Source organism: Nitrospirota bacterium, assembly GCA_016212215.1.
GTDB lineage: Bacteria > Nitrospirota > 9FT-COMBO-42-15 > HDB-SIOI813 > HDB-SIOI813 > JACRGV01.
In genome coordinates, this window is sequence record JACRGV010000139.1 from 1 (window position 1) to 45,375 (window position 45,375).

Sequence of the window (45,375 nt, forward strand, 5' to 3'; positions counted from 1 at the left end):
CCCCCCCAAGCCCCCCCTTGTTAAGGGGGGGAAAGTTCCTTTGGTGCTCAATGGCCAACGGCAATCCCCCCCTTTGTTCAAGGGGGGGCATGGGGGGGTTATTTTCGGATGAACCGTCATGAGCGGGGCGCTCACAAAGGGCCATGAAAATCAGCGGGACAAGAAAGTCCCGCCTATCCTCGTAGATATGGATAGGCGGGGTTTTCCAACCCCGCCGGAGGTTATTTTCGGATGAACCGCAAATTATAGCGTTTTGATAAACTTATTATTGAAAAAAGGAGGATTGAAAAATGGAATGTACAATCAGAGAGAACAACGGCAAGGCATTAGTTGAAGTACATGGAGACCTGGATAATGATGATGCTGCAAGGAAATTCAGGGAGACCATGTATGAGGTACTGACCTCAGGGAAAAAAGAGGCGATCATTGACATGAATGCAGTAGAAAGCATCAACAGCCACGGTATTGGAAAACTGCTTTTATTTTACAAAAAGTTCAAAGACATCGGCGGTGATCTCAGGATAACCTCTACCCACGGGCATGTAAAAGAGGTATTTGAGACATTGATGCTGGATAGGTTGTTTAAGATTGAATAGGAGGTTAATTAATGGCAAAAAGCATTCTCGCGGTTGATGACTCAGTAACTATGCGGCAGACAATAGCAACAACCCTTGAAAAAGAGGGTTATAACGTAGTACTTGCAAATGACGGCAAGGATGCCGTGTCAAAATTAAACGGCAGCAGGTTTAACCTGATTATCACAGATATTAATATGCCGAATATGGATGGGATCAGCCTGATTAAAGAGATAAAGAAACAGGCATCACACAAATTCACACCAATAATAGTTTTAACTACAGAATCACAGCCTGAGAAAAAGGAAGAAGGGAAATCCGCCGGGGCAACCGGCTGGATCATAAAACCGTTTAAACCAGAACAATTAATTGCTGTGGTGAAGAAGGTATGCCCGTAAAGACAGTGGATAGTGAATGGTGAATAGTTAATAGAATTTAGGAACAAGACACATAAGACCCCCTCACCCGCCAGGGGAGAGGGTGCTAAGTTTATTCCCTCCCCTTCAAGGGGAGGGTTAGGGTGGGGATGGGGTTGTTTTCGAGGAAAGATTCAGGAAAGGCACTATGGAAGATATTGAAAAATTAAAAGAGACTTTTTATTCAGAGGCGGATGACATATTAAGCAATCTGGATGAACTCCTGCTCCAGCTTGAACACAACCCCGGTGATAAAGAGACGCTGGATGCCATCTTCAGGAGTATGCACACACTGAAGGGGACATCCAGTATATTTGAATTCCACTCTATTGAGAAACTTGCACACGCATGTGAAGACCTTCTTGATCTCATGAGGAAGGAGGAGGTTGGTGAGGTAACATCTGAAAAGATGATAGATACACTTTTCACAGGTTCTGACCAAATAAAAGAGATTATCACTAATATCCAGAACGGCAGTGAACAGAATAATGTTAATTATGAAAATACAGTAAACGAAATACGGGCATTACTTCCGAAAAAAGAACATATTGAAGTAGTCCAGAAAAAGGCATCTGATGAGGGGATGAACCGGGCGTTTATCAGGACATTGGGGAAAGATGAACGAAGCACCATCATTAACCAAATAAGAGAAGGCAGGCAGGTATATCAGATTTCTATCGCACTTAGTAAATATTGTTTCTATAAAGGTATGGACCCGCTTGTGCTCCTGAAAAACCTGACGTTCGGCGGTGAGGTGCTGTTAGTCAGGTGTACAACTGAACACATCCCATCCCTTGAAGAAATTAATCCTTATATGCTCTATCTTGATGATATCTGGATGGTATTCTCTACTACGGAAACCATAGATTTTTTGAATGATATATTCGAGTTCGCACTTGCAATAGGTGATATAACAGTACATTTATTAACAGAAGAAGAATTGACCTCTGTAACCCCTATAGAATCTAAAAGCCCCGCAAATAAAGAAGATGAATGGGGCATGTCAGACGATAGCAGAGAAGTTGAATCCGGCCTGCATGAAACTGTGACATCCTCCATTGGGCTAAAGAATATATTCCTTGAATTCATGGAAGAGTCTAATTCGTATATCGAAGACATTGAATCTTCCATTTTAAAATTAGAAAAGGATAAGACAAACCTTATAATTGTTAATGACATATTCAGACCATTCCATACTATAAAAGGAAATTGCGGGTACCTCGGATTTAAGGAGCTGGGCCATTTATGCCATTCTGTTGAGACACTCCTCGATAATATTAGAAACAGTACCATTGCCGTCAATCAGATAATCATTGATACCTTACTTGAAACAGTGGATGCGGTTAAAAAGCTCCGTCTAAACCTGCCGCAAGGTATATCTGCAAAATTTGGACTTACGGATATTGAATTAAGCAAATATCCGGCACAGGAATCAATAAGCACAAAACCCTTATTGCACAGGATTAATTTCTTATCGAATCTTAATTCTGCCCAGCATATAAAAGAAAACACCCCTAAACTCGGAGAAATCCTGCTTGCAACCGGGGACATTAGTGAAGAGCAGTTAAATAAGGCCCTGCGTCTTCAGGAAAGAAAACTTGGTGAGATATTAGTTGATGAAGGTATTTTACCTGAAGATAAGGTAAAGAGTGCATTAGAGATACAGGAGCTCCAGAAGGCAGGCACAAAAGGTCCGGCAAATGCAATAAAGGTTGACATAGAGAAGGTAGACTGCCTTGTAAATCTGGTAGGTGAACTTGTAATAACCCAGACATTGATAAGCCAGAACTCTTCAATCACACAACTGTCAGGGCAGAGCGTCAGCAAAGACATTGCCCATCTTGGGAAGATTACCAGAGACATTCAGGACCATGTTATGTCAATGCGTATGATGCCTTTAAATCAGACCTTCCAGAAGATGATGAGGGTTGTAAGAGATACGGCAAAAAAGGCAGGTAAGAATGTAGAACTTATAATATCAGGGGAAGATACAGAATTAGATAAGACTGTGATAGAGGAGGTAAGCGATCCGCTTGTACACATATTGAGAAACTCTGTTGACCATGGAATAGAAACACCTGAAGCGAGAAAGAATAAAGGGAAACCTGAGAAGGGGACTGTGCATCTCAATGCATTCCACAGGGGCGGGAATATTGTTATAGAAATAAAGGATGATGGAAAGGGATTAAACAGGGAAAGGATAATTGAAAAGGCCATTGAGCGTGGTTTGATAAATGATCCTACGGATGTATCTGAACAGCAGATATACCAACTGATATTCTATCCCGGATTTTCAACAGCAGAGAAGGTCACGGACATTTCAGGAAGAGGTGTCGGGATGGATGTGGTACGGAAAAACATAGATAAACTCCGAGGCCGTATAGATATACAGAGCAAAGAAGACCAGGGGACAACCATCTCTATAACACTTCCGCTTACACTCGCAATTATAGACGGAATGGTTGTCCAGACCGGAATAGAAAGATATATAATCCCCACACTTTCTATAGAAGAATCATTAAGACCTAAAAAGGAAGAGATAATTACGGTTCAGGAAAAAGGTGAGTTGTGCAATCTCAGGGGGGCATTGTTACCGATATTGAGGCTTAACAACCTTTACAATAAAAAAGATGACCATAAAAATCCATGCGATGCACTGCTGGTTGTTGTAGAGAATGATGGAATGCGTGCATGTATCCTGGTAGATGAGCTGATAGGACAACAGCAGGTCGTTATCAAGACTCTTGGTGACACATTCAAGAATGTAAGAGGCATTGCAGGAGGCGCCATTCTTGGTGACGGCAAGGTAGGGCTTATTTTGGATGTACGTGGGCTGATAGAAGCTTCTTTATATGCAAAACGATAATAACTAAGAGGAGGGTAAGAAGATGCAGATGACAGTAGGAAAAAAACTCATATTAGGCTTTGGGAGTCTTGTACTCCTGATGGCCATCATAGGTATCGTAACAACTATTATGGTATCAAAGACTGGTAAAATCACCGAGGAAACCCTGGACGTACGTTACCCAACTGTACTCAACTCATCCGAAGTCTTAACTCATTTGGAAGGATCATTGGCCGGATTGAGGGGATACCTGTTAACAGGAAATCCTCAATTCAAGGAAGACAGGGGAACTGCTGTTAAAGAGATGACAAACCATTTGAAAAAACTTGATACATTCTCACTAAACTGGACTGTCCAGGCGAATAAAGACAGACTAAACAAGATAAAAGACATGACAGAAGATTTTATTACAATCCAGAAAGAGGTAGAGACAATTGCACATACAGACGCCGGAAACAGGCTTGTTGATAATAATGGGAAAAATATGAAATATGATGTATTTTTACTGGCAACCAAGGCTGCACCGCTTGCAAAGCAGATACGTGAAAACCTGAATGAGATGATTGATAACCAGCAGACACTTATGGAGCAGGATAAGAAGGCTACCCTTGCCCTATCTAATAAAACCGAATTCCTCGCAATTCTATTTTCAATAATTGGTATAGTAGTCGGTTGTGCAAGCGCACTCTTGTTATATAAGAACATCAGGAGGCTGCTCTCAACCACTGTTAATGACCTTACTGACACTGCTAACCAGATGTCATCTGCATCTTCTCAGGTCTCCTCCTCCAGTCAGTCGGTTGCTCAGGGTGCAACAGAACAGGCGTCATCACTGCAGGAGACCTCAGCTACACTTGAGGAATTGGCCTCTATGTCAAGACAGAATGCTGATAATGCAAAACAGGCCAATCAGCTTGCGCAGGAGACCAGAAGCTCTGCTAATGAAGGTGCAAAGTCAATGACAGAATTAGAAGGGGCAATGTCTGCCATTAATGATAGTTCAGACAAGATCTCAAAGATTATAAAGGTTATTGAAGAGATCGCATTCCAGACAAATCTGCTCGCACTAAATGCTGCAGTAGAGGCGGCAAGGGCCGGTGAGCATGGAAAAGGATTTGCTGTGGTTGCAGAAGAGGTCAGGAACCTTGCACAGAGGAGTGCATCTGCGGCAAAAGATACCGCATCTCTTATTGAAGAAAGCGTAGACAAGATAACTAACGGGACAGAGATTACAAAAAAGGTAAGCGACTCTCTCAATAATATTGTTACCAATGTAAAGAGGGTAACAGACCTTGTGGCAGAGATTGCAGCAGCGAGCCAGGAACAGGCTGAAGGTGTTAATCAGATGAATACTGCCGTTAACCAGATGGACCAGGTTACACAGCAGAATGCAAGTTCAGCAGAACAGTCTGCTGCTGCAAGCGAAGAGTTGTCGGCACAGGCAGAGAGCCTGACAAAGATAGTGGATGACCTATCTCAAATAGTTGGGGTATCAGATGAGGGGACAACCCATAAATATAAAGGATTAACCCAATCATTTACAAAGAAAAAACAGCATGAAAAACATGCCTTTGCAGGCACATCATCACGGAGTGAACATTCTCAGCATAAATCTGCAAAAAAGGCATTACATGATAACACTCAAACAGATACTATCCCAATGGATGACGAATCATTCAAGGGATTTTAATAAGGGGGATAATACATGGATACTGCATTAGAAAAGACCAACAGCTCAGATGTCTCAGCCCTTGAAGGAAAGTATCTGACATTTGTGTTGAATCATGAAGAGTACGGGCTGGAGATACTGAGGGTTCGGGAAATAATCGGACTCATGGATATAACACCGGTCCCGCAGGTACCACATTTTATAAAGGGTATTATAAACCTGAGGGGAAAGGTTATTCCTGTAGTTGATTTAAGGCTTAAATTCGGGATGCCTGAGATAGAGTATACAAAAGAGACTTGCACCATAGTTGTTGACATAGAGAATCGCTTAATGGGCATTGTTGTTGACACTGTCTCAGAGGTACTTGATATAACTGCTAAAGATATAGAACCAACCCCTTCCCTCGGAAGCACAATTAAAACAGACTTTATACTCGGAATGGGTAAGGTTAAAGGGAAAGTAAAGATACTGCTTGATATAGATAAGGTGCTTACACTTGATGAGTTGGGTGTGGTGAATACTTAATAGTAAGCAGTAAACAGTAAGCAATGAGCAGTAAAAGGCAGGTATAAATCTGCTACCTGCTTACAGCTCACTGCTAACTGGAGATTATTTTCAAATGAACCGGCATGAGCATTCGGTTCACAAAGGGCAATGAAAACCCCACCCTCACCCGGACCCTCTCCCTGAGGGAGAGGGAGCTATGTTGATTCCCTCCCCTTCAAGGGGAGGGGTAGGGTGGGGATGGGGTTGATTCTCACATGAAAACATTTGATCAAATAATTAAACCTGCAATATCAAATTTTGAATGTTTCTCTGATCATATAGAAATATCTGATCAGGAATTCGAGATGTTCAGGGGCTTTATCTACTCTAACGCCGGAATCAACCTGAATTCTACAAAGAAAAACCTTTTGCAGACACGCCTGATTAAACGATTGAAACAAACTGAATGTGAGTCTTTCTCCCAGTATTTTAGATTGATCAAGAATGACTCTACCGGTGAAGAGCTGATTGCAATGCTTAATGCAATCTCAACAAATCTTACTAGGTTCTTCAGAGAGGAAGAACATTTTAAATTCCTTAAACAGACAGTACTCCCTGCCATTATAGCAAACAAACGGAAAAAAGATGATCGCCGGATAAGGATATGGAGCGCGGCATGCTCCTCAGGCGAAGAGCCATACACACTTGGGCTTACCCTCCTTCCACTAATTGAAAATCCCCTTGGATGGGACATTAAGATACTTGCAACTGACATATCAACAGATATCCTGAAGAAGGCTTCTGAGGGCATATACGAGGAAGAAAAAGTAAGTGATATCCCGAAAAACCTGCTTGAAACTTTTTTTACTAAAGAAAAGATTGAAAATAAAACCTGTTATTATGTGAAACCGTTGCTCCATAATATTATAACCTTCCGCAGATTAAACCTGATCCAGGATAATTATCCATTTAAGGGAAAATTTGATTTTATATTCTGCAGAAATGTAATGATATATTTTGACAAAAAGACACAAGAAGGAATCGTTAATAAGTTTTACAATTATCTTGAAGACGGCGGCTACCTGTTTATCGGTCACTCTGAAAGCCTGAATGGGGTTAAATCTCCTTTTAAATATATAAAGCCTGCTGTTTATAAAAAAGGAGGAGAGTAAGTATGTTAACCGGTATGAATTCAGTCAGAAAGATTAAGGTGTTGGTGGTTGATGACTCTGCTGTTGCGAGAAATATTCTTGTAAACGGGTTACGTCAGTTTCCATTTATAGATGTAGTAGGTTCAGCCCCTGACCCGTATGTTGCAAAGGACAAGATTATACAATTGCTGCCGGATGTATTAACCCTTGATGTAGAGATGCCGAGGATGGACGGGCTTACCTTTCTAAAAAAGATTATGGAACACCGCCCCATGCCTGTGGTAATGGTAAGCTCTCTTACCAAACGCGGCGGAGATTTAACTATAAGCTGTCTTGAGTCAGGGGCGATTGACTTTATCACCAAACCTGAGATTGACGTCTCTGATGGGATTGAAAAGATGGTAAGCACTCTTGCTGAAAAGATAAAATTTGCATCAAAGGTCAAAGTAAAAAAGGTTGGGGCATCTGAAAATAAAATGGGTCAGGTAAAACCTGTTGTCTCTTGTGCAATGATTGAGACGACAAATAAGATTATTGCTATCGGGGCATCAACCGGCGGCACAGAGGCAATAAAGCATGTCCTTGAAAGAATGCCTGCTGATTCACCAGGGATTGTAATTACACAACACATGCCGGAAAAATTTACAAAATCCTTTGCAGAAAGGTTAAACAGACTCTGCCATATTGAGGTTAGGGAGGCTGTACATGGTGACAGCGTGATCCCAGGTCTTGCACTTATTGCCCCTGGAAACTTTCACATGCAGTTAAAAAGAAGCGGGGCAAGATATTTCATAGAGACACAACAATCCCCGCAGGTAAACGGCCACCGTCCTTCAGTTGATGTTATGTTTGAATCAGTAGCCAAATATGCCGGCAGTAATGCTGTCGGTGTTATCCTTACAGGAATGGGTGCTGACGGTGCAAAAGGCCTGCTGGCAATGAGAGAAAACGGTGCAAGAACCATTGCACAGGATGAGGAAACAAGTGTGGTATTTGGTATGCCTAAGGAAGCAATACTTCTTAATGCCGCTGAAAGCATCTCCCCAATTCAGAACATTGCAGATGAAATATTTAAACTGCTTAGTAAAGGGATTCCGGTGGCTGTGGGGGCATAGTATGGCCTATCATGAGCCTCCAGCACTCAAAGGATGATGAAAATAAGGCCCCCTCACCGTGCCCCCCTCCTGCCTCCCCCCGCAAAGGAGGGGGGAGGAATTTGGTAGGAATTTAATTGCAGCTCTCCCGCCGGGGGAGAGGGAGGCAAACGTTTATTCCCCCTCCCTTGACGGGAGGGGGTTAGTGGGAGGGTGAGCTATGGAGATTGTTGGATGAACCTTGACAAATACCGCCAGATTTTCTTTGATGAGACCTCAGAGGAACTCAATTCCCTTGAGAGCCTTGTCCTTGAGACTGAGAAAACACCTTTTGATATAGACGCGATAAACTCCATCTTCCGTCTGTTTCACCGCTTAAAATCTTCATCAGCAATGATGGGACTTCATAATTTCAGTGAACTATCTCATCAGGCAGAAGATTTATTATCAATTATTAAAGAAGGTAAAATCTCTGCAGACAAGACCGTTATAAGCATCCTTCTTTCTGTTATTGATGCTATGCGAAAGCTTATTAATATGGCAGAATCAGGGAATTTAGCAGGTTTTCAACCTGATGAGCTTATATCTCAATTAAATGAAATATGTACAGTTGCTGAGAATAAACCCCACCCTCACCTTAATCCTCTCCCTGAGGGAGAGGAAATTTCCCTCCCGGATACTGATTTGAGGAGGAACAGTGTACCGCTCATAAAGGACATCGAAAATTCCCTCCCCTTCAAGGGGAGGGTCAGGGTGGGGATGGGGTCAGCGCCGGATGAAGTATCAATAACACAGCCGCACCACGGCCTGAATGTCATCAGAATTGATGAATCTGAGCTTAATGATCTGATTGATATGGCAGGTGACCTGATTTCCACGATATCAGAATTGGATAGAATAACTGATTATATTGACCGGATATCTTCAAATAAAGAGATACAGGATGTTAATCACAGGATTAATTATGTAAAAAGGAAGGCAGATAAGCTTTCAATAAACATACATAACAGGCTATTGGGAACCAAGATGGTACCTGCAGGTGATATGTTTGAACGGCTTAAACGTGTTATACACGACCTTTCAATTAAAACAAATAAGTGCATTCAGGTGCTTATAAACGGTGCAGAGATAGAATTAGACAGGGCAATTGTTGATAAACTATTCAATCCATTGCTTCATATTGTTAGAAATGCAGTAGATCATGGAATTGAAGATGATGAAGTACGAATCAAGAGCGGTAAAACTCCCATTGCTGTAATTACACTGTCTGCATCACTTGAAGGACATTTTGTAACTATAACAGTTGAGGATGACGGCAAAGGGATTGATATAGAAAAGGTTAAAAATGAATTAATAAAAAGGGGAATTGCTGATAAAAATGAGATAGATAAAATAAGTGAGAAAGAGATTATAGATTACCTGTTCATACCTGGATTCAGTACAAAAGAAGAGGCAACAGATATATCCGGCAGAGGAATGGGGCTTGATATTGTAAAAGAGAATGTAAAAGAATTAAAGGGAGAGATAGCAATAATCCCTGTAAAAGCCAAGGGAACTACAGTTAAGATTACCATACCACAGACCTTGTCAATTATTCGGTGTCTACAGGTTTGTATAGGTAAAGAGACTTATTCCATACCATCTGAATCAATTATGGAGATTATACCTTTCAGGGAAAAGGAATTTATGACTGTTAAGGGCCGGCCATTATTACTATACAGGGGATCACCTGTTCCGGTAGCAGACATAGATAACATACTTAATATAAAATCTGATGACAAATCAATATCATCTCATGTAATCATCAGCAAAGAAGAGGTGAAAGCGGCAATACCTGTAAGCAACATCATAGGTGAACAGGATATCCTGATAAAACACCTTGGACAATCATTTTCAGGAGTTGTAGGTATATTGGGTGTCGGTATTTTAGCAGGGGGCAGATTATCATTAATTATGGACACTGATTTCCTCCTGCGAATATATCTTAAAAAAGGGGTGCCTGATGACAGAATCCATGCTTAATAATAATGGCATAGCCAGGTTAGACATGATTGCAAAGGTTGGGGCTGATAAGACTGCCGGTGCACTTTCCAAATGGACAGGAATGAGAATAAAGGCAACAAGCTCCAGTGCATCAATAGTCCATTATTCAAAACTTCTTGAACCGTCATTCTCTCCTGAGGATATTGTTACAGCAATACTTATCCGGGTCTCCGGCAGTATGGAAGGTTACCTTATATTCCTTTTTGATGAAAGGAGTGTACTGACCATTGTTAAGAAAATCCTCCATAAAGAGATTGACACTGTATTGGATTCAGATAATCTGACAATCTCTGTTATAGAAGAAACAGGAAATATAATAGGTACAGCATTTTTAAATACTATTGCGGCAAATTATAATCTTGAAATGTATCCTTCATCTCCGGTCACAGCATCTGACTTGTGTGGTGCAATATTGGAATCTGTAATCGCACAATTTGCAATCAGAGGAGAACACGCATTAAGCTGTCAGATCTCATTCAGTTCAGATGATGAGGAAATAAAAGGTATATTCTCAATGCTGCCGGACGATATTAACGCGTGGAATTCAATATGAAAATTATTAACATTGGCGTTGGTGAACTTGCTGTTTCAACTGAACCCGCTGTCTTCAAGACTATACTTGGTTCCTGTGTAGGTGTTGCGCTATATGCAAACCAGGAAAGGCTCGGCGGATTAATCCATATTTTTTTACCCCGGATGCCAAGGATGAACAACCAGGACGGTAACAGGGCAAAATATGCCGATACAGGTATCCCTCTGTTGATAACTACGATTGAGAACAGATATGGGGTTGCCAAAAATAAACTTGTTGCAAAGATAGCAGGCGGTGCAAATATGTTCCCGTTTAAGAAAATCACATCGCCATTACTGGATATAGGCTCAAACAATATAACAATAGTTAAGGAAACACTTGACCGGCTGAGGATACCAATAATCGAGGAGGATGTCGGGGCGACTTACGGAAGGCGGATAGAGTTTCATCTTGATACCGGGAAATTTATTATATTTAGTGCAAACATGCAGGGGGTATTAAAATGAAGAACAGGATACTTATAGTAGATGATGCAATGCTTATAAGGATGATGTTAAAGGATATCATGGAGAATAACGGATATATAGTAGTGGGGGAGGCTGATGATGCTGACCAGGCTTTTGATGTCTACCAGGAAACACAACCTGACCTTGTTACAATGGATATTACCCTTACATCATCCAGCGGCATAGATGCCATCCGCAATATTTTAAATTATGATAATAATGCAAGGATTGTAGTAATTTCCGCACTTGAACAGAAAAAGGTGATTATGGAGGCTTTGAAGTACGGCGCCAAGGATTTTATTATTAAGCCTTTTGAGGAAGACCGGGTAATAAACTCTGTGAAAAACCTATTGTCGTATGCTTGAACGAGTCATACGAAAATCACCCCCCCAGCCCCCCCTTGAACAAAGGGGGGATTGCCGTTGGCCTTTGTGAACATCAGGAACTTCCCCCCCCTTACTAAGGGGGGGATGGGGGGTGATTTTCCTCACACACTTATATCAATATGATGTTTTTGTTCTGAAGGGTCATTCTTTTCTTTTTCATCTTCTTCCTGCTTTTCTTTGTTGCTCTGCTCTTCATTTTTTTGCCTGTCATATTTTACACTAATATCCACTTTGTCTGAAGGAGCAATATCCTCAATCTTTTTAGTCTTTTTTTCTGATGCTTTCTGGTTTTGATGTTCGAGGCGGGACTGTTCTATCTGTGCATAATGCTGTTGAACCTGTTGAACCTTTTCAACACTTGATATGTTTGTAAGTATCTGGTGTATATTGTTTACGTTCGACATTATAGCTTAAACTGGCTTGTCATGGCCTGAAGCTCAGAGGCGATCTTTGAAAGCTCATGTGCAGCACTGCTTGTCTCACTTACACTGGAGTATGCCTCTTTTGTTACAGTAGATATGCCCTCCATATTCGCCGACACTTCTCCGGCAGCAGCAGACTGTTCTTCTGTAGCTGCTGCTATCTGCTGTATCATATCAGAGACATTTTTAACCATATCAATTATGGCATTAAGGCTCTCACCTGCCTCTGAGGCAAGGCCAACACCTTCTTCAACATCCTTTCTACCGCTATTCATTGAATCTACTGCACCGGATGTCCTTTTCTGAATAACATCTATCTTGGTTTTAATCTCTTTTGTTGCCTTTGTAGTCCTCTCAGCAAGTTTTCTTACCTCATCTGCAACTACAGCAAAACCCTTGCCGTGTACCCCTGCCCTTGCCGCCTCGATAGCGGCATTTAATGCAAGGAGATTTGTCTGATCAGCAATATCATTGATTACCGTTACTATCTCTCCGATCTGATCAGAGCTCTTTCCAAGCTCTCCAATTGTAACAGCAGATTCTTCTACTGACTTTGCAATATTCCTCATCCCCCCTACTGTCTCTGATACTATGTTGCCTCCTTTTACTGCCATATCAGATGCCTTTTTGGAAAAATCGGCTGCCTTACCTGCATTCTTTGCAACCTCTACTACTGTTGCACTCATCTGTTCAATTGCTGAGGCTACCTGTGTAACCTGAATATTCTGATTCTGTGTACCTTTTGAAATCTGCTCCGCTGTGGCAGACAACTGCATGGCAGAAAAACCTACCTTTTGAGTCAATTCAACAACCTTTATTAAAACCGATGATAGTTTATCAACAAACTTATTAAACCCTTGTGATACCTCCCCTATTTCATCGTTACGGTCTGTATCTAATCTACGCCTGAGATCTCCTTCACCGCTTGCAATGTCTTTAAAAACACCTGAGAGCTGCTGCAATGGTTTTATAACTGCATTGATAATCATAAAAGCCATTGCAATGCAAACCAAAACAGCGGCTAATATCATTACATTTATTACCAACCCATTCTTCTTTGCATTTTTACCTATACCATCAATAGCAGTCTTGAACATAGCTTCTTCATTGTTGATGTATGTTTCAAGTTCCTGATTAAGCCTTGATGAAATATTGCTGAATTCTCTTTGTTCATAAGAAAAGCCTCGCAGCTCACCCCCGCCCTGACCCTCCCCCATCAAGGGGGAGGGATATATTTTTGTACCCTGATCCTCCTTTGTCATTTGAAATTGTGAGGATAGAATAAGCTTGGCACCCTGTTTATAAAAATCATTATATAACCTATCAATGCGATCAATTCTATTTAAATGTTCAGGGTTATCATTCTCACTGCCTCTTATCTTAGTTAATAGGGATAAGAAATGCCTGTTCAGTTCATCAGTTTTTGAAAGTCTTCTGCTATCCGACATAGCCGCTGCATTAGAAAACTGTTCACTGATAGATTTGAAGTCTTCCATTAAACTCTTAGAATCCTGCATATTGACATAAGCGGTATTTTTCAGAAAATTGGACTCAAGCAGGGTATTTCTGTTAGAAACGAAAGAATAAATTCCTGTTGCAATCAATAATATTGCAATTATACTGAAACTTAATAGTATCTTATTTTTAATTTTCATTAATACCAGAACTTTTCTTTTTCAGCCTGATAATTATTATAAACAACATCAACCAGATTTTTTAATTTGTCTTCAGAAAGTTTAAGCAATAACGCAGACTCTGAATTAACAATATCAATCTCCTCGATAGGTTTCCTGGTTCCAATCCCCATTTTAAGACACAACAAATCAGCAAGATTTACTATTAGAGATATTTTTCCGGCGTAGAAAGGATACTCTTTTAAAGTCACCATATAACCTTTGTGATGGTATCTTATTGCATTCTCCAGTTCTTCAGACAACTTCCATTTTTTAACTACCAGTGCACCGACCTCAGTATGATTAAAACCGAATAACTGTTCCTCTGCAGTATAAAAAGGTACGCTGTCATTATAATTTTTCTCTATAACCTGCATGTATTTTTCAGGGTCATGATTATTAAGTATCTGCTTTCCAATGTCATGCAAAAGACCGGCTAAGAATGCCTCTTCAGGGTCAGGAGAGTGTATCTCCTTTGCGACTAAGAACGAGGCAGTAGAAACACCTACGGCATGTTCCCACATCATTGCCTCAGTCAGCCCGACCTTTCTGTTTATTGATTTGGTCACAACTGCAAGGACTATATTCCTTATCATGCCGAATCCGAGTATCATGATGGCTGTTGAAAGGGTTCTGATAGTACGCGGAACTCCATAAAAAGGGGAGTTTGCAATCTTAAGTATCCTCGTTGCAAGTGCCTGGTCTACAGATATGGCCTTCTGAAGTTTCTCAGATGTGGTATTAGGGTCGGCAACCATTACCAGTATCTGATGTGCAACATTCGGCATCGGCGGGATCTCACAACTGCTGAGTATAACATCATCTACAGTAGTCATACGAAAATCTCCATAGCCCACCCTCCCCCTAACCCCCTCCCGTCAAGGGAGGGGGAATATTCTATGTACCCTCTCCCCTGGCGGGAGAGCTGCAATTAAATTCCTAACAAATTCCTCCCCCCTCCTTTGCGGGGGGAGGCAGGAGGGGGGCCGGGTGAGGGGGAATTTCTATTATTTTTTATGGCAATTTAAGCAGGTTATCAAGGTTTAAAACTGTAATCAGTCTTTCTTCCTGTTTTCCGACACCGGTAATATAATCAGAACTTTTTGAACTGTCTATTGAAGGACATGGTTCAATAAAATCCCTGTTTAATATAATTACATCAATTACAATATCAACTACCAAGCCTGCTAACCTCCCTCCGGCATCTACAATAATTATCCTCGATGCCTCTGTGATCGAGGTTACGTTTTTTCCCATCCTCTTCCTTAAATCTATTATTGGAATAATCTTCCCTCTGAGATTTACAACTCCGTCTACATAAGAAGGGGCCTTGGGGACTTTAACAGCATCTATTACCCTGATAATCTCCTGTACTCTCATTATATGGATCCCATAATCCTCATTACCGACACGGAAGGTTACTAACTGTAAATTGTTTTCTATAAGGGTTTCTGTTTTCATATAGTTCTAATCTCCTGAATCACAGTTCTAATCTACAAACTCATAATGCATTTACTATCTCTTCAGCCATCTTTCCAAGCGGCACTATCTTATCTACACATCCGCTGTCAATTGCCGCCTTAGGCATCCCGAATATAACTGAGGTTTCCTCATCCTGTGCAAGTGTCCTGCCCTTTGCCTTTCTGACAGCCATAATGCCTTCTTTTCCATCCTGTCCCATCCCTGTCAATATTACACCGAGTGTATGTTCATTATATGCCTCAACAACAGAGGTGATTCCAATGTCAACAGAAGGCATGTGAAGCATAGGCGGCTCTTTACTTAATTTTACACAAACCTCATCCCCAATCCTCCTCCTGACTGTAAGATGAAAACCTCCAGGCGATATCAAAACCAGACCGGGCTTTACTATATCACCCTCCTTTGCCTCTCTAACCTCTATCTGACTTATCTCATTCATCCTCTCTGCAAAGGATGCTGTAAACAAAGGAAGCATGTGCTGAATTAACAATACACCGCAAGGTAAATTTTTAGGCAGCCTCGGTATTACCTCCTGCAGGGACTTTGGGCCTCCTGTAGAGGCACCGATTACAACCACTTTTATTTTACTCCTGCTTTGTGAAGATGGACGTTCTATTGTTGAATATGGTTTAACAGCTCCTGAGGTCTGAGTTATTTTTATCTTTTTTACACCAAGGGCTTTTATCTTTCTGATAAGTTCCTCTTTAATATTAATTATGCCTGCAATATTTCCTGTAATATGTTTTGGAATATAATCCACTGCACCGTATTCAAGTGCCTTGATTGTCTCTTTAGCGCCTTCTTCAGTAAGAGAGCTTATCATTATTACAGGTATTGGGTTCTCTTTCATTATCACTTTCAGGGCCTCAAGCCCTGTCATAACCGGCATTTCTATATCCATTGTAATAATGTCCGGCTGTAATGTCTTAATCTTTTTTAATGCATCTGCGCCATTTATAGCCTCACCTGCCACCTGTATAGCAGGGTCAGCATTCAGCATCCCTACAATTGCCCTCCGCATAAATGCAGAGTCATCCACTACCATTACTTTTATCGGGTTAGTCATCTGAGTAAACCTCTATTTATTAAACTTTTGATAAATTCTGGTGCTGATTTATAAGGGAACCGGGATCTAATATCAGTCCAACCTTGCCGTCCCCTGTAATTGTCGCGCCTGAGATCTCTTTAATATCTGAGAAATATGAACCTACTGATTTAATAACCACCTCTTCCTGATGACACAACTCATCTACAATAATACCTATCCTCTTTTCCGCAATTGCCATAAGGACAACATAAACCAAATCCTTTTTATTCCTGTCCATCTCTATATCCAATACTTCACTCAACCTCACAAGCGGTATCAGGCGGTCTCTGACATTCAATATTTCCTGACCGTCAATTGTCTTAATACAATCCCTCGTAACCCTGACTGTTTCTAAAATACAGGAAAGGGGCAATGCGTATATCTCACCGTTTGTCTTTACCATTAATACCTGAATAATTGCTAGGGTTAAAGGAATCTTCAGATTAATCTTTGTTCCTTTACCGACTTCGGAACTTACATCAATTATTCCATTGATGCGGCCAAGGTTAGTTTTAACCACATCCATTCCAACACCTCTCCCTGAAATGTCGGTAATCTTTTCTGCTGTACTGAACCCAGGTTCAAAAATAAAACTTATGATCTCTTTTGAAGAAAGACGTGTATCTTTTGATGTTATAAGGCCTTTTTCTCTTGCCTTTTTCTCGACAACAACAGGGTCAATCCCTTTTCCGTCATCAGATATCTCTATAACAATATAGTTCCCCTCCTGATATGCACCAAGTGTTATTGTGCCGGTATCAGGTTTACCCTTTTTTATCCTTTCCGACGGGTGTTCAACCCCGTGATCTATCGAATTTCTGACAATATGCACCAAGGGATCAGCAATCTCTTCTATAACTGATTTATCAACTTCAGTCGCTTCACCATAAATTCTTAAATCAATCTTTTTATCAGCCTTTCTTGCAATATCCCGAACCAGCCTTGGGAATTTATTAAACACCTTTCTGATTGGCACCATCCGCATCTTCATAACTGATAATTGAAGGTCAGTTGTAATAAGATTCAGGTTTGATGCTGTTTCAATTAGTGACTTAATTTTATCATCTCCATCATACAATTGCTCTATCTCAGAGAGTATTTTGCTCAGCCTGTTTCTGCTTAGAACCAGTTCTCCGACAAGGTCCATTACCTGATCCAATCTCTCTGTATCAATCCTTAGAGTCTTATCCTTTTCATGATCCCCTGATTTCTCCTCAGTCTCCGGTTTTTGTTTAGATTCGCTTTTGTTTAATATGCCTTGTTCTTCTTTCTCACTTCTAACTTCTTGCTTCTGACTTCTATCTTCTGTTTCTTGCTTCTCACTTCTTGCATCTTCCGTCTGACTTCTTGCTTCTTGCTTCTGACTTTCGACTTCTTCCTTCTTGCTTCTCACTTCTTGCATCTTACTTCTAACTTCTGTTGTCTCTACTGCCTCACTCCCGCTTTTAGCAGTACATGAATATTCCAGCAAAAGTGATAACTTCATTTTAATTGGTTCAATATTTATTAAAGTTCCACCGGAACTCTCTTTTATCTCTTTCATCAGGGACTTTAAGACATCAACTGCCTCAAGGATTATATCAATAGTCTCAGGGGTAGCCTGCATCTCCTTCTGCCGCATTTTATTCAATACATTTTCAGCCTGATGAGCTACATCTACGAGGCGGTTAAATCCGAGGAATCCGGCTGACCCTTTTACACTGTGGACTGCCCTGAATATCTCATTAATTAAGGAAAGGTCTCCGGGAGTCTCTTCAAGTTTTAGAAAAAACTGATCAAGCCCTTCTAACATCTCATCTGTCTCAGCAATAAATTCATTAATCAGTTCCTGCATCTCATCCTGCGGCAGTGAATCTTCCATTATTCCTCCAATGTTTAGACAAAACCGAATTCTTTTAAAATACTCTCAACATCATCCTGTTTTAATGTAGTATTATCCTTAAATTCAATCTGCTGGATATTTTCTTCAACATTATCTTTTGATTTAAGACCAAAGGCTACAATAAGCTGAAGTATCCTCTTTTCAACCTCTTCAATAAGCCCCACAATTACTTTTATCTTCTGACCGGTAAGGTCCTGAAAAGACAGACCGGTTATAATATCCATCATCGCCTCTTTGTTATCCATCACTATTTGTTTAATTTCACCGGCCGCCTTTTTTACATCTCCCCCTTTTTCTAATCCCTCAATGTGATTGAGTATTGAGTCCTGACTATCGAGTACCTGTTCTACCTGCCCCATTACAGTATGCGTAGCTTGTTCTGTAAATTTTGAGATCTCAGATAACTGGAGAGATGCCTCCGGGATTTTATCGGAAACCGAAGCAATATTAGGTTCAACAGCCTGTAGTTTCTTAATAGTAGAATTAATATATTTTGCCAACTCTCCTATCTGACCATACAGGTTCTCGTTTAACTCCTGATGAAAATCGCCCTCAGCCATTGCCTTAGTCACTTCAACTATCTTATTAATTACATCATTATTTTGAACATCATTATTTTGGACTTCGTGCACAATATTATCCTGATGAGGTCGGTTAATTTCTTCTGGGGAGAACTGCGGTTGTTCAGAGAATATGGAGAAAGATTCTTTAAATAATCTTGGAAGGTCAAGGACAATAATGAGCTGTTTGTTATTCCTTATAATACCGCAGATATACTCTGAATTAAGGCTCCTGAATACAGACGGCGGTTTTTCAAGGCTTTCTATTGATGTACGGATTACCTCTGAGACGCCATCAACAAGAATGCCTATTTTATCTCCATTAAATCCGACAATGATAATCCTTGTGTCTTTGGAAATATCCTGATTCTGTATCCCAAGCTTATCTGCAAGATTGACGACAGGTATCACAGCCCCCCTCAAATCTATTACACCAAGAAAATGAGGCGGCATATCAGGTATCCTGTTAATATGTTCAAACCTGTTTATCTCATGAATATCCGATATCTCAATTGCAAACTTATCTTCACCGACAGTAAAACTTACAAGCTGTTTAATATTTCCATTCTCCTTCTGGGCCTGCATGATTTGGATCCTCCGGTAAGTTATCGCTTATCAAATATCTTTTCTATCTTGTCTTTTAATGTATCAGCAGTAAACGGTTTAACAACATAATTATTGACGCCTGCCTGAATAGCCTCAAGCACATTTTCTTTCTTTGCCTCTGCTGTTACCATAAGTACAGGCATATTATTAATTACACTATCAGAACGAATAGCTTTGAGGAGATCTAGTCCGGTCATATTCGGCATATTCCAGTCGGAAACAACCATATCAAACTTCTCCTGCTTTAATTTTAGTAATGCATTGTTACCGTCTTCTGCCTCGTCAATATTTGAAAAACCTATCTGTTTCAGAATGTTTTTAACTATCCGGCGCATAGTAGAGAAATCATCTACCACCAATATCTTCATCTTTAGGTCCAGCATAATTACCCTCCCTTAGCTCTTTCTAAGATCATATTTATCTCACTTACAAGTTTCTCCTTGGAAACAGGTTTATTCAGGAATGCTGATGCACCGTTATCTAAACCTTTGGCCCTGCTTACGTCATCAATCTCTGTTGTCAATATTATAAGCGGTACATCCGGGATTGTTGAATTTGTACGAATCCATTTAGTAAATTCAATCCCATCCATCTGAGGCATGTTTAAATCTGTAATTATAAAGTCTACCTCTGTGTTCATCAGCTTCTCCACAGCATCAACTCCATTTGCCGCCATTACAGTCTTAAACCCCGCACTCTTTAGATAAAGCGAGATAATACTTCTTGTGGTCCTGCAATCGTCTACAATTAATATATTTTTTTCCATAGTTTTACTTTTGATATACCAGTAAATTGTTAATATTAACCAGCTTAAAGGCCCTTGAGATATTAAATAACGATTCTGCATGCCCTATGAACAAATATCCCCCGGGCAACAATGAATCGTAGATACTATTAACAACCTTCTTTTTAGATGCTTCATCAAAATAGATAAGGACATTTCTGCAGAACACAATGTGCATTCCCTTGAATACACGCAGTTTCATGCTATCAAACAAATTTACATTACTGAACTTTACCAGCTTCTTGACCTCCGGTTTGATGCTGTATTTTCCATTGCCGTTTTTACTGAAATATTTAGCCAGATACTGTGGAGGAACATTGCGAATAGAATAATCATTGTAATCTCCTCTTCTTGCAGAATTTAAGACCCCTTCGCTTATGTCGGTTGCATGTATCTCAATATCCCAATCGGAACTTAAACCGGTTTGAACCCGGTTTAATGTCTGCATCGCCATTGTATAAGGTTCTTCACCCGTAGAACATGCAGCGCTCCAGAGTCTAAGTTTTTTTACTCCGTTGCCCTCAATCTGTTTAATCAGTTTTGTTAAGATGCCGACCTCAAACACCTGCAATTGATTCATATCCCTGAAGAAACTGGTCTCATTAGTCGTTATAATCTCAAATAGTACTGAAAGCTCCTGTTCCCTTTTAGGGTCACTCCTTAGAAAATCAACATACTTCTCAAAACTCTCAAATCCAGCGTCATCTACCCTCCTTACGAGCCTTGTCTCAAGCACATATTTTTTGTTGTCAGGGAAAAATATGCCGCTCTTTTGATATATAAGATCTCTTAAGGCAACAAACACCTTCTCACTCATTTGAATATTCTTAGTTGCTATCATATTATTTTTTACCTGATATCATGGAGATTGCTTCCTTTGCAGAGTTTCCTATAAAAGTGTCTCCGCTGCCGGACAGTTCCATTAAATACGGGATTGCCTTTTTTGCATTGAGTGAAACAAGCCCTTCGATGCTCTTCGTTATGATACGGCTATTTCTATCGGACAGAAGTGATATTAAAAGATCAACAGAACGATCCTCTGAATATTTTGCCGCCAGCTTTGCTGTTACCATCCTGACCTCATCCTTCTCATCTGAGACTCCGGCAATGAGTCCGTCAAATAATCCTTTACTATTTAACATGCACATAGCCTCAAGACACGCCTTTCTTACACGCCAGTTTTCATCATTAATCAGGGATTCTATATATTCTGATGCACTTTGATTACCTGAAACAGCCAGTGCATTTATTATTATCTCCCTTACAAAGGATTTCTCTGATGTCAGGTATGAAATAAAACCTTGTAAAATTGACGGTATATTATTTTTATTATTTATTGCTGTCAGGGCATTTACAATTTCTTCGACAACATCATGATATTCTTCCATGCCGATCCGTTTCATCAGTATGTCTGTTGAATCCGGTGATGCTATAAGACCCAGCCCTCTTGCTGCTGCAGCGCGGATGTGACCTTCATCAAAAGAAACCATATCATGTAAGAATTTTATTGATTCCTTTCCGCCTATCCCTGCTAATGCAGAAATAATTTCAATCTTGATATCACGGTCTGCCCTTTCAAATATCTCTATAATATTAGGAACAGATTTTAATGATTTGATAATACCAAGTGCACGTAACGAAACCATAACCCCTGTATTACTCTCATTCTTTAATGCATGAATCAGTATGTCCTCATCATTTAACCCCTTTAATGCCTCAACTGATATGTCAACCAATTCTATATTTTCAGGATCTACATCAGACACCAATTTAAGTATGTATGTAGAACTATCGGATGTGTTCAATTTTGAGAGTGCCTGAATAAAATCGAATTTATGAACCAGGTCTGAAACTTCATTATGTTTTACAATATCAACTATATATTTTATCAGGCGGTCTTTACCAATCTTTTCTGTAACCTTTTCTATATTTCCGTGTGTAATCTTTATAATGTTTTCAATTGCGGATTTGATGGCATCAAGCTGGATAGAATCAATTCCCGAAATCAGTGCAATTGCTGCATCTTCAGAACCTATCTGTCCCAGAGCCTCTATAGCAGTTATCTGTAAATCAACATCCGATGATTTTATAAATTCCAGTAAAGGCATTATTGCCCTGCTGTCTCCTATTTTACCAAGTGCCCCTGCTGCAAAAAATGCTACCCATGCCTCATCATTAAGTAATGTAATAAGATGACTCACTGCTGTTGAATCTCCTACCCTTCCCAGCCCTTCTGCTGCTGAGCTTCTAACATTGCTGTTGTGGTCATTCAGCATTTCAAGCAGAATTGAACCGGCCTCCGGAACATTTAACTTTCCGAGAATATCTGCAATCATCTTCCTTACATTCTCATCCTTATCTTTAATATGCAGCCCTATAAGCCTTACTCCGGCAGCACCAATCTTCTCCAATATCTCTTGTGCTATATTCCGTACATTTACACGACTGTCAAACAATAAAGGGAGAACGTTATAAACAGCAGCCTCGTCATCATAAGCAATCAAGGCATCCATCGCAGCCTGCTGAATACCAATATCTTCATCCTGTAATGACTTGACCAGAGGATATAATATCCTCCCGTCTATAATCCCTGAGAGGGCTTCAATAGCCTCTCTCCGGATTGAACTATCTTCATCATTCATTTGTTCTAAATATTGTGTTATATCTGTATCTGTTATCATTGTCATGGCACTTGAATTATCGGATTTGCATATCAGTTCTTTAATATAAAACCTACTATTTTCTCTTATTTTGTAACACAGCAATCTTCATTACAACAGGATCAATTTTATGGAAATTCAAAATCCGGTTTAACAGTAGAGACTGAACAGTTTCACCCTTTGACATCAGCAGGAGTCCCCTTTTAGTCTTTATATCAGAGGCAAGCACCATCCCCTCTCTAAGTTCAGTAATATCAATCTCAATAATGTTACTCTCTATGCTTTCGTGTCTTACATCATGAAGCAGTCCGGCAAACTTAGTTACGAGAACAGGGTCAAACCTGCTCCCTGCGCTGTTATCAAGGAGATGTATAACACGGTCAACTGATAATCGTTCGTTTGTATCCCGGGGATTTACCATTGAATCAAAATAATCAGTGATAGCGATTATCCTGGCACCAACCGGAATATCGCCGCCTTTAAGATTATCAGGGAATCCATGGCCGTCGTAACTTTCATGATGATGTCTGATCAAAATCCCCACTGGATTGAGTTTTATTATATGCTGTAGTGCAGACTGCCCAAGTATGGGATGCTGGGACACAAGAGTTTTTTCAACATTATCAAGTTCATTCTCTCTCTTCTTTAACATCTTCTCAGGGAAACCGAGTGTCCCGATATCCTGGAGAAGTGAGGCTACCTCTATATTAAACACTTCCTCCGAAGACAGCCCGGCCTTTTCTGCAAGCCTGCGTGATAATGCAGCAACACGTTTTGAATGACCCCCAAGATACGGGCTTTTAAGTTCTATCATTCCTATAAATACCTTAACGAAATCGTAGAAGCTCTTCTCCAGATCTTTATACAGGAACTCTACCTCTTGTGTACGTTCAAGTACCTTCTGCTCAAGATTTGAATTCAGGTCTTTTAGTTGAATGTTTTGTTTTTGTGTCAATGCATGAAGTTCTTTATTCTCCTGAACTAATTCATAATGTCGTATGGCATCCCTGAGTATAAGTTTTATCTCTTCATCATTCCACGGTTTTGTGATAAACCTATATACCTGACCGGCGTTTATGGCGGCTACTACTGACTTCATGTCTGCATAGCCTGTAAGCATCATCCTCATGGTCTCCGGCGACCTTCTTCTAACCTCTGTGAGAAATTCAACCCCTTCCATACCTGGCATCCTGTGGTCTGAGACAACCAGCGACACTCTCTCCCTGTCAACAATAGAGAGTCCTGCCTCACCGCCGGGCGCTGTTAATACCCTGTAGCCTTCTTTTCTGAGTGTCCTGTTCAGTGCATTCAGGATATTCTCTTCATCATCTACAAGCAGGATTGTATGTCTTGGCAATATGTCTTCGTTCATCCGAAAATCCCTTCCGGCGGGGTAAGAAAGTCCCGCCTATCCATTTCTACGAGGATAGGCGGGACTTTCCTGTCCCGCTGATTTTCATGGCCCTTTGTGAACCCTTGGCTCATGAGGGTTCATCCTAAAATAACCCCATCCCCACCCTAACCCTCCCCTTGAAGGGGAGGGAATTTTGATGTTATACCTAACCCCCTCCCTTGTTTCCAAATTTTGGAGGGGGAATATTCTCGCTTCTAACTTCTTACTTCTCGCCTCTTGCTTCTACCTTCAGTCTTCAGCCTTCAGCCTTTCTCCTCCCCCAGCATCTCCAGAAATACATCTATTATCTCAGGGTCAAATTTCTTACCCCGCTCGTTCTTCAGGATTTTCATAATCTCATCAGGTTTCAGCGGGGGCCTGTATGGCCTGTAGCTTGTCAGGGAATCATACGCATCAACAAGATGAACTATCCTTGATAAAAGCGGGATATCTTTCCCCTTCAATCCATCCGGATACCCGCTGCCGTCATAGTTCTCATGATGAGACTTTACTATCTCTGATATAGATTCATACCCTTTAAGAAAAGATAATACCTTTCCGCCTATTGATGGATGTTTCTGAACCTCTTTCCATTCTTCAGGAGTAAGGGCAGCAGCCTTATTCAGGATGCAGGAGTCTATACCGACATTCCCTATGTCATGAAGCCTGATGGCAATATTAAGATTCTTTATGTCATTGTCATCCAACCCCAGCCTTTTCCCAACCTCCCTGCCGATACTCGAAGCATTATCAATATTACCCGGTAACTCAGAGCCCTTTGTCTTTGACAGATAAATCAGCATTTCAATTGTACTGATAATACTCTCCTGTATCTCATCCATTTTCTCTGAAAGCAACTGATTTACATTTTTCAGTATCTCATTCCTTCTTTTGACATCTTCTATCAGCCTGGCGTTCGTATTTTCAAGTTCTGACCTTTCCAACGCATGCCTGACTTCAAGCTTTAACAGGTCATCATCCCATGGCTTTGTAAGAAACTTGAATATCCCTCCATTATTGATAGCGGAAATAATTACAGAGCTTTCAGCGTAACCGCTCAATATTATCCTGATTGCATCCGGTTGGATATTCATTGCCTCGTGCATAAATGCAACCCCATCCATCTCAGGCATACGGTAGTCGGACAATATAAGGTGAACCTTATTATCTTTAAGTATATTCAATGCCTCTACCGGATTGTCGGATTTTAATATATCGTATCCTTCCTTCCTGAAGACCCTGTAAAGCGAGCTTAATATACTTGTCTCATCATCAACAAATAGAAGAGTATAGGAACCCATATTTTATGCTGCCCTCACCAATCATTTAATTAAGCGTTTTAGATTTTCACATTCAGGATGAATGTAAATCCTGAATGTTGTACCTTTCCCGACTTCACTTTCAACTTTAATCTCCCCGCAATGTTTCTGTACAATTGCATAAGTAACAGCGAGCCCAAGCCCTGTACCTTTACCAACCGGCTTTGTTGTAAAAAAAGGTTCAAATATCCTCGACAAATTATCAGGCGGGATACCCTCCCCTGTATCACTTACCTCTACAACTACAAACCCATCTTCAAACATGGTATTAACCTTTATCGTTCCTTTTTCCTTAATCGCATGTGCCGCATTAACGAGCAGGTTCATAAAGACCTGATTCAACTGCTGTGAATAACACAACACCTCCGGCACTTCTCCATATACAGTTATAACCTCTGCCTTATACTTAAGCTCATTCCATACTATATTAAGCGTACTCTCAAGCCCTTTATTGATATTTGCATATTCAGGTTTATCTGAGCCTGTATGTGAGAACTCTCTCAAATCCTTTACAATCTTTGTAATACGCTTAACCCCATCTGTGGTTTCATGAATGATCTGGTCTAAATCATTCAGAAGGAACGGTAGGTCTATTGCCTGCTTTTCATCCTCTACCCTCTTAATCTTTTCCTGAATATCTTTGTCAGCCACCTTCTCACATGACTTCACTACCTCTTCATATTCTGTGATTATCGCCTTTATATCTTTAAGATATTCCTCCATTGTCTTTACATTGCTTGAAACAAAACCTGTGGGATTATTTATCTCATGTGCAATACCGGCGGCAAGCTGACCTATTGAGGCCATCTTCTCACTCTGTACAAGCTGCCCCTGTATCTGCTGAAGTTCTTTAAATGCCTTCTCACTCTTATCTTTTGCTATTTGAAGCTCATCTGTACGCATCCTGACATGCTCTTCCAATTCTTCATTCGCCACCATAAGTTCTGTAATAAGCTGATGAACATCCTTCATGTCCCTTGCCACCCATACCATTGCCTCGATCCTATTATCAGCATCCCTCTCTACCGTGCCGTTTAAAACCACTGGAAACTTCTCTCCATTTTTACACACCATATACAGACCGCAATTCCTTATCCTTCCGTAAGATAAAATATCCTTGATAAGCCCGAAGAATCTCATCTCACTGTCATCAAACAGTCTTCCTACCGTAATCCCCCTTATCTCCTCAATATTATATCCAAGAACGTCCAGTACAACCTGATTGGCATATCTTATAGTTGCATCCGGATTAGTTATGATAAGAAGGTCAACCATATTTCTTAGTACGTTTTCAAAGAATTTCGGTTTATAAATAACATCACTATCTGTTTGCGGCATCTTATTTTATCCCCTTGTCTTGCATAAAATATCAGACATCATCTTTGCTGCATTAATAAAATCATCCCCCTTTGAGAAAAATCCATTTACTCCAATCTGTTCAGCCTCTTTTTTCTTTTCTTCTGTTGAGTATGCTGTAATCATAATTACAGGAATATCCTGAAATTCCATTCGAATCTTCCGCAGGGTTGTCACACCATCCATTTCCGGCATCTGCATATCAAGAAACACAACATCCGGCAAATTTTCTCCCATAGCATTTAAACCTTCCTCACCTGACCCGGCGATTCTGACGGAATAACCATGTGCCATAAGCCAGAACCCCATCATCTCAGAATAATCAGCCTCATCATCAATCAACAGGATATTAATTGCCATCTGCAAACCCCAGTCTTTGCCATAGGCCTTTTTTCTGTACATGCGTTGGTTTCTCTTCATACACTGCAACAAGATTTCTCATCTCAACTTCTGTATACAGAGGGAGCGAAAAAGTAAATTTACTCCCAATCCCCAATTGACTCTCTACCCAAATCTTTCCTCCATGAATCTCTACAAGTGATTTAACAATAGAAAGACCTAAACCGCTCCCCTTAATATCCGTAGAATCTTTATTCCCTGCCTGCTCAAATTTCTCAAAAATTCTGTCAATATCCTCTATTGCTATACCTCGTCCGTTATCTATGACAGAAACCTTCAGAAATTTATTCATTTCTTCTTTTAGCTTTACATTGCTGACATTAATACTTACCCTTCCCCCCCTGCCTGTAAACTTGACTGCATTGCCGACAAGATTAGTGAGTATCTGTACAACCCTGTCTGAATCAGCATAAACAGAGGGTAAGGATTCAGGTGAAACAACAGTAAGCTCTATCCCCTGATGAGATGCCCACGGTGATAAACTCTGGACTACATCATTAACTACTGCACGGATATCCATAGCAGCCTGATGAACTGATAGCTTTCCTGACTCAATCTTATCCATATCAAGCAGGTCATTGATAAACTTAGAGAGCCTCTCTATATTACGCTTCATAAGATGCAACATCTTCTCCTGCTGTTCATTTACAGCACCGGAGGTTTTATCAACCATAAGAGATAACGCCTGTTTAATTGCCACAAGCGGTGTCCTTAATTCATGCGTTACATGGGATACAAAATCCTTCTTTAGTCTGTCCAATTCCTTCTGTTTGGTTATATCAGTAAGAACCGAGATCATTCCCACAACCTTGCCGGCCGGATTATGGACAAGGGCTGTGCTTGATTTAAGTACATGCCCTGTATCATCAACTGCCTTTAACTCCACCTCCTTTTCCATACCTTCCTTCATAGCAGATGATAAATCTTTTGAGAGTGCCAGCAGATGTCCTTCGCCGATCCCTTCTGTAATATGTTTTCCTGCTTTATCTTTAAGGGTTTTCCCGAAAATTGCCTCAGCAGTTTCATTCATCATAAGAATCCTGCCGCTGTCATCAACCATTATCATACCGTCAGCCACATGGGACAGAACCATCTCCGTACGTTCCTTGTCATAAGTTATCTGTCTCTTTTCAGCCTCAAGCGTCATTGTTGCTGCTTTAACCTTCTCTTCGATCTCATATTCAAGCTGTTTCAAAATGATAGAAAAAATCTTTTTCCGGTCTTCAGGGGACTTCACAACCTTACTGATAATCTTCATTATGGACGATTCAAGACTGCCTTTATTCAGGCCATCCACCCATGTGCAATCTTCAATCCCGGATTCACCGGAGTTGCCGGAGTTAGATGATATGACTTCCCCCTCCTTAACCTTAGCGTAATAAACATTATTTACCTTTATGTGAATAACCCCATTATCAGAAAGAAACCTGACTGTATCAGGCTGTCTTGTTGTAAGCGAAGTGCACATCAGCCTTAACTCATCAACAGAAACACCTGTTTCTATTGTAATGCCTGCAATGCCTGCCTTTTCCAATAATTCAATAAACTCATGTTCTTTCAGGCCGGGATCTTCAACAGAATAATCCCCTACAATAAGCCTGTGTTCAGCAACACCTATTGTTAATTCAGGATTGGCTGAAAGATATTCATTGATGTTATTGATTGTAGACGATAATGCCTGGCCGACTGCCGGATGGTTATTGGAATAGAGATTCATCAACCCAATCAGTTTGCCGATTGACCTGGTTAAGATTGCCGGTTCAGTCATCCGTTTGTTTCCTGTAATTTCCCCTTGAGCCTGAGCATGGCCTGCGTATGGAGCTGGGAGACGCGCGACTCAGTTACCTCAAGGGCAGCGCCAATCTCTTTCATAGTAAGTTCATTATAATAGTACATGGAGATTACCTTTCGCTCTTTTTCAGGAAGTTTTTCTATAGCGATGACAAGCGATTTCTTTGTATCCTTTTTGAGGAGAAGCGATAATGGGTCACGGCCTTCTGCAGCTCCTATATATTCAAACACGTCCCTGTCATTATCAAGATTAACCCCTAAATCCTCTATGCTGATCATCGAAGATGCATGTGCCTGTGTAAGAAAGTCCTGATATTCAGCAATTGACATATTTAACTGAGATGATATCTCTTCTTCAGATGGCGGCCTGCCGAGCCTCTTTTCCAATTCAAGAATAGTCTTGTACAGTAATCCTGATTTCTCTTTAACTGACCTCGGTACCCAGTCCATTGCACGTATCTCATCCAGCATCGCTCCCCTAATCCTGAATTCTGCATAAGTCTTAAACAGTGTCTCTTTCCCGGGGTCGTATTTATCCATAGCATCCATGAGACCAATAATGCCCGCACTCATAAGGTCATCTATGTCAATATCAGGTTGTAGCCTGTATGAGAGCCTGTAGGCCATATATTTTATCTTTGGCCCGTATTCCTGAATCAGCTTATCCCTGGTCGCCGGATCAATAATCCCTTTCTTAATCTTTCCAGCCTTCTTCTTGTACTGCTCTATCTTATTCAGTGTCTTTTCCATGACATCACTCCTTTTGTTTTAGAGGACGTTAATCATCCCCTTATTCATCCGAAAATCAACCCCATCCCCACCCTAACCCTCCCCTTGAAGGGGAGGGAATAAACTAAGTACCCTCTCCCTCAGGGAGAGGGTCCGGGTGAGGGTGGGGTTTTCATTGTCCTTTGTGAACCCTCGGTTCATGTCTTTCCTGCTTACGGCTACCTGCTCACTGCTACCTGTTTTTATCATATCTTGCTCCAGTCCGTCTGCCCCATCAGCCTCTTCCACATAAACTGTATATTTCCTTTCAGCTTTGTATTTGCAGGCCATTCGTTTATCTTTCTTGCAAGTTCAATAAAACACCTGCCGGCATTGGACCATGGATAAAGGTCAAGCACGGGTCTCTGTTCCATCACCGACATTACAACGTGTTTATCCTTCAGGACGTAACCCAGATAATCAATCGAGATGTTAAGAAAACGGTCTGCAGCAGTACTGAGTTTTTTAAAAACCTCCTTCCCTTCTGAAGAGTCACTGACCATATTTACCAATAGCTTAAAATGACATTCCCCATACTTTGTATGTAATACCTTCATTACAGCATAAGCATCCGTCAGAGAGGTCGGCTCAGGAGAGGCAACCACAATAATATCCTGGGCTGCACTGTTAAAATACATAACATTACTTGAAATGCCTGCAGCCGTGTCAATGAGCATTATGTCAATCGAATTATCTAATGTGTCGAATTCTGAAAGCAGGGTTAATTTTTGCTGAGCCGTAAGTTCAGAAAGCTCCTGCACACCTGAACTTGCCGGAAGAATCATCATACCGCCGGGGCCTTTTGTTATTACATCTGAAATGCGGTTCTCCCCATTGATCACATGCTGAAGGTTATATACAGGTGTAAGCCCTAACATAACATCAAGGTTTCCCAGACCCATATCAGCATCCAGCACAAGAACCCTTTTACCGAGTTTAATCAATGCAAGTGCAAGGTTCACAACTACATTTGTCTTTCCCACCCCGCCCTTGCCGCTGGTAACAGAAATTACCTTTACCCTGTTATGAGTTACATCCGCCTCAGTGTTCACAATCTTCTTATTCATCATCTCTTTTAACGAAATCGCCTGATCCATTTAGCCTCCGATTCATCTGAGAATAAACCCCATCCCCACCCTGACCCTCCCCTTGAAGGGGAGGGAATAAACTTGGCACCCTCTCCCTCAGGGAGAGGGTCCGGGTGAGGGTGGGGTTTTCATTGCCCTTTGTGTACCAACAGTTCATGTGGGTTCATCATAAAATCTCCATAGCTCACCCCCACCCTGACCCTCCCCCCTCAAGGGGGAGGGAATAATCTTTAGCGGGTTTCTTGCTTCTAACTTCTTACTTCTTACTTCTTGCACCTGCTACCTGCTACCTTTCTCAATGGCTGTTTACCCCTTCCATCCCAAGTATTAATCTGCTTAACCGCTGGGCCTCTGCCGGCTCTATATCCTCCGGCACTCTCTGGCCTGTTGTAAAATATGATAATGGTTTCTGGGCCTTTATCATTGCATTGAATATTATTCCGAATTTCTCTGCCTCATCTAACTTAGTAAATAATAATCCGCTAACCGGTATCTCTCTGAACCTGTTGATCACATCAGTCAGTACCTCATTACTGCTTGTTGATGCAAGCACAAGATAACAATCCGGTTTGAGCCTGTGTGACCACATTGCTTTTATCTCTTTAATATAATCTCTATCCTTATGATTCCTGCCTGCTGTATCTATCAGGATAATATCAGCGTCCCTCCTCTTTTCCACGACCTCGGGTAATTCATCAGGGGTCAGCACAACATCAACCGGAAGTCCTATTATCTTTGCATAAATCTTCAACTGTTCAATTGCCCCAATCCTGAAGGTATCAAAGGTAACAAGGGCTACCTTCTTTTTGTCTACTAATGTATATTTCGCTGCAATCTTTGCGATAGTCGTTGTCTTGCCGACACCTGTGGGGCCGACAAACACTGCAATCTTCTGTCCCTTTTCAATATTGTATACCGGGCCGGATACCTTCACCTGCTTTTGAATTAATTCATAACCGAGCCTGTTAATCTGCTCAAAATTATTTTTTTGTTCTTCAGAAAGCTTACTGTCAAGGATCCTGACTATACGGCCCGAAAGTGTGACATCAATGCCCTCTGAAACAAGCTTCCTGTAAAATATAACGAGTTTATCAGGAAGACCCTTTAATTGTTCATCTTCCCCGGTTCGCAGTAATTCCTGAACATAGCTCTTGAGTACCCCTATCTCTGTTTTTACTTCCCTGAGTTCAACAGGAGTAGCACCAAAATCAGCCTTTATCCTGTTAATCTCTTCCTTCAACAGGTCTTCTGATAACCCCTCACCCTTACCCTCTCCGACATTTATAAAGGGGGGAGAGGGGTGGGTGAGGGGGGAATACGCTGCAATTGCCTTATCTTTTACCTTCTCAGAATAATCTCTGGCAGCGGTGACCTCTACCACCTGCCTGCTGAACATGCCGAATATTCCGTTCCCCTTTTTTATCTCTCTTGTAGACAAAATTACTGCATCAGGGCCGAGGTCCCTTTTTATAAGTTTTAATGCCTCCTGCATATCTACTGCCTCATATTTTTTAATCTGCATCGCTATACCTCACTATATTAACCGGTTGTAAACCCACAACAGAAGAGACCTCGCTTGAAGACATAACAACTACATTAGGGATGAATTTTTCAAGGAACTTTCTTAAAGAACTTCTGATCGCCGGTGAAGTGAGCAGCACCGGATATACACCTTTTCTGTTTGCCGCCTCTATGCTCCCCTTGACCTGATTGATAAAATTATGGGCAATCCTCGGTTCCATTGAAATATACATTCCCTGCGAGGTCTGACGAACAGATGCACCTATCTTCTCTTCTAATACAGGGTCAATCGTTATTACATGAAGATTATTTTCATTCTGATACTGCATTGTTATGGCCCTCGACATGCAGGTGCGAACGTATTCTGTTAGTATCTCAGGGTCTTTTGTCAGAGATGCATAATCAGCAAGTGTCTCCAGTATTGTACGAAAATCCCTTACCGGAACACGCTCTTTTAAGAGGTTCTGAAGGACCCTTACAACTATCCCAAGCGGAAGCAGATTCGGGACGAGTTCTTCAACTACCTTGGGATATTTCTTAGCAAAGTTGTCGAGTAAAAGCTGGATCTCCTGCCTTCCGATTAACTCGTGAGCATGAGACCTTATAACTTCTGTAAGATGTGTGGCAATAACTGTAGACGGATCAACAACTGTAAATCCTGAAAGCTCGGCCCTCTCTTTATCCTGAGATAATATCCAAAGGGCAGGGAGTCCGAATGACGGCTCCTGTGTAGGTATCCCCTGTACCCCTTTGTCCGTGCCGGATGGATTCAGTGCAAGGAAGCGTTCAGGGATGATATCACCACCAGCAACCATTGAACCTTTGATGAGTATAGCATATTTGTTCGACTCAAGCTGGAAGCTGTCTCTTATATGAATAGGGGGAATCAATATCCCCATTTCAGATGCAAACTGCTGCCTCACTGCCTTAATCCTCTCTACTAATTCACCCTTCTGTTCAGGGTCAGCGAGAGGGATGAGTCCATATCCAAGGTTTAATTCCATAATATCAAGCGGGGGGATCATATCATGGTCTTCTTTTGGCGGCTCAGCCTTCTCCTCATTCTCCGGTTTAATCTTTTTCCCTGTTGTCTGCCCGTCTGTCCATACACCATCTACCATCAATGTCTTCTTCATATTATTGGAGAGATATGCTATTCCCCCGGTAATCATAGCAAATATTATGAATGGTATATGTGGAAGTCCCGGTATTAATCCAAAGAAGAATATGATACCTGCGCTGATTGCTATTGCCTTGGGATGAACAAGGAATTGTCTTGTAATCTCAGTCCCAAGATTTGCATCAGAGGCCGCACGTGTAACTATGATACCGGCTGAGGTAGAGATTATGAGTGCCGGTATCTGGCTGACAAGTCCGTCTCCAATGGTAAGCAATGTGTAATTCTGTGCCGCGACACTTATGTTTAAGCCATGCTGTAATACCCCAATGACAAGACCACCGACAATATTTATCAACGTAATAATAATACCGGCAATAGCATCACCGCGTACAAATTTACTTGCACCATCCATTGCCCCGTAGAATTCAGCTTCTCTTGAAACCGCTGTCCTTCGCTTCCTTGCCTCCACCTCGTCTATCTGGCCTGCATTAAGGTCTGCGTCAATACTCATCTGCTTTCCGGGCATTGCATCGAGTGTAAATCTTGCAGCCACCTCAGCAATACGGCCTGCGCCTTTTGTAATAACAACAAAATTTATTACAACTAGTATTACAAAGATAATTATTCCGACTGCATAATTGCCCCCAACAACAAAATTCCCGAACGCCCTTATAACCTTTCCTGCAGCGTCTGACCCCTCATGCCCTTTCAGCAATATAAGCCTTGTAGTTGCCACATTAATTGACAACCTTGCAAGAGTAGCTACAAGAAGCACTGATGGAAAAACAGAGAACTCAATCGGCTTCAATATATACATTGAAACAAGCATAATCACGATAGAAAATGTAATACTGAATGACAGCAAAAGGTCCATGATAAATGAAGGTATAGGGATAATCATTACAACCACTATGCCCAAAACAAGCAGGCCTAAAGCCATGTCACTGTTTTTAGCCAGTGTAATGATTATGTTATTCGGTTGAGTCTCAGTTGCTGCTGCTGCCATAAGTTATCTCCGTTTTCCTTATAAAACCCCATCCCCACCCTACCCCTCCCCTTGAAGGGGAGGGAATTGGTAGAAGTGGTTCTACTCTTATTTCTAACTTCTTACTTCTTACCTCTAATATCTTGCTTCAACCTTCAACCTTCGGCCTATACACCTATACTTTTCTCTTCAACCTATACACATAAGCCAATATCTCTGCAACTGCCTTATAAAGGTTTCCCGGTATCTCTTCTCCTATCTCCACTACCTTGAAAAGTGTACGTGCAAGGGGTTTGTTCTCAACAACCACGACGCCGTTTGCCTTTGCTATCTCTTTTATCTTTTCTGCGACAAGCCCTGCCCCCTTTGCAATTACCTTAGGTGCTCCCATATTTTCACGTTTGTATTCAATTGCAACGGCAATATGAGTCGGGTTTGTTATTACAACATCCGCCTTTGGAACGTTTGCCATCATACGCTTTCTTGCCATCTGAATCTGGAGTGTCCTGATCCTTGACTTTACATTAGGGTCGCCTTCCGACTGTCTGAATTCCTCTTTAATCTCTTCCTTTGTCATCTTCATACTCTTTACGTGCTGCCATTTTTTAAACCCGAAATCTATTGCCGCAAGTATTGCCAGCACTGTACCTGTCCATGTAAAAAGCCTTATCACAAGCATCCCGGAGTAGGACATTATATATGGGACATCTGTTTCAATAAGTACCGGGAAATTAAAGAACTCCCGTTTAATAAGCAGGTAGGATGTATAACCTACTACAGTTATCTTTAAAAATGCCTTTACCAGTTCTGCAAAAATGGTCAGCGAGAATATCCTCGACAGCCCTTCGATTGGATTGATGCGGGAGAACTTAACCTCCATAGCCTTGGAGGAAAACATAAAACCTATCTGGAGGACATTGGATGCAACCCCCACTGCAACTACCATAAATAAGAATGGAGACAGAACAAAAAATACCCTTTTGATTATATTAATGCCTAAGGGATAAATATTCTCTGTAGTCAATTCCATAGTACCGCTTACAGAAAGTATGCCTGTGGTCATGTCGAGGAAATTTGCATATATCCTTGGAAATATATAATAGAGCACCATTGTCCCCATTAATAGGACTGCAACAGCAGGTATCTCGTTGCTCCTTGCAATCTGCCCTTTCTCGCGTGCCTCCTCCTCATGCTTGGGCGTCGCCTGTTCAGTCTTCTCCATATCCTGCTCAGCCATCTTATCTCCTCTAACCCCCCCCACCCTACCCCTCCCCCGTCAAGGGGGAGGGAATAAAATCTCCTTATCTCCTCATTACACTCAATATATCCAGTAAATTTCCCTGCATGTCTGTAAATACCCTGTCAATAAGAAAAGCAAATAGCGGTAAAGAGAGGCCCATTATTATTAATCCGACCGTAATCGTTATTGGGAAACCTACTGCCATTATATTCATCTGGGGCATGGTCTTTGATACTATACTCATGGCCACATTGGTAATAAGCAGCGCCACCATTACCGGCGCGCCTATCTTAATGGCAAGCACAAATATCTCTCCCAGAAATTTAACAATCGCGTTTAATAGATCACCTGAAAGCCCGAACCGTAATGGCGGTATGATGTTAAAGCTCTCTGCAAGGGCCGCAAGAAAATAGTGGTGACCGTTAATTGACAGGAATATCAGCGCACACAGGATTGACTGGAACGTCCCGACAATGGGAACCTGTGAACTTGTCTGCGGGTCAATTACATTAACTATTGAAAACCCCATCTGAAAACCCATTACATCACCTGCAATATCAACTGCTGTAAATATAAGCTTTGCAAGGAGACCTATTATAAATCCGATCAGAAATTCCCCGCCTATCCCCATAACCATCACAGAAATATCAGCAGGCATTATACTTTTATCAATATTAACTACCTGAATTAAAATCAGTGTGATAAAAAAGCCAAGCCCAATCTTATACCCCTTAGGCACATTCTTCGCCCCAAGGACAGGTATGCTTATAAGCATTGATAAAACCCTTGAGAATATTAATATGAATGAGTTAATGTTTAAGTCCATTCTAAAATAACCCCACCCTGGCCCACCCTCCCCCTGCCCCCCTCCCCTCAAGGGAGGGGGAATTCTATGGGGGAGAGAGTTTTCCCGATGTTTCTCCCATTACTTCTGACTTCTTGCTTCTGACTTCTTACTTCTTGCTTCAGTCTTCAGCCTATCTACCTTCAGCCTCTCACCTCACATACATTGGTATATTCGTAAATAAGGTAGAAGTAAATCCGAGCATTATCCTGAGCATCCAGGGGAAAAAGATAAGTAAGGCTAGGAACGTTACAATTATCTTGGGGACAAATGTTAATGTTGCCTCATTAATCTGCGTTACAGCCTGAAATATGCTTATTAATATCCCTACTACGAGACTCAGCAACAGCATGGGGGCTGATATTAATATTGCCGTCTCAAGGGCATTTCTGCCAATGGTGATAACAAGTTCAGGCGTCATAGTTTTAAATACATTATTATCTTACTTCTTACTTCTTACTTCTGGATTCCAATATCTTTTATCATCCAAAGCTCTTAACAATTGAACCTACTATAAGGTACCATCCGTCTACGAGTACAAACAACATCAGCTTAAATGGGAGGGATATCATTACAGGAGGAAGCATCATCATACCCATTGACATAAGTACACTTGCCACTACCATATCAAGAACAAGAAATGGGATATACATCAGGAAGCCTATCTGAAAAGCGGTTTTCAGCTCACTTATCATAAAGGCCGGGATTACCACATAAGTCGGGACCTCAGAGACATTCTTTGGCTCTTTTATCTTAGCCATATCAATAAAAAGGGCGAGGTCCTTTTCCCTTACCTGTTTTAACATAAAGCCTCTGATAGGGACTATAGCCCTGTCATAAGCAACAGACTGGCTTATTTCATTAGACATAAGAGGTTGAACAGCCTCAGTATTGATCTTATTCCATACCGGGGACATTATGAAGAATGTTAGAAAGAGGGAAAGGCTTATGATAACCTGATTAGGAGGAATCTGCTGTGTACCGAGCGCCTGGCGTAGCAGTGAAAGTACAACTGCAATCCTGGTAAAGGATGTTACCATAACTATAATTGCCGGGGCAAGGGATAGTATTGTCAGTAGAAACAATATCTGGACAGTAACAGCAGTACCTCCGGTACCCTGATTACCTCCGATGCTTATATTGATATTAGGTAAAGGCAATCCGCCCCCTGCGGCCTCTGCTGCAAATACCATCCTTGCAGGATACAAATAGGCAGAGAAGGCCATGACTGCCGTCACTAATATATGTTTTATATAGTTATGCCTTTTCCCAAAGCTCATCATTAATTTCAACCTTTTTGTCTGTTGTGTTATTCAAAGCTACCCCATCCCCGCCCCGGCCCTCCCCTTGAAGGGGAGGGAGACTGAACATAGCACCCTCTCCCCCAAGGGGAGAGGGTCCGGGTGAGGGGGCGCCATGTACATTATCATCTGTCACTGTTGATACCTGTTCGTTTAAGACCTCATGAAATTCCATATCTTTACTCACTTTTGTTAGCATTGAGATATTGTCAGGGGTAATTCCGACAACAATTCTCTCACCTGCTACCTCAACAAGGGCTATTGACTTTTTTGGACCTACATAAGCGCTTGTAATAACCTTGATACCATCTTCCTTACCGCCCTTTCCGATCTTTTTCCAGAGATACTTTTTAACAACATACAGCACAACAAGGAGTAGCGCTATCAGTATCCCGAGGACGACAATCATCTTAACAAATGAACCGAATATCTCCGGGGCGGCTGATGGTATGGGAGTCAGGTGCCGTGCGGCGGCATCTTCCTTAACTCCGCCTGCTAATACCCGATTCTCAGAATTGTTATCAGCACTGCTTTCAGAATGTTCAGCAGTAGCATCTCCCTGAACATTCTGCGCAACCGGTACTGCTGATTGGACTCCTGATACATTGTAAGTTACAACGATACTGTCATTTTCATTCGTGAATTTAATCTTGTCCTGAAGATTTATTGCATTTCCGTTTGTGTAAAATCTCGCACGAACAGTCTTATCATCAAATTGATATACAAAGATATTCTTGAAAAACCCGTCTTTTACATTAATCCACTGTTTTGGAGGAATGACTGATGTATTATTAAGCTCTACCTGAACAAACTCTTCACGATAAGAAGGGACAAATTCATTTGGTACACCATCAAACTTCAATTCAACCTTTTTAACTTCAGCAGTTGATGTAACTTCTACATTCTTTAAAAGCACCAGAGCCGGAGACTCTGCTATTGAATATTCCACCCAGCCTGCCGGCATAACCAACAATATCAACAACAGTATAATTCTTTTCATACTTGTACCCTCCATAACCCCCCCCTTGCCCCCCCCTTGTTAAGGGGGGGAGTCTGGGGGTCATTTTAATTGCTCCACTCATTTCCTGCCTTAACTATCAATCCATTGCCTTGTGAGTCGGGGGGTCATTTTAACTGTTCTACACGTTCCGTAGGACTCATAATATCCGTCAGCCTTATCCCGAACTTATCATTAACTACTACTACCTCGCCTCTTGCAATAAGTCTGTCATTTACCAGGACGTCCATTGGTTCTCCGGCGATCTTGTTAAGTTCTATTATTGATCCCTGGCCTAATTGCAGCAGGTCTTTTATCAGCATCCTTGTTGAGCCTATGTTTACTGAGAGGTTAAGTGAGACATCGAGGAGGAAATCAAGATTGTTCATTCCGGGGGCGACACCGGCGGCCTTCAACGGTGCAAAGCCGGCAACCTTTGTATTTTCAGGCTCAGGTTGCTTTTCCTGACCCATGTTAGCTGACTCTTCCTCTAACTGTTGAGCCCATTGTGCCGCTAAATCTTCATCATCCATGTTCTTCTCCCCCGCTCTTCTTACCCCCCACCCTTCCCTCCCCCACAAGGGGGGAGGGTAAATTATTGGGGAAATTATTTAAATGTTTTAACCCTGTGACAATATCTGAAAGGCAAGGTTTCCGCGGAATTGTCCCGGCCTTCCATGAAACTTAGGTAATTTTTCTACTTTTGCTATAATGAATTCCTCTGCAGGCTGGTCAAGCACAATAACATCACCGACTGACAGGTTCAGGATATCCCTGACCTTTATATTTGTATGTCCAAGCTCCACGGATATATTCAATGAACACTCAAACAACTGCTCCCTGAACCTGTCTAACCATCTGCCGTCAACCTCGTACTGGTCACTCTGATAACCGGCCTGGAGTTTCTCTTTAATAGGTTCAATGGTAGGATAGGGGATGCACAGAAGTAATTTCCCCGGTGATGATTCAATCTCCACACTGAATTCTACTGTTACAACAACCTCTGTAGGTGTAACGATTGAAGCAAACTGTGGATTTATCTCTGTGCGATTGAGGAGCACAGAAACAGGATGAACAGGTTTCCATGCCTTTTCAGTATCCTTTAATGCAAGGCCCACAATCCTGTTGATTATCTTGTGCTCAATAGCAGTAAAATCCCTGCCTTCAACCTTTACATGGGTCTGACCCGTCCCGCCGAAAAAATGGTCTATCAATAGATACACCATCCTTGGGTCAATAATAAGCAGACTGAAACCTTTCAAAGGGTCTAGCTTGATAACATTGATACAGGATGGCAGGGGGATGTGTTTCATAAAATCCCCAAACTTTACAACTTCAACAGACACAAGCTGTACATCCACGACCTTCTTTAAAGTGGCCGACATGCTTATCTGGAATATCCTTGCAAAACGTTCACTAATAATCTCAAGCGAGGGCATCCTGCCGCGGACAACCCGGTCATGACTGGTAAGGTCATACTGCTGTGCCCCATCTTTATCATCAGAATCACCGGAATGAGTATTTACATCACCACTCTCTATACCCCTAAGTAATGCATTAACCTCATCCTGTGAAAGTATCTTTTCCATCTGAAAGTATGTATCCCCCCTCTTTCTAACTTCTAACTGCTTACTGCTTACTATTCACTATTTACTATTCACTGTCTTTATTGCATTACAAATTCCGTAAAATAAACTGACTTAACCTTCCCAACCGATAAATTATGATTAATTCGTGAAACCATTTCATCCTGTAACTTTAATTTTCCACCGACATCTTTTACATCTTCAGATGTCTTGCTTGTCATCAACATCAATATCGTATCCCTGATCTGCGGCATCCTGTTTGTTGCCTCCTCTTTAACCTTTTCCGAATCAACCTCAAGATTAATAGTAATCTTGAGATACTTTATATCCTCGTCCGCAAGATTAATCACAAATGGGTCAAGAGCAATCATTTGCCCCGGTTCATGCTTTTCCTTCTCTTCCTTTGCCAATTCCCCTTTCTCAGGACCATGTTCCTTTTTTGAGAAAACTTTATAGCCGAAAAAACCTCCGCCCATCAGCATTAATGCAACAACTGCTATTATCACTAATTTTATTAACCCAGGCTTCCCGCCTTTACCCTTTGCCTGAGCGACATCCGCTTTTTTGTTTTCATCTTCTGATTTAACATCTTCGTTTTCTTTTGCCATAATCCCCTCTCTTAATAAATTTCAGAATTATTTATTCAGCTTATAATATAGTTTTGCAATGAATATGCCAGCAAATTAAACTATTTTTGAAATAATATTACCTTATAAATCAATTAGTTATAAATATCCATACAAAGCAGGAGACATTGATTACGTCAAAACAAAATTTGAGATGTCATGGGATTGACGGGTGAACCGTCATGAGCGAGGCGCTCACAAGGGACATGAAAATCAGCGGGACAGGAATGTCCCGCCTATCCTCATAGAACATGGATAGGCGGGGTTTTCTTACCCCGCCGGAGGGTATTTTTGAGTGAACCCATTATCTCTTCAGATTAATAAGGTCATTCAGCATCTCATCAGTGGTAGTGATTACCTTTGAGTTAGCCTGGAATCCACGCTGAATTGTTATTAGTTTTATGAATTCTTCTGCGAGGTCTACATTGGAGAGTTCAAGCGAGCTGGATAGAAGCCTTCCCCTGCCTCCTTTATCCGGGGCGCCATTTATCACCTGTCCGGAATCATAAGACTCTGCAAAAAGATTTTTACCCATTTTGATAAGTCCCTGGGGATTATTAAACATTCCAAGTGCCACCTGTCCTACAACCCTGGTCTGGCCATTCGTATAAAGTCCGCTGATAGTACCGTTCTGATTTACGTTCAGGCTCTTTAAAGACCCTGATGAGTACCCATCCTGTGTCTGGAAAAGGGTAACGGATGCTGTCCCGAATTGGGTTGTACCGTCGAGTCCGGATCCGCCATTTGCAGTCCCTGTTCCAAAATCAAAAGTTATCGGCTGACCCTGTGTAACACCGCCATTAAAATTGAAACTGGAGATAGGGTCAGGAAAATCTACCCCTGTAGGATTAGTTACACCTGGAGGGTCATTAAGCGTTATGTCCATATCAGCAATATTTTCTGCAACTAAAGCCCCTGTCGGATCAAACTGCAGATACCCCCTTGCCATAACAGAAGTCCCGCCGACACCATCAGCAACACCATTCCATTGCCAGTAATTTCCTGTCTCACCGGCTGTATCTTCATATATCTTTGTAAAATATACAGATACGACATGTTCATTACCGAGTGAGTCATAAACACTTAATGCTGTTGAAAAATGACTTGTATCGGTTATGTTGTTTATGTCAAAACCATCTGCAACAGGAGATACCGTGGAATCCATGTTTGCAGTAATCTGGATAGCTGAAGTAATGTTTGGTGATGTTGTATTGGACGAAATGTTTATATTATCAATAGTACCTGAAACATTACCGGCTGAATCTGTCTGATACCCCTGAAGGTGAAGCCCTTCATTATTAACTACTAACCCTTCCTTGTCTATGCTGAACTGTCCGGCCCTTGAATAGAACTGCGAGCCTGAAGAATCCCTGACAAGGAAAAAACCATCACCATCAATACCGAGGTCCAGTCCATTGGATGTAACCTCAAGTGAACCCTGAGTAAATGTTGAAGACACGTCACTCAGATATGTCCCCCTTCCTATCTGTATATCCCCTGCTGCACCATTTAAAACATCTGCAAAGGATGCCCTGCTCGCCTTAAATCCGACAGTATTTACATTAGCAATATTATTACCTATTACAGACAACGCAGCACCATTTGCATTCAAACCGCTGATACCTGAATATAAAGATGTTAAAACCGCCATAATATCACCTCTTGTTGTTTAGAATTCTTGCTTCTGTTTTTTCTTGCTTCTTGCTTCTTGCTTCTGCCTTCTTCTTGTTTCTGTCTTATTCTTGCTTCTTACTTCTAACTTCTGCCTACTCTTTACTTTTTCACCTCCTTCACCTCATTAACATCTGTCACCATGATTCGTGTTTCCCCGACCTGAAGATAAGGCACATTATTCTCAAACGAAACACCCGTAACAATACCTGAAATATTTGTCGGGACCTCAGATTCCTTTCCATTGATGTCAACAGCAGAGATAGAAAATCCGTACTCACCGGATGAAACCATATTGCCGGAATTATTCCTGCCGTCCCAGTCAATGTTATGCCCCCCTGCATCCTGCGGCCCTGCCTTAATAGTCCTGACAATATTCCCGTCTTTATCAGTGATGTTAACTTTAATGTTTGAAACATCATCAGAGAGGTTGTAACCTATTACTACAGAGGACTTATCCTTTCCAATATAAACCTTGTTTCCAGAGGCTTTTACTTCCTTTCCAATAAAGTCCACAGCCTGAACACTGTTTGCCCCTCCTTTTTCCGATAGTTTCTTCATCCCGTCGTTTATGGAAAAAAGCTGATCAAGGCTCGAGAACTGAGCCAATTGTGCAGTAAATTCTGTATGCTCCATAGGTTTCAAAGGGTCCTGAAACTGCATCTGTGTTACAAGCAGTTTCATAAAGTCATCCTTACCAAGTGCCTTCTTTGCCTCCCTCTTTGTCGTATCAGTTGAGTATGTATCAAATTTGTTTACTGATGTAATCATCTTGTCCCCTCCTTGTTTCATGCAAATATGCTAATGCCTCCCTTTACCCCGATTCCAAATAAAGCAGGCATCATTAACGGATGTTCCGTGCTGCCGGTATTTTTACCCGCAATAATGTTTTCCCATTTATTTGAACCTTTTTCATTCCTTTCATACAGTGATTTAAAATTATCCATGAAATCATCTTTTTGTATCTCTACACTAAACTGCTCTACATTAAGGCCCTGATTTTTTAAATCATCCCTGAGACTATTAAAGCCGGATTCAACCATCTTTTTTATCTCCTCATTCTCAACGACAATAAGGGCCTTTACATTCTTATCAGCTACAGATATATCAAGGCGGAGATCCCCAAGTTCAGCCGGTCTGAGACTGATCTTTGCAGTATGTGTCCCGACATGAGATGCATGGATAATCTGCTGTGACATATACTGGACCAGATTTCCCTGATCCGCATATCTGTAAACTGATTGCGAACTTATATTATTACCATCTGTATTAACAGGCGTCCCTTTAACAGCAGTAACAAGCATACCGTTGTCATTGAGCAATTTATTATTGTCTAAGTTTTCGATTTGTGGATTAACAATACTATCTGGAAGAATATCCACAGGTAATTTAAAATCAGTAGTGGTATCAACTCCCCCCTCGCCACTCTTTTCTAACAGTGTAAATAGAAGGGGATTTTCGTTGTTCTTTGTAATTTCATGGCTCATTAAAGGTTCACACGAAGATACTCGCAGCTCACCCCCACCCTGACTCTCCCCCCTCAAGGGGGAGGGAATTTCGAGGATTCGCCTCCCTTTGAAGAGGATAGGCGGGACATTCTTGTCCCCTTGATTTTCATGCCCCTTTGTGAGCGCCCCGTTCATGTCCGGTTCACCCGAAAAAGACCCCATCCCCACCCTGCCCCTCCCCTTTAAAGGGAGAGAAATTTCCTCTCCCTCAGGGAGAGGATTAAAGCTTGCCCCCGAAGTAGTAACGGGGGGGTGAGGGTTGGGGTTTTCATTATCCTTTGTTAGCGGCATACTCATAGACGTTTCACTTGAACCCTTGGCCACTTGAACCCTTGAACCCTTCATTTTATTTTCATCATCACTGCCTTCTTTTTTATCTGCGGCCTTAGCAGGCTTTTCATTCTCTGTGTTTTTTTCTGCAAGACCGGTGTCTTTTATTTGTTGATTGGCAATATTCAATGAAAGAGAAAGGAGTGTTGAGAACATATCTTCACCTTTGCCGGACTGCCTTTCAGTTTTTTTGACCGGCCCTGTCTTTTTTATATGTTCCGGTTTTACAGTAACCTGCTGAATTGCCAACTTAGATAGTTCCTTTCATCTGAAATTACCTCCGGCGGGGTAAGAAAACCCCGCCTATCCATATCTATGAGGATAGGCGGGACATTCCTGTCCCGCTGATTTTCATGGCCCTTTGTGAACCCTCGGTTCATGGGAGTTCATCCGAAAATAACCCCAAGTAAGCAGTAAGCGGTAAGCAGTTAGCAGATAAAGACTGCCTTTCCTGTTTACTGCTCACTGTTTACTATTTTCATTTCCCTTTGTGAGCGCCCCGCTCATGACGGTTCATCCGAAAATGACCCCCCATGCCCCCCCTTGAACAAAGGGGGGGATTGCCGTTGGCCATTGAGCACCAAAGGAACTTTCCCCCCCTTAACAAGGGGGGGCTTGGGGGGGTGGTTTTCATCCTCCTTTGTGAAACCTCCGTTTCATGACGGTTCATCCG

General features: G+C 41.5%; 42 protein-coding genes and 1 pseudogene. 11 read left to right on the top strand and 32 right to left on the bottom strand.

Annotated elements, in window-relative coordinates; translation table 11 throughout:
* The first annotated feature begins 290 nt into the window (after positions 1 to 290).
* The 11 genes and pseudogenes from HZA08_12705 (at position 291) to HZA08_12755 (ending at position 11,682) form a co-directional block, all read left to right on the top strand.
* A pseudogene (locus HZA08_12705) lies at positions 291 to 596 on the top strand (STAS domain-containing protein).
* Positions 597 to 607: 11 nt separating this feature from the next.
* Positions 608 to 973 carry a response regulator gene (locus tag HZA08_12710; GenBank protein MBI5194283.1) on the top strand — a complete coding sequence of 122 codons (366 nt, stop codon included), beginning with the start codon at positions 608 to 610 and terminating at the stop codon, positions 971 to 973.
* 166 nt (positions 974 to 1,139) lie between these two features.
* The gene (locus tag HZA08_12715) at positions 1,140 to 3,857 is read left to right on the top strand and encodes a chemotaxis protein CheA (GenBank protein ID MBI5194284.1); all 2,718 of its coding nucleotides are present in this window, start codon (positions 1,140 to 1,142) and stop codon (positions 3,855 to 3,857) included.
* A 538-nt stretch (positions 3,858 to 4,395) separates the two neighbouring features.
* Complete coding sequence (locus HZA08_12720) at positions 4,396 to 5,526, top strand: hypothetical protein (protein ID MBI5194285.1); 1,131 nt, start codon at positions 4,396 to 4,398, stop codon at positions 5,524 to 5,526.
* Positions 5,527 to 5,541: 15 nt separating this feature from the next.
* Entirely contained in the window at positions 5,542 to 6,030 is a 489-nt protein-coding gene (locus HZA08_12725; protein ID MBI5194286.1) for a purine-binding chemotaxis protein CheW, read from the top strand.
* Between the two features lie 236 nt (positions 6,031 to 6,266).
* Positions 6,267 to 7,163: a protein-glutamate O-methyltransferase gene (locus HZA08_12730; protein MBI5194287.1), complete on the top strand. Its 897-nt coding sequence runs from the start codon at positions 6,267 to 6,269 to the stop codon at positions 7,161 to 7,163.
* A gap of 14 nt (positions 7,164 to 7,177) precedes the next feature.
* A complete protein-coding gene (locus HZA08_12735) occupies positions 7,178 to 8,257 on the top strand; it encodes a chemotaxis response regulator protein-glutamate methylesterase (protein MBI5194288.1) in 1,080 nt (359 codons plus the stop codon).
* A gap of 192 nt (positions 8,258 to 8,449) precedes the next feature.
* Positions 8,450 to 10,258, top strand: a complete 1,809-nt coding sequence (locus HZA08_12740; GenBank protein ID MBI5194289.1) for a chemotaxis protein CheA — start codon at positions 8,450 to 8,452, stop codon at positions 10,256 to 10,258.
* Positions 10,239 to 10,832 (top strand): hypothetical protein, encoded by a 594-nt coding sequence (locus HZA08_12745; GenBank protein MBI5194290.1) that lies wholly within the window; start codon positions 10,239 to 10,241, stop codon positions 10,830 to 10,832. Before HZA08_12740 ends, HZA08_12745 begins: the two co-directional genes overlap by 20 nt.
* Positions 10,829 to 11,317, top strand: coding sequence for a chemotaxis protein CheD (locus HZA08_12750; GenBank protein MBI5194291.1), 489 nt, complete (start codon positions 10,829 to 10,831; stop codon positions 11,315 to 11,317). The genes HZA08_12745 and HZA08_12750 overlap by 4 nt, the downstream gene beginning before the upstream one ends.
* Complete coding sequence (locus HZA08_12755; protein ID MBI5194292.1) at positions 11,314 to 11,682, top strand: response regulator; 369 nt, start codon at positions 11,314 to 11,316, stop codon at positions 11,680 to 11,682. Before HZA08_12750 ends, HZA08_12755 begins: the two co-directional genes overlap by 4 nt.
* Before the next feature lie 122 nt (positions 11,683 to 11,804).
* Here HZA08_12755 and HZA08_12760 read toward each other — a convergent pair whose 3' ends face one another.
* The 32 genes from HZA08_12760 to HZA08_12915 form a co-directional block, all read right to left on the bottom strand.
* The gene (locus HZA08_12760) at positions 11,805 to 12,107 is read right to left on the bottom strand and encodes a hypothetical protein (protein MBI5194293.1); all 303 of its coding nucleotides are present in this window, start codon (positions 12,105 to 12,107) and stop codon (positions 11,805 to 11,807) included.
* Positions 12,107 to 13,780, bottom strand: a complete 1,674-nt coding sequence (locus HZA08_12765; protein ID MBI5194294.1) for a methyl-accepting chemotaxis protein — start codon at positions 13,778 to 13,780, stop codon at positions 12,107 to 12,109. The genes HZA08_12760 and HZA08_12765 overlap by 1 nt, the downstream gene beginning before the upstream one ends.
* Positions 13,780 to 14,655, bottom strand: coding sequence for an HDOD domain-containing protein (locus tag HZA08_12770; GenBank protein MBI5194295.1), 876 nt, complete (start codon positions 14,653 to 14,655; stop codon positions 13,780 to 13,782). The genes HZA08_12765 and HZA08_12770 overlap by 1 nt, the downstream gene beginning before the upstream one ends.
* Before the next feature lie 157 nt (positions 14,656 to 14,812).
* The gene (locus tag HZA08_12775) at positions 14,813 to 15,259 is read right to left on the bottom strand and encodes a chemotaxis protein CheW (GenBank protein ID MBI5194296.1); all 447 of its coding nucleotides are present in this window, start codon (positions 15,257 to 15,259) and stop codon (positions 14,813 to 14,815) included.
* Positions 15,260 to 15,299: 40 nt separating this feature from the next.
* Complete coding sequence (locus HZA08_12780) at positions 15,300 to 16,346, bottom strand: chemotaxis response regulator protein-glutamate methylesterase (protein ID MBI5194297.1); 1,047 nt, start codon at positions 16,344 to 16,346, stop codon at positions 15,300 to 15,302.
* A gap of 19 nt (positions 16,347 to 16,365) precedes the next feature.
* The gene (locus tag HZA08_12785) at positions 16,366 to 18,228 is read right to left on the bottom strand and encodes a chemotaxis protein CheA (GenBank protein ID MBI5194298.1); all 1,863 of its coding nucleotides are present in this window, start codon (positions 18,226 to 18,228) and stop codon (positions 16,366 to 16,368) included.
* A gap of 14 nt (positions 18,229 to 18,242) precedes the next feature.
* Positions 18,243 to 19,394, bottom strand: a complete 1,152-nt coding sequence (locus HZA08_12790; GenBank protein ID MBI5194299.1) for a protein phosphatase CheZ — start codon at positions 19,392 to 19,394, stop codon at positions 18,243 to 18,245.
* Between the two features lie 20 nt (positions 19,395 to 19,414).
* Complete coding sequence (gene cheY / locus HZA08_12795; protein ID MBI5194300.1) at positions 19,415 to 19,783, bottom strand: chemotaxis response regulator CheY; 369 nt, start codon at positions 19,781 to 19,783, stop codon at positions 19,415 to 19,417.
* A 17-nt stretch (positions 19,784 to 19,800) separates the two neighbouring features.
* Positions 19,801 to 20,181: a response regulator gene (locus HZA08_12800; protein ID MBI5194301.1), complete on the bottom strand. Its 381-nt coding sequence runs from the start codon at positions 20,179 to 20,181 to the stop codon at positions 19,801 to 19,803.
* Positions 20,182 to 20,185: 4 nt separating this feature from the next.
* Complete coding sequence (locus tag HZA08_12805; GenBank protein MBI5194302.1) at positions 20,186 to 21,040, bottom strand: protein-glutamate O-methyltransferase CheR; 855 nt, start codon at positions 21,038 to 21,040, stop codon at positions 20,186 to 20,188.
* A 1-nt stretch (position 21,041) separates the two neighbouring features.
* Positions 21,042 to 22,886, bottom strand: coding sequence for a HEAT repeat domain-containing protein (locus HZA08_12810; protein ID MBI5194303.1), 1,845 nt, complete (start codon positions 22,884 to 22,886; stop codon positions 21,042 to 21,044).
* A gap of 49 nt (positions 22,887 to 22,935) precedes the next feature.
* A complete protein-coding gene (locus HZA08_12815) occupies positions 22,936 to 24,231 on the bottom strand; it encodes a response regulator (protein MBI5194304.1) in 1,296 nt (431 codons plus the stop codon).
* Between the two features lie 284 nt (positions 24,232 to 24,515).
* On the bottom strand, positions 24,516 to 25,553 hold the full coding sequence (locus HZA08_12820; protein MBI5194305.1) for a response regulator: 1,038 nt from the start codon (positions 25,551 to 25,553) through the stop codon (positions 24,516 to 24,518).
* A gap of 21 nt (positions 25,554 to 25,574) precedes the next feature.
* Positions 25,575 to 26,909, bottom strand: coding sequence for a PAS domain-containing protein (locus HZA08_12825; GenBank protein ID MBI5194306.1), 1,335 nt, complete (start codon positions 26,907 to 26,909; stop codon positions 25,575 to 25,577).
* A gap of 6 nt (positions 26,910 to 26,915) precedes the next feature.
* Positions 26,916 to 27,329: a response regulator gene (locus HZA08_12830; GenBank protein ID MBI5194307.1), complete on the bottom strand. Its 414-nt coding sequence runs from the start codon at positions 27,327 to 27,329 to the stop codon at positions 26,916 to 26,918.
* Positions 27,277 to 29,094 (bottom strand): PAS domain S-box protein, encoded by a 1,818-nt coding sequence (locus HZA08_12835; GenBank protein MBI5194308.1) that lies wholly within the window; start codon positions 29,092 to 29,094, stop codon positions 27,277 to 27,279. Before HZA08_12835 ends, HZA08_12830 begins: the two co-directional genes overlap by 53 nt.
* On the bottom strand, positions 29,091 to 29,867 hold the full coding sequence (locus HZA08_12840; protein ID MBI5194309.1) for a FliA/WhiG family RNA polymerase sigma factor: 777 nt from the start codon (positions 29,865 to 29,867) through the stop codon (positions 29,091 to 29,093). The genes HZA08_12835 and HZA08_12840 overlap by 4 nt, the downstream gene beginning before the upstream one ends.
* Before the next feature lie 224 nt (positions 29,868 to 30,091).
* Positions 30,092 to 30,982, bottom strand: a complete 891-nt coding sequence (locus HZA08_12845; GenBank protein ID MBI5194310.1) for a MinD/ParA family protein — start codon at positions 30,980 to 30,982, stop codon at positions 30,092 to 30,094.
* Between the two features lie 286 nt (positions 30,983 to 31,268).
* Entirely contained in the window at positions 31,269 to 32,495 is a 1,227-nt protein-coding gene (gene flhF / locus HZA08_12850) for a flagellar biosynthesis protein FlhF (GenBank protein MBI5194311.1), read from the bottom strand.
* Positions 32,485 to 34,620: a flagellar biosynthesis protein FlhA gene (flhA, locus tag HZA08_12855; GenBank protein MBI5194312.1), complete on the bottom strand. Its 2,136-nt coding sequence runs from the start codon at positions 34,618 to 34,620 to the stop codon at positions 32,485 to 32,487. The genes flhF and flhA overlap by 11 nt, the downstream gene beginning before the upstream one ends.
* Before the next feature lie 154 nt (positions 34,621 to 34,774).
* Positions 34,775 to 35,860: a flagellar biosynthesis protein FlhB gene (gene flhB / locus HZA08_12860; protein MBI5194313.1), complete on the bottom strand. Its 1,086-nt coding sequence runs from the start codon at positions 35,858 to 35,860 to the stop codon at positions 34,775 to 34,777.
* A 40-nt stretch (positions 35,861 to 35,900) separates the two neighbouring features.
* Positions 35,901 to 36,665 (bottom strand): flagellar biosynthetic protein FliR, encoded by a 765-nt coding sequence (gene fliR, locus HZA08_12865; GenBank protein MBI5194314.1) that lies wholly within the window; start codon positions 36,663 to 36,665, stop codon positions 35,901 to 35,903.
* Positions 36,666 to 36,834: 169 nt separating this feature from the next.
* A complete protein-coding gene (gene fliQ, locus HZA08_12870; protein MBI5194315.1) occupies positions 36,835 to 37,104 on the bottom strand; it encodes a flagellar biosynthesis protein FliQ in 270 nt (89 codons plus the stop codon).
* 61 nt (positions 37,105 to 37,165) lie between these two features.
* Positions 37,166 to 37,963 (bottom strand): flagellar type III secretion system pore protein FliP, encoded by a 798-nt coding sequence (gene fliP / locus HZA08_12875; protein MBI5194316.1) that lies wholly within the window; start codon positions 37,961 to 37,963, stop codon positions 37,166 to 37,168.
* Positions 37,941 to 38,984 carry a flagellar biosynthetic protein FliO gene (gene fliO, locus HZA08_12880; protein ID MBI5194317.1) on the bottom strand — a complete coding sequence of 348 codons (1,044 nt, stop codon included), beginning with the start codon at positions 38,982 to 38,984 and terminating at the stop codon, positions 37,941 to 37,943. The genes fliP and fliO overlap by 23 nt, the downstream gene beginning before the upstream one ends.
* Before the next feature lie 125 nt (positions 38,985 to 39,109).
* Complete coding sequence (fliN, locus tag HZA08_12885) at positions 39,110 to 39,514, bottom strand: flagellar motor switch protein FliN (GenBank protein ID MBI5194318.1); 405 nt, start codon at positions 39,512 to 39,514, stop codon at positions 39,110 to 39,112.
* A gap of 87 nt (positions 39,515 to 39,601) precedes the next feature.
* Positions 39,602 to 40,570, bottom strand: coding sequence for a flagellar motor switch protein FliM (gene fliM, locus HZA08_12890; GenBank protein MBI5194319.1), 969 nt, complete (start codon positions 40,568 to 40,570; stop codon positions 39,602 to 39,604).
* A 77-nt stretch (positions 40,571 to 40,647) separates the two neighbouring features.
* On the bottom strand, positions 40,648 to 41,175 hold the full coding sequence (locus HZA08_12895) for a flagellar basal body-associated FliL family protein (GenBank protein MBI5194320.1): 528 nt from the start codon (positions 41,173 to 41,175) through the stop codon (positions 40,648 to 40,650).
* Between the two features lie 322 nt (positions 41,176 to 41,497).
* Entirely contained in the window at positions 41,498 to 42,844 is a 1,347-nt protein-coding gene (locus HZA08_12900) for a flagellar hook protein FlgE (GenBank protein MBI5194321.1), read from the bottom strand.
* A 122-nt stretch (positions 42,845 to 42,966) separates the two neighbouring features.
* Positions 42,967 to 43,635, bottom strand: a complete 669-nt coding sequence (locus HZA08_12905) for a hypothetical protein (GenBank protein MBI5194322.1) — start codon at positions 43,633 to 43,635, stop codon at positions 42,967 to 42,969.
* Between the two features lie 17 nt (positions 43,636 to 43,652).
* Positions 43,653 to 44,951: a flagellar hook-length control protein FliK gene (locus HZA08_12910; protein MBI5194323.1), complete on the bottom strand. Its 1,299-nt coding sequence runs from the start codon at positions 44,949 to 44,951 to the stop codon at positions 43,653 to 43,655.
* Complete coding sequence (locus HZA08_12915) at positions 44,927 to 45,082, bottom strand: hypothetical protein (protein ID MBI5194324.1); 156 nt, start codon at positions 45,080 to 45,082, stop codon at positions 44,927 to 44,929. The genes HZA08_12910 and HZA08_12915 overlap by 25 nt, the downstream gene beginning before the upstream one ends.
* Between the last annotated feature and the right edge of the window lie 293 nt (positions 45,083 to 45,375).

Bases quoted from the DNA above. Each gene is read 5' to 3' on its own strand.
- fliM (MBI5194319.1), bottom strand. From the start codon at position 40,570: ATGGAAAAGATACTTTCACAGGATGAGGTTAATGCATTACTTAGGGGT.
- HZA08_12710 (MBI5194283.1), top strand. From the start codon at position 608: ATGGCAAAAAGCATTCTCGCGGTTGATGACTCAGTAACTATGCGGCAG.
- HZA08_12805 (MBI5194302.1), bottom strand. From the start codon at position 21,040: ATGATAGCAACTAAGAATATTCAAATGAGTGAGAAGGTGTTTGTTGCC.
- HZA08_12780 (MBI5194297.1), bottom strand. From the start codon at position 16,346: ATGACTAACCCGATAAAAGTAATGGTAGTGGATGACTCTGCATTTATG.
- HZA08_12815 (MBI5194304.1), bottom strand. From the start codon at position 24,231: ATGAACGAAGACATATTGCCAAGACATACAATCCTGCTTGTAGATGAT.
- HZA08_12725 (MBI5194286.1), top strand. From the start codon at position 5,542: ATGGATACTGCATTAGAAAAGACCAACAGCTCAGATGTCTCAGCCCTT.
- HZA08_12735 (MBI5194288.1), top strand. From the start codon at position 7,178: ATGAATTCAGTCAGAAAGATTAAGGTGTTGGTGGTTGATGACTCTGCT.
- HZA08_12830 (MBI5194307.1), bottom strand. From the start codon at position 27,329: ATGTACAGAAAAAAGGCCTATGGCAAAGACTGGGGTTTGCAGATGGCA.
- HZA08_12835 (MBI5194308.1), bottom strand. From the start codon at position 29,094: ATGACTGAACCGGCAATCTTAACCAGGTCAATCGGCAAACTGATTGGG.
- HZA08_12745 (MBI5194290.1), top strand. From the start codon at position 10,239: ATGACAGAATCCATGCTTAATAATAATGGCATAGCCAGGTTAGACATG.
- HZA08_12810 (MBI5194303.1), bottom strand. From the start codon at position 22,886: ATGACAATGATAACAGATACAGATATAACACAATATTTAGAACAAATG.
- flhA (MBI5194312.1), bottom strand. From the start codon at position 34,620: ATGGCAGCAGCAGCAACTGAGACTCAACCGAATAACATAATCATTACA.
- cheY (MBI5194300.1), bottom strand. From the start codon at position 19,783: ATGAAGATATTGGTGGTAGATGATTTCTCTACTATGCGCCGGATAGTT.
- HZA08_12790 (MBI5194299.1), bottom strand. From the start codon at position 19,394: ATGCAGGCCCAGAAGGAGAATGGAAATATTAAACAGCTTGTAAGTTTT.
- HZA08_12800 (MBI5194301.1), bottom strand. From the start codon at position 20,181: ATGGAAAAAAATATATTAATTGTAGACGATTGCAGGACCACAAGAAGT.
- HZA08_12845 (MBI5194310.1), bottom strand. From the start codon at position 30,982: ATGGATCAGGCGATTTCGTTAAAAGAGATGATGAATAAGAAGATTGTG.
- HZA08_12840 (MBI5194309.1), bottom strand. From the start codon at position 29,867: ATGGAAAAGACACTGAATAAGATAGAGCAGTACAAGAAGAAGGCTGGA.
- HZA08_12765 (MBI5194294.1), bottom strand. From the start codon at position 13,780: ATGAAAATTAAAAATAAGATACTATTAAGTTTCAGTATAATTGCAATA.
- HZA08_12720 (MBI5194285.1), top strand. From the start codon at position 4,396: ATGATTGATAACCAGCAGACACTTATGGAGCAGGATAAGAAGGCTACC.
- flhF (MBI5194311.1), bottom strand. From the start codon at position 32,495: ATGCAGATTAAAAAATATGAGGCAGTAGATATGCAGGAGGCATTAAAA.
- fliQ (MBI5194315.1), bottom strand. From the start codon at position 37,104: ATGACGCCTGAACTTGTTATCACCATTGGCAGAAATGCCCTTGAGACG.
- HZA08_12905 (MBI5194322.1), bottom strand. From the start codon at position 43,635: ATGATTACATCAGTAAACAAATTTGATACATACTCAACTGATACGACA.
- HZA08_12755 (MBI5194292.1), top strand. From the start codon at position 11,314: ATGAAGAACAGGATACTTATAGTAGATGATGCAATGCTTATAAGGATG.
- HZA08_12900 (MBI5194321.1), bottom strand. From the start codon at position 42,844: ATGGCGGTTTTAACATCTTTATATTCAGGTATCAGCGGTTTGAATGCA.
- HZA08_12895 (MBI5194320.1), bottom strand. From the start codon at position 41,175: ATGGCAAAAGAAAACGAAGATGTTAAATCAGAAGATGAAAACAAAAAA.
- fliP (MBI5194316.1), bottom strand. From the start codon at position 37,963: ATGAGCTTTGGGAAAAGGCATAACTATATAAAACATATATTAGTGACG.
- HZA08_12730 (MBI5194287.1), top strand. From the start codon at position 6,267: ATGAAAACATTTGATCAAATAATTAAACCTGCAATATCAAATTTTGAA.
- HZA08_12915 (MBI5194324.1), bottom strand. From the start codon at position 45,082: ATGAACCGAGGGTTCACAAAGGGCCATGAAAATCAGCGGGACAGGAAT.
- HZA08_12820 (MBI5194305.1), bottom strand. From the start codon at position 25,553: ATGGGTTCCTATACTCTTCTATTTGTTGATGATGAGACAAGTATATTA.
- HZA08_12775 (MBI5194296.1), bottom strand. From the start codon at position 15,259: ATGAAAACAGAAACCCTTATAGAAAACAATTTACAGTTAGTAACCTTC.
- HZA08_12715 (MBI5194284.1), top strand. From the start codon at position 1,140: ATGGAAGATATTGAAAAATTAAAAGAGACTTTTTATTCAGAGGCGGAT.
- fliO (MBI5194317.1), bottom strand. From the start codon at position 38,984: ATGAAAAGAATTATACTGTTGTTGATATTGTTGGTTATGCCGGCAGGC.
- HZA08_12825 (MBI5194306.1), bottom strand. From the start codon at position 26,909: ATGCCGCAAACAGATAGTGATGTTATTTATAAACCGAAATTCTTTGAA.
- fliN (MBI5194318.1), bottom strand. From the start codon at position 39,514: ATGGATGATGAAGATTTAGCGGCACAATGGGCTCAACAGTTAGAGGAA.
- HZA08_12785 (MBI5194298.1), bottom strand. From the start codon at position 18,228: ATGGAAGATTCACTGCCGCAGGATGAGATGCAGGAACTGATTAATGAA.
- HZA08_12750 (MBI5194291.1), top strand. From the start codon at position 10,829: ATGAAAATTATTAACATTGGCGTTGGTGAACTTGCTGTTTCAACTGAA.
- HZA08_12760 (MBI5194293.1), bottom strand. From the start codon at position 12,107: ATGTCGAACGTAAACAATATACACCAGATACTTACAAACATATCAAGT.
- fliR (MBI5194314.1), bottom strand. From the start codon at position 36,665: ATGGACTTAAACATTAACTCATTCATATTAATATTCTCAAGGGTTTTA.